A 56,775-nucleotide genomic window follows, 5' to 3' on the forward strand; every position below is an offset into this window, starting at 1 on the left:
CGCGCCCGGGGCCCGGGGGGGGGCCCGGGCCGGGGGGGGGGGCCGGGCCCCCCCCCCGCCCCGCCCCCCCGGCCGTTCTCCATGCCGTTCAGCGCGGCGGCCGTGCTGCGCGCGGTCGGCGCCCGGCCGTTCGCACGCGGCCCGGCGCCCCGGCCGTTCTCCGCGCCGCTCCACTCCGTCGCGCCCGGGCTTTCCGCGTCCGGGCGTTCCGCGTCGGGGCGTCTCCGCGTCCGGCCTACAGCAGTTCCCTGAGCCGCTCCGCCAGCAGGTCCCAGCGCCACTTCTCCTCGACCCAGGCACGGCCCCGCTCCCCCATGCGGGCCCGCAGCTCAGGGTCCAGGAGGAGGGTGGTGATCCGTTCGGCGGAGTCCTCGGGGGAGCCGCCGCGGACGACCCAGCCGGTCTCGCCGTCGAGGACGGCGTCGGGCGCGCCGCCGGAGTCGCCCGCGACGACCGGGAGGCCGGTCGCGGAGGCCTCCAGATAGACGATGCCGAGGCCCTCCACGTCCAGGCCCCCGCGCCGGGTGCGGCACGGCATGGCGAAGACGTCACCGGCCCCGTAGTGGGCGGGCAGCTCCGACCAGGGGACGGCGCCGGTGAAGCGCACGGATCCGGCCACGCCGGTCTCGGCGGCGAGCCGGTGCAGGTCCTTCTCGTAGGGGCCGCCGCCGACGATCAGGAGGACCGCGTCGGGGACCCGGCGCAGGATCAGCGGCATCGCCCGGATCAGGGTGTCCTGGCCCTTGCGCGGGACGAGCCGGGAGACGCAGACGACGACCGGGCGGTCGGTGAGCCCGAGCCGGGCGCGCACCTCGGCGCCCCCGGAGCCGGGGTGGAAGGTCTTCTCGTCGACGCCGGGCGGCAGCTGGGTCATACGGGCGGCGGCGGCGGGCGTGAGGGCTCCGGCGATCCGGGAGCGGGTGTACTCGCCGAGGTAGGTCAGGGTGTCCGTGCCCTCGCCGATCCGCCGCAGCAGCAGCCGGGAGCCGGGCAGTTGTGCCCAGCCCGCCTCGTGGCCGTGCGTGGTGGCGACCAGGCGGCGGGCGCCCGCCTTCCGCAGCGCGGGGCCCATCAGGCCGAGCGGCGCGGCGGCGCCGAACCAGACCGACCCGCAGTCGTGCTCGCGGAGCAGGGCGGTGGCGCGGGCGGTGACCCGAGGAGTGGGCAGCAACATGGTGGTGCGATCCCGGACCACCGTGAAAGGCTGTTCGGCGTCGAACGCGGCCGTCGCCTCGGTCCCTTCCCGGCCGTGCTTCCACGTGGACGCGTAGACGACGATCCGTTCGGGGTCCAGGCGGAGCGCCATGTTGTGCAGGAAGGCCTGGATTCCGCCGGGACGGGGCGGGAAGTCGTTCGTTACGATCAGGGTCTTGTGCATCGTGGCCGACAGTACCGCGCGCGCACCCACCGCCCAGCACCACCACTCCCCCGCGCGAGCGGGCCGACAGGACAGGCACCAGGACGGGCATGACGGGCGCAACCGGGAACAGTTCTCGCACGACCTTCGCACTCCCGCTCGGGCTCTGGGGCCTGACCCGGATCATCCTCCTGCTCTGTGTGTTCAAGGTGGTCGTGGTCCCCGGCCCGGACACGACCGCCGAGGTGAGCGAGATCTACCGGGGCTGGTACGAGGTCCTGGAGACCGGGGTGTACCCCCGGTCCGACGTGACCTGGCAGTATCCGCCGGCCGCCGCCTTCGCGATCCTCTCGCCCGCGCTGCTGCCGTTCCTCGACTACACGGCGGCGTTCTTCGTCCTCGCACTGGTGTGCGACGCCTTCGTCTTCGGTCTGCTGGCGCACACGGGCCGTCGGCCCGGCCGGTCGATGCGGGGTGCCTGGCTCTGGCTGGCGGCGGTGCCGCTGCTGGGCCCGACCGCGTACGCGCGCTACGACATCATGGTGGCCGCGGTCGCGGTGGCGGCGCTGCTCGCGGCGATCCGCAGCCCGCTGGTGCTCGGGGCGCTGACCGGCTTCGGCGCGGTCCTGAAGGTGTGGCCCGTCCTGTTGCTGGCGGGGACGCCCAAGGGGCGGGCGACCTGGCGTTCCTGGCCCGCCGCCGCGGGTGCGGCGCTGGGCGTGCTGGCGCTGTGCGCGGTGTGGATGCCCGGTTCGCTGGCCTTCCTCTCGTACCAGAGCGAGCGGGGGACGGAGGTCGAGTCGCTGGGCGCGATGGTGTTCCACGTGGCCCGGCACTTCGGCTGGGAGGGCGAGGCGCGGATGAACTACGGCTCGATGGAGTTCCTCGGCCCGTACGTCCCGTGGGTGTCGGCCGTCTCGATGGCGCTGACGGTGGCGGCCTTCTGCTGGCTGGCCTGGTGGCGCTTCAGGGCCCGGCGGTTCGTGACCTCGACGACGGCGGACGCGGCTTTCGTGGCGGTGCTGCTCTTCACCCTGACGAGCCGGGTGATCTCGCCGCAGTACATGGTCTGGCTGTTCGCCCTCGCCGCGGTCTGTCTCGCCTACCGGTCGAGCAGGATGCGGTTCCCGGCCCATCTGGTGCTGTGGGCGACGGCGGTCACGCAGTTCGAGTATCCGGTCTGGTTCTCGCACGTGACCGGGAGCGGGCCGCTGGGCATCGCCGTGCTGTTCCTGCGCAACGGGCTGCTCGTGGTCGCCGCCTTCGCCGCCTGCCGCATCCTGTGGCGGCACACGGTGATGGAGACCGATCCGACGCGCCTCTCCGTCCCGGAGGACCGGCCGGAGCGGGAGAAGGTACTGGCGGGGTCGGTCTGAGTGGTACGGATCAGCCTGGCCCCACGGCCTTCGCACACCGCTGCTAATCTAGGACACCTTTACCCCCCTGTTAGGTTCTTCTGCCGACATGAACACCTCGAATCTCGCGGTCGACACACCTCAGCGGATCACCGGGGCAGGGGGTGGTGAGGGAACCGCCGAGCAAGCACCCGAGGCCGGGCGGAAGGGCTTCACCGGCGCCCTCCTGCTGGTCTCCGGCGGTTTCTTCCTGGTCTATCTGCTCCTCTCGGCACGGCGCCACGCGACGAACCTGTCCACCGGATACGACCTGGGGATCTTCACCCAGATCGTGCGGTCCTACTCCGAACTCTCCGCGCCCCACTCGGCGCTGAAGGGCCCGGACTACAACACGCTCGGGGACCACTTCCACCCGGTCCTCGCGCTGCTGGGGCCGGTCTACCGGGTGTTCCCGTCCAGTTACACCCTCCTGGTGTGCCAGGCCGCACTCGTCGCCTTCTCCATAGTCCCGCTGATGAAGTGGGCGCACGAGGTACGGGGACGCAGGTTCGGCTACTGGGTCGGCGTCTCCTACGGGGCTTCCTGGGGTCTCGCCAAGCTGGTCGGCTTCGACTTCCACGAGGTCGCCTTCGCCGTTCCGCTGCTGTCCCTCTCGCTGTGCGCCGCGGGCCGGGGGAGGTGGCGGTCGGCCGCCCTGTGGGCGCTCCCGCTGGTGCTCGTGAAGGAGGACCTGGGCCTCACCGTGGCCGCGATCGGCGCCTATGTGGCCTGGAAGGGGCCACGGACCACGGGGATCGCGGTGGCCGTCTTCGGAGTGGCCGCGACGGCCGTGGAGATGCTGGTGGTCCTCCCGTACTTCAACCCCCTCGGACAGTTCGCCTACTGGCCGCCGGAGGCGGCCGAGGAGGCGGGGCTGCTGATGCAGGCCGCCGGGGCGCTGTGGCCCCCGGTCAAGTGGCTGACCCTGCTCATGATCGTCGCGCCCACCGGTTTCCTCGCCCTCAGGTCCCCGCTGCTGCTGGTCGCGCTGCCGACCCTCGCCTGGCGCTTCACCTCGTCGAACCCGTACTACTGGGGGACGGACTTCCACTACAGCGCGGTCCTCATGCCCATCGCGTTCGCCGCCGCCGTGCACGCGGTCGCCACCGGCTTCAAGGCACGGCGGATCATGCCCGCCTGTGTCGTCGGAGCGGTCGTCACGGGCGTCACCCTCTTCACCCATCCCCTGCACGAGCTGGCGCTGCCACGGACGTGGAACGAGTCCGCCCGGGTCAGAACGGCGGACGCGCTGCTCGACAGGATCCCCGACGGTGCCACGGTGGCCGCGTCGAACCGGCTGGCGGCCCAGCTCGCGGACCGGGCCGTGGTCAGCGAGGTCTGTCTGTTCCCCCGCTCCTTCCCCCCGGCGGAACCACCGGAGTGGATGATCTACGACACCACCGACAACACCGACCCGGACTGCGCCACCGGAAGCCTCCTGGAATCGGACACCCCCGAAGTCCCCGGCTACCGGACCGTCGAGACCCGGGACGGGATATCCCTGCTGAGGAGAACCGGGGAGCCGACCGCCCCGTAAGGGTGCCGCCCGGGCCAGGCCATCGAGGCCATCGGGGTCAGCAGGGTCAGCAGGGTCAGCAGGGTCAGCAGGGTCAGCAGGGTCAGCAGGGTCAGGTAAGTCGTTCCGTCAGATAGGTCCGCCAGTCGGCGGTGAACCGTTCCGGCGTGGTGTCCAGGACCGTCCGCAGGGCCTGTTCCACCGCGCCGTCCCGTGACGGGTGCGCGCCCACCGCGCGGTAGAAGGCGTTCAGTTTCGTGCCGCCCCAGCGGTCCGCGATCAGTTCACAGGCCAGCCAGCCGCCCTCGTACGCCCGTGCCAGGGCCTCCGCGTCGCCGCCGAAGGCGAAGTCCTCGTCCTGCGGGAGCCGGGCGGGCAGCTGGCCCGCGAGGACCGCGCGGCGCAGTTCGGGGGCAGCCTGGGCGGGGGTGCGTCCGGTGTCCCGGTAGGCGATCAGGTCGGCGAAGCCCTCGGAGAGCCAGACCGGGGTCGAGGGGGTGGTGGCGGCGCGGGTGGCGACGTGGACGGTCTCGTGGGTGAGGACCAGCCGTCTGCCGAAGCCGCCGAGCACGCCGTACGCCTCCGGGTTGACGATCACCCGGTCCGCCGGGGCGTCCGTGCCGCCCCGGGTCTCCCCGGTGGTGACGGCGGCGATGCCCCGGTAGCCGGATCCGGGCGCGCCCAGGAGTTCTCCCATACCGTCGAGGGAGGCGGGGACGAGGACGACGACCTGCCGGGCCCAGGGGTAGGGCCAGGCGGCGGTGACGGCGGGGACCGCGCGGTCGGCCTCGTCGGCGATCTCCCGGAGCCGTTCGGCGTTCCGGCCGGTGCCGAGGACGAGCGAACGGGCGCCCCGGACGACCGTGACGTCGCCCTGTTCCCAGAGCTGCCGGGGCGCTCCCCGGTCGGGGCGGTCGCCGGTGAGGTACCAGCGGCCGTCCCGTTCGACGAGGTCGAGGAGGCGGGCGCCGGTGACGGGCCGCCGGTCGTGGCCGCGGAGCCGGTAGCCGAGCTCGGCGCGGACGGCGAGCCGGTCGGGCGCGGTGCGCTCGGTCCCGGTGACCTGGTAGGTCCAGCCGTCGAGCGGCACCTCGGCGAGCCGCCGGTAGAGGGTGAGCGCGGTGGGGGCGTACGCGGGGTCGAGGGCGGCGCGGTAGCCGGGTTCGTCGCGGGCGAGGAGCGCGCGGGCGTGGCGGTCGAGGAGGGCCCGCACCTCCCGTACGGCCGGTTCGGCGGCGGGCGGGGCGGAGCAGCCGGCGAGTCCGGTGAGGGTGAGCAGCAGGGCGAGCAGACAGGCCGTCGCCGACCGTCGCGCTCCACACCCCTGACCTGCCACGCCTCCGATCGTACGGTCGGAGGGCGGGGGCCCGCTCCCGGGGCGGGCGGTCCGGTGCGGGTGCCCGGCGGGGGCTCCCGGGTCAGACTCGGGTGACGGTCGCGTGCGACATCATGCCGACCGGGTCGTAGCGGACCCGGGCGCCCGGGTAGGGGGCGTGGATGACCTGTCCGCCGCCCGCGTAGATGGCGACGTGGCTGGCGTCGCCCCGGTAGGTGACGAGGTCGCCGGGCTGCGCCTGGGAGAGCGGCACCCGGCGGCCCGCGTACCGCTGGGCCGAGGAGGTGCGCGGCAGACTGATCCCGGCCTGCCGGTACGACCAGACCATCAGGCCCGAGCAGTCGAAGCCCGACGGGCCGGTGGCCCCCCACACGTAGGGCTTGCCGATCGCGCTGCGGGCGGCGAGGACCGCGGCGGAGGCGCGTGAGGAGACGGGGCCGAGGTCGGCCGGGGGCGGCTGTTCCCCGGTGCGTCCGCCGGAGCGGGAGGCCCGGTCGAAGTCGGCGCGCTCCTGGACGGTGAGGCTCGCGAGGACCCGGCGGGCTTCGGCGAGTTTGCGTTCGACGGTGCGTTTGTGGCGGGCGACCTCGGTGCGGCTGCGTTCCAGTTCGGTCAGGGCGGTCCGGCCCTCGGTGCGCTGCTGGTCGAGGCGGCGCTGTTCCCGCTGGAGCTCTCCGAGGGCGGCGCCCTGCCGGGCGGTGACCCGGTCGAGGGCGGTGGCCCGGTCCAGGTAGCCGGCCGGGTCGGAGGAGAGCAGCAGGGCGAGGGCGGGGTCGATGCCGCCGGAGCGGTACTGGGCTCCGGCGACCGCGCCGAGCGCGCCCCTCATGCGGTTGATGCGCTCCTGGCCCCGGGCGAGGGCGTCCTGGGCCCGGGAGACCGTGCGCCGCAGCGCGTCCGCCTTCTCGTCGGCCCGGTTGTAGCCCTCGGTGGCCTGTTCGGCCTCTTCGAAGAGGCGGTCCACGGTGGCGCGGGGGGCGGCGGTTCCGGTCCCGGGGTCGGCGCTCGCGGGGACGGCTCCGAGGGTGGCCGCGGCGGTGGCCGCGGCGGCGGTGAGGACGGTGACCCGGGCGGGTCGGCGGTGGGACGCCACGGATCGCGCTCCGTTCGGCTCGACGCAGACTGGCGCGGCAGACAGTAGCCGGTGATCACTCCGCGTCCAACGAGGCCGGTGGGCACGCACAGTGACGCCCCGCCGGAGAACACAGGTCACCGGCGGGGCGTCGGGTCAGTACGGGTCGCGGCGAACCACCCGTTCGGGCGGTGTCGCGGCGCGGGTCGCGCGGCGGGGGGTCAGCCCGCGATGCGCACGCCGAACTGGAAGGTGCCCATGTAGTTCATGGACTCGTAGCGGACGTTGGCGCCCGGCTTGGGGGCGTGCAGGATGGTGTTGCCGCCCGCGTAGAGGCCGACGTGCGTCAGGTTGTTGAAGAAGACCAGGTCGCCGGGCTTGAGCTGGCTGCGGCCGATCTTCACGCCGTCGTTCTGCTGGGTGTACGTGACGCGGGAGAGGTTCACGCCCGCCTTGCCGTAGGCCCACTGGGTCAGACCGGAGCAGTCGAACGAGTTGGGGCCCTCGTGGCCGGACTGGTAGGGCATCCCGACCCGGGAGTCGGCGTGGGCCAGCGCGGCGGCGCCGAAGCCGTTCGCGGGGGCCTCGTTGCCGAGGTCGACGCGCTCGGTGGCGGCGCGGCTGGCGCGCTGGTCCTCCTCCTGCTTGATCTTGGCGCGCTCGGCGGCCGTCAGGGTGTTGAGGAGGGTGCGGGCCTCGGCGAGCTTGCCCTGGAACTTCTTCTTCTTGGCGCCGAGGGTCTTGCGGACGTCCTCGAGGTCGGCCAGCTTCGTGGTGGCCTCGGCGCGCTGCTGCGCGAGGGCGCGCTGCTTGGCCTGGATCGAGGTGAGGACGTCGGCCTGCTGGGCGCTCAGCTGGTCGATCGCGGACGCCTTGTCGAGGTAGGTGTCCGGGTCGGCGGAGAGGAAGAGCTGCATCGCCGGGTCGATGCCGCCGGAGCGGTACTGGGCGCTGGCGACCGAACCGATCTGGTCGCGCAGGGTGTTGAGCTCCTGCTGGCCGCGGGCCACCTTGTCCTGGAGGGCGCTGATCTCCTTCTGGAGGGTTCCGCGGCGCTCCTCGGCGGCGTTGTACTGCTCGGTGGCCTCTTCGGCCTCGTGGTGCAGGTCGTCGACCTTGGACTTGACCTCGTCGATCTTGGGCTTGGGAGCCGCCTGGGCCGACTGGGCGGAGAGGGCGACGGCGGCTGCCGCGGTCGCGGTGAGCACGGTCACGCGGGTGCGGCTCGGCTGCTTGGGTCGACGGTGGGACGCCACGAAGGCGATCTCCTTCTTCCTCAGAGCCGCCCAACCGGTCAGGGGCAGGCGGTTCCTCCGCCGCCACCCCGGATGGGTGATCAACCGCGCGAAGGTTCGAAGGCCGACCCTAGTGACCAAGTTGTGATCAGTTCAAATCCCGCCGGGAAAAATATCACCCGCGCATCACATTATTCACGGACAGCACACGGGCAGTGAGGGGAACTTGACCGTGCGCCGTCCAGAATTCGGTCATAACGCCCAGGAGTTGCGATGCTTCACGAGAGACGCGAAAGCCGCTTCAGCAACAAGGCGGACGTCACCGGGCGCGCGCCCGCCTTCGCCACCCCGTCGGCCACCTCGCGGTCGGTGGAGACCACCACGACCGGGCGGCCCGGCGGCTCCGCCCGTACCAGCTGACGGATCAGCTCGTCGGCCGTCACACCGGGCTTGGAGAACAGCACCCGGACCCCGCGCGGCGGCGCCAGCAGCACCGGGGCCGCCAGTTCCGCCCCGTCGAAGACACAGGTGACCTCGGCCCCCGAACGGGCCGCGAGCCCCGACAGACTGCCGAGCAGCCGCAGCCGCTGCTTCTCCAGCGGCATCGTCGGATAGCCGGTCTTGGTGACGTTGTAGCCGTCCACGACCAGATGGGCCTGCGGCAGCGCGAGCAACTGGTCGAGCAGCGCCGGATCGGTCTCCGAGAGCGCCCGCGCCGCGATGTCCTTCGGAGACATCCGCCCCGGCTCCACCGCGTCCACCATGTCGGCCGGATGGATGGAGACCGGCGGCAGCGCCAGTTCCCGCCGCAGACCCTGCGCCGCGTCCAGGACCGTGTCGAGCAGCAGCCGCAGCCGCATGTCCTCCACCGAGCGGCCCTCGCGCGCCGAGCGGCGGCTCGCCTCCAGGGCCGACTCGGCCTCGCCGAGCCGGGCCCTGAGCCGCCGCCCCTCGCTCTCGGCGGCCGACACCTGGGCCGCCGACTCCGCCCGGACCGCCTCGATCTCACCCTGGACCTTGCGCAGCGCCGCCTCGCCGCGCTTCACGTCGTTCTGGGCGCTGCGCAGCTTGCGGTGCAGCGACTCGGTCTCCCGGCGGGCCGCTTCGAGGTCGTGCCGCAGCTGCTCGCTCTCGTCCCGGGTGCGTTCGCGCGCGGCGGCCAGTTCCTCGCGCAGCCGGTCCAGCTCGCGCCGTCCGGCCTCGTCGGCCCGCTCGGCGTCGGCGCGCTGCGCCTCCTCGCCCGCGGCGGCCACCAGCTTGACCCAGCCCGGCGGGCGCAGCACGTAGGCCGCCGCCGCCACGTCCACGGGGTCGGCGGCGGCGGGCGGGGTGCCGGTCTCCACGGCGGCGGCCAGTTCGGGCTCGCCCTGCCGGAACCGTTCGGCGATCCGCTGCCGGAACAGCGGGTCGCCCTCCAGCGCCGCCGCCATCGCGTTGCCCGCGAACTTGGCGCGGCGGCTCGCGGTGAAGCGCGCGTACTGCCTCAGGGGTGCGGGCAGTTCCGCGACGGTCAGCCCGCCGAAGGCGTCGGCGACCAGCGCGACGACCCGCCGCCGTACGCCTTCCGGCAGTGGGTGGTCGAGCGTCTCGGCAGCGTCACCTGCCGCGCCGGCCGGCTCTTCACCGTGCGCGGGCTGCTCCACGATCCGTCACCCCTACTGTCGTCCGCGCCGTCCCTCAGGAAGCGGCGCCCGGCCTGTCCACCAGTTCGATCTGGTCCACCGCGTTGCACCAGCGGCAGCGGACCGACTCGATGGTCTCACTGACCACCTGCCGTTCCTCGACCGTGGGATCGCCCGCGAGGTCCAGATGGACGTACTCGACGACCTTGGAGGAGCGCGTCACGTCGAAGCGGGTCAGATTGCCGCAGAGCGTGCAGCGCCAGCGGGTCTCGTCGGTCGGCAGGGGAACCGTCGTCATCGTGCCGTCCTTCTTCCTGTTGCCTGTGCCAGGTCCGGGAGCCGCGGTGCGCCGTCGAACTGCGGTGGTACTGCCCGCAACCCTACGGCCTCACCGGTCCCCGGAGGCACGGCGAGGCACTCTGTCCAGTTCGACCCCGGTACGCCATGATCTGTCCATGATCGAGTGGCGAGGCGCGGTCCTCGGTGCCTGGCGCGGCACCCGCAGCGGGCCCACCATGACGTACGCGCTGATCGCCGCCTGCTGTCTGCTGTTCGCCGCCAGCCCGGCGTCCGGGCTGAACCCGGGGCACGGCACCGGGGACCAGCTCCTCGCCGCGCAGGGCGCGTACTTCCGCCGCTGGGGCGTCGTCCCCGCCGAGCTCATGGGCGGCGACCACCGGGCGCTGCTCACCCCGCTCACCGGGCTCTTCGTGCACGGCAGCTGGCTCCACCTCCTGGGGAACATGCTCTTCCTGTACGTCTTCGGGGCGATGACCGAGGAGCGGGTGGGCCCGATCGGCTTCGCCCTCCTCTATCTGGTCACCGGCTACCTCGCCCTGCTGGGCTACGCGGTGGCGCACGCCGACAGCGAGCAGACCCTGGTGGGGGCGTCGGGGGCGATCTCCGGGGTGCTCGGGGCCTTCCTCTTCCTCTTCCCGCGCTCACGGGTCACCAGCCTCTTCCCCTTCCTCTTCTTCCTGCCGCTGCGCTTCCCCGCCTGGATCGTGCTGATCTTCTGGTTCACGCTCCAGTGGCTGGCCGCGCGCCAGGCGGACTCCGGTCCCGGCATCGCCTATCTGGCCCATGTGGTGGGCTTCTCCGCGGGCTTCCTCTACGCCTGGGGGCGCTATCGGGGTGGGGATAGAGTGAAAGCTCCCACCACGGCGACCGAGGGAGAAAGCCAGCCGTGATCACCGCGATCGTGCTCATCAAGACCAGCGTGGACCGGATTCCCGAGATCGCCGAGTCCATCGCCGCGCTCGACAGCGTCAGCGAGGTCTTCTCGGTCACCGGCACCTACGACCTCATCGCCATGGTCCGGGTGTCCCGCCACGACGACCTGGCGGACGTGATCCCCGGCAGCATCAGCAAGATCCCGGGCGTCGAGGCCACGGACACGCACGTCGCCTTCCGCACGTACTCCCAGCACGATCTGGAAGCCGCCTTCGCCATCGGTCTGGAGTCCTGAGGCGGGGACGGTCCTTCGTGGGCCGCGGTGGCGGGGCCGGTGGGTGCGCCCCGGGGGCAGCTCCCGGGGCGGCACTCCCGGGGTGGCGTACGGACCCTTCCGCCGCGCAGATGAAGAAATCCTCATCCTGGCTTCATGTCGGGGCTCCCCCGCGCCCCTCAGCCTGACCTCATGCCCTTCACCCAGCGCATGGCCGGTCTCGCCGCCGTCGTCGCCGTCCCCCTCGGGATAGCGGCCACCAGTTACGCCCTCACGGACGCGCCGGAGGCCCCCCGGGTCCCGCCCGCCGTCCATCTCTCCACCCCCCCGACACCGTCAGGACCGCCCCCCTCCACGGGGCCCGCGGGCCAGCCCTCGACGGGGTCCGCGACCCCGTCCGGCACGCACTCCGGCACGCCCTCCGGCACCGGCACCGCCTCGACCCCGCCGCCCTCCGACTCCGTCGTGCCCGGCCCCTCGGCCACGGGTGACGACGACGATGACGATCACGAGTGAAGCGCACCGAACACCGTCTCTCCGCCCGGGTCCGCATCCTGCTGTGGCTGCTCCTGGTGATGGCGGTCGCGCTGGCCTCGGTCTCCCTGGTCACCCGCACCCAGCTGCTGCACGACGCCGACCACCGGATCAACCAGCTGCTCACCCAGGAGACCGGCGAGTTCGCCAACTTCGTCACCCAGGGCGTCGACCCGGCGACCGGCCGCCCCTTCACCGACCCCGAGGCACTGCTGCGGGTCTTCCTCCAGCGCCAGTACTCCGACCCCGACGAGGAGCTCCTCGGCCTGGTCGGCACCACCGGCCCCGACCTCCGGGTCGTCCGGCAGTCCCGGGAGATACCGAGCCCCCTCCCGCTGCACCGGGACCGGGCCACCCTCGACGCCATCGCCGCCTCCCCCGACCGCTCGGGGCGCGTCGACCGGAAGCGCGGCGAGATCCGCTGGGCCAAGGTGCCCATCGACACCGGCGACGCCGGATCCGCCTTCGTCGTCGCCTTCCACGCCGACCGCCAACAGGCCCTCGCCGACGAGGCGTTCCGCATCCTGCTCGCCATCTCCGGGGTGGCGCTGCTGCTCACCACCGGCATCGGCTGGGTGGTCGCGGGCCGCATCCTCGCCCCCGTCCGGGTGGTGCGGACCACCGCCGCCGAACTCACCGAACGGGACCTCACCCAGCGCATCCCGGTCCAGGGCAAGGACGACATCGCCGCCCTCGCCGAGACCTTCAACGCGATGCTGGACCGGCTGGAGCGCGCCTTCGCGGGACAGCGCCAGTTCGTCGACGACGCCGGACACGAGCTGCGCACCCCCATCACCATCGTCCGCGGCCATCTCGAACTGATGGGCGACGAACCGGCCGAACGCGCCGAGACCGTCCGGCTCGTCACCGACGAACTCGACCGGATGAGCCGGATCGTGGAGGACCTGCTGCTGCTCGCCAAGGCCGAGCGGCCCGACTTCGTCCGGACCGAACCGGTGCAGCTCGGCGAGCTCACCGCCGACGTCTTCGTGAAGGCGCGCGCGCTGGGCGAGCGCGACTGGGTCCTCGACGGGGTCGCCGACCGCGAGGCCTCGCTCGACGCCCAGCGGATCACCCAGGCGATGGTGCAGCTCGCGCAGAACGCGGTCCAGCACACCGTGCCGGGAGCCCGGATCTCGATCGGCTCGCGCACCACCGCCGGACGGATCGAGCTGTACGTCGCCGACCGGGGCCCCGGCGTCCAGGAGGCCGACGCCGAGGTGATCTTCGAGCGCTTCCGCCGGGGCACCGCCCGGCGCGGCGCCCGGACCAGCGGCGCCGGTCTCGGCCTCGCCATCGTCCGGGCCATCGCGGAGGGACACCGCGGCGGCCGGGTCGAACTGCGGCCGACCGAGGGCGGCGGCGCCACATTCGTCCTCGTATTCGAAGAATGAATCCTCTGTCAGCGAAGGAACACCCCATGAACCGTGTCCTGATCGCCGAGGACGAGGAGCGCATCGCCTCCTTCGTCGAGAAGGGCCTGCGCGCCAACGGCTTCACCACCTCCGTGGCCGCCGACGGCGACACCGCCCTCGCCCTCGCCCTCACCGGCGGCTTCGACCTGCTCGTCCTGGACATCGGACTGCCCGGCCGGGACGGCTTCACCGTCCTGCGGGAACTACGCGAGGCCCGAGTCACCCTGCCCGTGCTCGTCCTGACGGCCCGTGACTCCGTCCGGGACACCGTGGCGGGCCTGGAGGGCGGCGCCGACGACTGGATGACCAAACCGTTCCGCTTCGAGGAACTGCTCGCCCGCATACGGCTGCGGCTGCGCACCGCCGCCCGCGCCCCCGAGGTCACCGTGCTGCGCAGCGGCGACCTCAGCCTCGACCTGCGCACCCGGCGGGCCCGCTCCGGAGACCGGACGGTGGACCTGACGGCCCGTGAGTTCGTCCTCCTGGAGCTGTTCCTGCGCCACCCCGGCCAGGTCCTCTCCCGCGAGCAGATCCTCTCCCACGTATGGGGGTACGACTTCGACCCCGGCTCCAACATCGTGGACGTGTACGTACGGGCCCTGCGCAAGAAACTGGGCGCGGAACGCCTGGAGACGGTCCGGGGCATGGGCTACCGGATGCCCTGAGCCGGGGCCGTCACCACGTGAAGCCCCCGGGTCCGGGGGTCGTCGGCACCCGAAGTCATCCAGTTCCGGGGGCCGTTGCCTCGTGCGCACGCCCGGAGCCGGGAGGCCCCCCCCCGCGTCAGGACGCCCTGAGCCGGGCGCGGTCACCCCAGGGAGACGCCCAGGGCCGGGAGCCGCCCCCCTGCGGACACCCACCGGCCGGAAGGCCTCACCGAGTGGCGATGCCTCGGACCGGGAGCCGCCAGCAGGTGAACACCCCCACACCCCGGGCCGGGAGGGGCGTCACCGCGCGAACCCGCCCGAGCCGACAGCCCTCACCACGTGAAGCTTCCTTCATGACGGGCTCATCGACGGCTCACGGGCCGCCGGAAGGGTGGTTCCCGTGAACCTCTCTCCACGGCAGACGGTCTGGGCCTGTGTCGCCCTCGGCGCGTGCGCGGTCCTCGCCGTCCCCGGCATCACCCCCGGCCTGGGCGGCGAGGCCCGGCTGACCCTGGCCGTCTTCGCCCTCGCCACCTGCGCCTGGATCGCCGCGCCGGTCGACGACACCCATGTCGCGCTCGTCGCGGGGCTCGCCCTCACCACCACCGGGGTGATCAGCTCCGACACCCTCTTCGCCACCCTCGGCGATCCCACCATCTGGCTGCTGATCTGCGCTTTCATCCTCGCCGCCGCGGTGACAAGGACCGGACTCGCGGGCCGCGCCGCCGCCTTCCTGGTCTCCGGCGCCCGGACCGTACGCCAACTGGTCCACCTCACCACCGCCGCCCTGGTCGTCACCGCCTTCGCGGTGCCCGCCACCTCCGGACGCGCCGCGCTCGCCCTGCCCGTCTTCCTCGCCCTCGCCCACGCCCTCGCCGGACGGCGCCGCCTCGTCGTGATGCTGGCGCTGCTCTTCCCCACCGTCGTCCTGCTCTCGGCGGTCGCCACCCTGATCGGCGCGGGCGCCCACCTCATCACGGTCGGCGTCCTCCTGGAACAGACCGGCGAGGGCATCGGCTTCACCCGCTGGCTGATCCTCGGACTGCCCCTCGCGGTGGTCTCCTCCCATCTGGCGGCGGAGGCGGTGCTCCTCACCACCACCCGGGGGAAGGACCGCAGGGGACCAGTGGAGATCACCGTCGCCGAGATCCAGGAACACTCCGGGACACCGGTCTCCGGCCCGCTCTCCCCGGCCGAACTGCGCTGTCTGCTCCTCCTCGGCACGGTGGTGGCGCTGTGGTGCTCCGAACCGCTGCACGGGGTTCCCCCCGCCGTGGTCGCCCTGATCGGCGCCCTGGTCGCCTCCTCCCCCGCCCTCGGCACCGTACGGATGAAGGAAGGACTGCGGTCGGTGCCCTGGCCGATGCTGCTCTTCATGGCGGCGACCACCGCGATGGGGGTGGCCCTGGTCGAGTCCGGCGCGGCCGGCTGGCTGGTCGGCGGACTGCCCGACGGCGTACCGCCGTGGGTGTTCCTCACCGTCGTCGTGGTGGTGAGCACCGCCGCCCATCTGGTGCTCCAGTCCCGTTCGGCCCGCTCCTCGGTCCTGGTGCCGCTGGTGGTGGCCGCATCCGTCGGCGCCGGGGTCAACCCGGTGGCGGCGGCGCTCGCCTCCACCGCCGCGGCCGGTTTCTGCCAGACCCTGCCCGCCTCCGCGAAACCGGTCGCCCTCTTCGCCGACCTCCCGGACGGCGTCCCCACCTTCACCCCGCGCGACCTGCTGCGGCTCTCCGCCGTGCTCGCCCCGCTCAGCGCCGCCCTGGTGCTGTTCTTCGCCCTTGTCGTCTGGCCGCTGCTCGGCGTGCCCGTCCTCCTGGAGTCCCAGCCGTGAGTCTGCACATCACCGTCGCCCCCAGCGGTTTCAAGGAGTCCCTCTCCGCGCCGGAAGCCGCGCGAGCCATCGCCGAGGGACTGCGCCGGGTCCGGCCGGACGCCGTGATCGACCGCATACCCCTGGTCGACGGCGGGGAGGGAACCGCCAGGGCGCTGGCCGCCGCGACCGGCGGCAGCCTGCTGTCCCGGATCGCCACCGGCCCCCTGGGCCGCCCCGTCCCGACCCACTTCGCCCTGCTCGGCCGCTCCTCGGCGGTCGTCGAGATGGCCGCCGTCGCGGGCCTCTCCCTGGTCCCCGCCGACCGGCGCGACCCGGGCGCCACCACCACGTACGGGGTGGGCGAACTGATCCGCTCCGCCCTCGACGCCGGAGTGAGCCGCGTCCTGGTCGGCTGCGGCGACTCCGGCACCTCGGACGGCGGGGCGGGAGCCCTCCAGGCCCTCGGCGCCCGGCTCCTGGACGTCCACGGCGCCGAACTCCCGCTCGGCGGCGCCGCCCTGACGCGGCTGCACCGGATCGACCCGACGGGCCTCGACCCCCGGCTCGCCCGCACCGAACTGCTGGTGGCCTGCAACCCGTACAACGTGCTGTGCGGCGAGCGGGGCGTGGCCCGGGTGTTCGGCCCGCAGAAGGGCGCCGGGCCCGAGCAGGTCGAGGAGCTGTCGACGGCGCTCGACCGCTGGGCCGCGCTCCTGGTCAGGGACCTGGGCGCGCCCGCCGCCATCGGTACGGCCCCGGGGTCGGGGGCCTCGGGCGGGCTCGGCGCGGGACTCGCCGCGCTGGGGGCCCGGCTGCTCCCCCGCTTCGACGTGCTGCTCGACCACGTGGACCTGGACGCCCGGCTGGCCCGCGCCGATCTGGTGATCACCGCGGAGGGCGCGCTGGACGGGCAGACCGTACGGGGCAAGATCCCGGCGGAGGTGGCGCGCCGGGCCAAGGCCCACGGGGTGCCGGTGCTGGTGCTGGCGGGGACGCTCGGCCGGGGCGCCCACGAGGTGCGGGCGGTCGGGGTCGACGCGTACGGCTCGATCCTGCCCGCGCCGATGGCCCTGCCGGAGGCGCTGGACCGGGGCGCCGAGTTCCTGGCGGACGCGGCCGAGCGGGCCCTGCGGATGGTCCTGGTGGGGACCCGGCTGGCGGCCTGAGGCCCCGGCCGGGCCCGGGTGCTTCCGGCCGGGCCGGAGTACGGAGGTAACGACCCGGCCCCGGCCTGGACCGGCCCCGTGCGGGTGGGTCAGCCGCGGTCCGGGACGCAGCGGCCGTCCTCGGTGCGGTACTTCCACTGGGCGCCGTCGCGGACGAGCTGCTTCACCGCGCCGACGAACCGCTCGACGTGCTCGTCCGGCGTACCGGCGCCGAAGCTCACCCGGATGGCGTTGAGGGAGCGCTCGCCGGGCGCGGCCTCGGGGGCGCCGCACTCCCCCGGGTCCTGCGGGTCGCTGCCGAGCAGCGTGCGGACCAGCGGGTGGGCGCAGAACAGGCCGTCGCGGACGCCGATGCCGTACTCGGCGGAAAGCGCGGCAGCGAAGTGGGAGCTGTTCCAGCCCTCGACGACGAAGGAGATGACGCCGACCCGGGGCGCGTCGTCACCGAAGAGCGAGAGCACCCGCACCTCGGGGACCTCGGCGAGACCGGTGCGGACGGTGTCGATCAGGTGCCGCTCGCGGGCGACGAGGGAGTCGAAGCCCGCCTCGGTGAGCGCCTTGCAGGCGGAGGCGATGGAGTAGACGCCGATGACGTTCGGGGAGCCGGCCTCGTGCCGGGCGGCGGTGGTGTGCCACTCGACGTCCACGCCGCCGTCGGCGCGGCGGGCCACCTTGCGGGAGGCGCCGCCGCCCGCGAGGTAGGGCTCGGCGGTCTGGAGCCAGTCGGCGCGTCCGGCGAGGACGCCGGAGCCGAAGGGCGCGTACAGCTTGTGTCCGGAGAAGGCGATCCAGTCCACGTCGAGGTCGCGGACGGAGACCGGGTGGTGGGGCGCGAGCTGGGCGGCGTCGAGGACGATCCGGGCACCGTGCGCGTGGGCGGCGGCGGCCAGTTCCCGCACCGGCCACAGCTCGCCGGTGACGTTGGAGGCGCCGGTGACGCAGACCAGAGCGGGGCCGTGGGGGTCGCGGTCGGCGAGCGCGCGCTCCAGGGTCTCGACGGCCTGGGCGGGGGTGCGGGGGGCGCTCAGGTAGGTGACGTGGGCGTCGCTCCAGGGCAGCAGCGAGGCGTGGTGCTCGGTCTCGAAGACGAAGACCTGGCAGTCCGCGGGGAGCACGGCGGCGAGCAGGTTCAGCGAGTCGGTGGTGGAGCGGGTGAAGACGACCTGGTCGTCGGCGCGGCAGTCGAGGAACTCGGCGACGGTGACGCGGCTGTTCTCGAAGAGGTCGGTGGAGAGCTGGGAGAGGTAGCCCGCGCCCCGGTGGACGCTGCCGTAGTAGGGGGCGTAGGCGGCGACGTCGTCCCAGACCCGCTGGAGGGCGGGGGCGCTGGCCGCGTAGTCGAGGGCCGCGTAGGTCACCTCGCCGCCGGTGACGAGCGGGACGGTGACGTCCCGGCCGAGGACCGGCAGCGGGGCGGCGCAGCAGGGGTCGGCGGACTCGGCGGCCGTCGCGGCGACGGCCGTAGCGGCGGACTCGGCGGCGAAGGTCTCGACGGTGGCGACGGCGTCAGGGCGTGCGGACATGGCGGTATCTCCCGGCGGGCGGTGCTGAATGGCTTCGGTGGTCCCGTACGCGGCCACGACGGCGGCGGGGTACGGGTGTACGCCTCGGACGGCAGGGTGCGCGTGGGTACGCGGAAGTGACCCGGTCCGGGGTGAAGTGGGGGCGGAGTCGCCCTATCGCATTCGCTTGCTCACGGAAAACGCTCCTCGAGAGACCAGGACCCCTGGTGTTCGAGGGGTCCGCGCTTGCCGTAGACCTCGCTGCCTACGGCCTGGTCATCACCCGGGGCACCCCGCCACGGACGGAGGGTTGCCGGACAGCAAGCCGGGGCCAAAACGCTGTCACTCGTGACCTGAGAAGCATCCTGCCACATGATCGACGAAGCGCAAGACCCCGGTCCGCATGGTGGACCGGGGCCGTACGACGGGAGGGGCCGGGAGGGACAGAAGGGGCGGGAGGCCGCTCCTACGCGTTGCTGACGGTGATCCAGCGTTCCAGGGCCCGGCGGGCGGCGCCGGAGTCGATGGCCTCGGCGGCCCTCGCCATCCCCGCCGTGATCTGCTCCGCCAGGGTGCCGCCGCCCGGCTCCAGGGCGGTCAGCGCCGCCGCCGAGTTGAGCAGCACGGCGTCCCGCACCGGTCCCGTCTCCCCCGCGAGCAGCCTGCGGGCCACGTCCGCGTTGTACGAGGCGTCGGCGCCGCGCAGTGCCTCCACGGGGACCAGGTCGATGCCGACGTCCCGGGGGTCGAAGGACTCCTCGCGGACCGAGCCGTCCCGGACCACCCAGACCCGCGAGGTGGCGGTGGTGGTCAGTTCGTCGAGTCCGTCGTCGCCGCGGAAGACCAGCGCGGAGGAGCCGCGCTCGGCGAGCACCCCGGCGATGATCGGGGCCATCCGGGCGTCGGCCACGCCGGTGGCCTGGGCCCCGACGCGGGCCGGGTTGGTGAGCGGGCCGAGGAAGTTGAAGACGGTCCGTACGCCGAGCTGGCCCCGGGCGGTGGCGACGTGCCGCAGCGAGGGGTGGAACTTCACCGCGAAGCAGAAGGTGATGCCCGCCTCCTCGGCGACCTCGCTCACCCGGCGCGGGGTCAGCTCCAGGTTGACGCCGAGCTTCTCCAGGACGTCGGAGGCGCCGGAGGCGGAGGAGGCCGCCCGGTTGCCGTGCTTGACGACCTTGGCGCCGGTGCCCGCGACCACGATCGCCGACATGGTGGAGATGTTGACGGTCTTCGCGCCGTCGCCGCCGGTGCCGACGATGTCCACGGTGCGGCCGGGCACCTCGATGGTGTTGGCGTGCGCGTACATCGTGCGGACGAGGCCGGTGATCTCCTCGACGGTCTCGCCCTTGGCGCGCAGCGCGACCGCGAAGCCCGCGATCTGCACGTCGGTGGCCTCGCCGCTCATGATGCGGTCCATGGCCCAGGCGGAGTCCTCGGTGCTGAGGTCGCCGCCGTCGAGCAGGGTGTTCAGCACGGCCGGCCAGGAGCGGCCCGCCGACGTAGGTCCTCCAGCGGGGGTCGCAGCGCTCATGGCAGCTCCTGGTCAGTACGTCGCGGATACGGGTGCGGGACACCCGTGCGGGATACGGAGTCACCCTATCGAGCCCGGGGGACGGCGAAGAGCCCCGTCCATCGAATGGACGGGGCTCTCACCGTGGCGACCTTCACATGGTCAGGTGTTCAGGTGATCAGTGGTGGCCGTGGCCGCTCTGGATCTCCTTGTACTCCTCGGCCGTGGGCTTGGCGATCTGGCTGTCGTCGCCGTAGTAGCCCTTGCTGAGCTTGACCCGGAGCTTCTCCAGACCGCTGACCTTGCGCGCGACGCCGTTCTCGTCGACGGCCGGCGGCAGCTCGGCGGCCTCGTACTGCTCGTGCGCCGTGAGGCGGTACAGCTCGCCCTGGCTGAGCGGCTCGTGGACCTCGACGAACTCACCGTGCGGCAGGCGCTTGATGATGCCGGACTCGCGGCCGTGCAGCACCTTGTCCTTGTCCCGGCGCTGGAGGCCGAGGCAGATCCGCTTGGTGACGATGAACGCAATAACCGGACCGGCGAAGAAGAAGATCCGCACGAACCAGGTGATGGCGTTGATCGACAGGTGGAAGTGGGTCGCCCAGATGTCGTTTCCACCACCCACGAGCATGATCATGTACGCGGTGATCCAGGCGACACCGAAGGCGGTGCGCGTCGGAGCGTTGCGCGGGCGCTGCGCGATGTGGTGCTCGCGCTTGTCGCCCGTGATCCAGGACTCGATGAACGGGTAGACCGCGATGGCCGCGAGGACCGCCGGGAAGATCGCCAGCGGGATCATCACACCGAGGACCAGCGTGTGGCCCCAGAGGTTGATCTCCCAGCCCGGCATGACACGGATCAGACCCTCGGCGAAGCCCATGTACCAGTCGGGCTGCGCTCCGGTGCCGACCTGGTCGGGCCGGTACGGGCCGATGGCCCAGATCGGGTTGATCGAGGCGACGGCCGCGATGACCGAGATGACACCGAAGACCAGGAAGAAGAAGCCTCCGGCCTTGGCCATGTAGACCGGCAGCAGCGGCATGCCCACGACGTTGTTGTTCGTACGGCCGGGGCCGGCGAACTGCGTGTGCTTGTGGAAGAACACCAGGATGAGGTGGGCCACCATCAGGCCGAGCATGATGCCGGGCAGCAGCAGGACGTGGGCCGAGTAGAACCGGGCCACGAAGTCGCCGCCGGGGAACTCGCCGCCGAACAGGAACATCGACAGGTACGTGCCGACGATCGGCACGGACAGGATCGCGCCCTGCATGAAGCGGACACCGGTGCCGGAGAGCAGGTCGTCCGGGAGCGAGTAACCGGTGAAACCGGTGAACATGCCCAGGAAGAACAGCAGGAAGCCGAACAGCCAGTTGATCTCACGCGGCTTGCGGAACGAGCCCGTGAAGAAGACGCGCATCATGTGCACGAACATGCCGGCGAGGAAGATCAGCGCCGCCCAGTGGTGGATCTGCCGGATCAGCAGACCACCGCGCACCTCGAACGAGATGTGCATGGTCGAGTTGAACGCCTCGGACATCAGCTGTCCCTGGAGCGGGACGTACGGTCCGACGTACTCCACCTCGTTCATCGACGGGTGGAAGAACATCGTCAGATAGACGCCCGTCAGGATGATGATGAGGAAGCTGTAGAGGCAGATCTCGCCCAGCATGAAGGACCAGTGGTCCGGGAAGATCTTCCGCATGTTGGCCTTGGCCAGCGTGTAGATCCCCAGGCGGCCGTCGGCCCAGTCGGCGACCCGCTCACCGGCGGGCGCCTTCTTCGTCGTATCGGTCACGGTGCTCATCCGCGCTCCCAGAAGGCAGGACCGACGGGCTCGTCGAAGTCGCCGAGCGCCTCGAGGAAGCCCTTGTCGTTCACGCCGATCCGCAGCTGCGGAAGGGCGTGCCCGGCCGGGCCGAAGATGACGCGGGCGCCGTCGGAGAGGTCGAAGGTGGACTGGTGGCACGGGCAGAGGACGTGGTGCGTCTGCTGCTCGTACAGGGAGATCGGGCAGCCCACGTGGGTGCAGATCTTCGAGAAGGCGACGATGCCCTCGTGCGACCACTCGAGCTCGCGCTTGTCCTTGATGTCCTGCGGTTCGATCCGCACGATCATCACGGCGGCCTTGGTGATCTCGGTGAGGAAGTCCTCGTCGTGCTCCGACAGGCCTTCCGGCATCACGAAGGTCAGCGAGCCGACCGTGACGTCCTCGGGACGCAGCGGCTCGTGGGTGTTCATGTTGATGAGCTGAAGCCCCTTGGCCCAACGGGTGGTCCGGAGCTTCTTCTCGGGGAGCGGGCCCATGTCACGCAGCAGCACGATGCCGGAGAGCGGTACGAGCGACAGCGCGCCGAACATCGTGTTGCGGATGAGCTTGCGGCGGCCCATGCCGGACTCGGCGGCACCGGCCGCGAAGTCCGCCATGACCTTCGCCTTGGTCTCGGCGTCGGCCTGGATCGGGTGCCGCTCGTCCGCGATCTCCACATCGGACATCAGGGTGCGGGCCCAGTGGACCGCGCCCGCTCCGATGAAGAAGAGGGCGAGGCCGAGGGTCCAGCCGAGCGCGAAGTTGAGCGCGGACACCCGGCCGAAGGGCCAGATGTACACGATCTTGTCGACCGGGAAGATCACGTACGAGGCGATGAAGCCGACGGTGGCCAGCATCGACAGCGTGAACATGAAGGCGACCGCGCGCTCGGACCGGCGGGCGGCCCGCTCGTCGATGTCCTGGATGCGGGGCTTGTGGGGCGGGAGCCCCGGGTCGGCGAACGGGTCGTCGGCGACCTTCACCGCGCCGTGCGCGGTGTCCTGCACTGCCGGCAGGGTCTCTTCTGGAATCTCTTGGCTACTCATGACTTCTTGGCCTTAGCGGTGTGGGCCGCGACCCAGATGGCAACTGCGATCAGCGCGCCCAGGCCGAAGACCCAGGCGAACAGACCCTCGGCGACGGGGCCGAGACTACCGAGCCTCAGACCGCCCGGGTTGTCCGACTTCTCGCCACTGACGGACTCGACGTACGCGATGATGTCCTTCTTCTGCTTCTCCGGCATGACCGAGTCGGGGAAGGAGGGCATGTTCTGCGGGCCGGTCTGCATGGCCTCGTAGAGGTGCTTCGGGCTGACGCCTTCGAGGCTCGGGGCGAACTTGCCGTGGGTCAGCGCGCCACCGGCACCGGTGAAGTTGTGGCACTGGGCACAGTTCGTGCGGAACAGTTCGCCACCCTTCGCCGCGTCGGCGCCGGCGGGGTCGTACTGGCTCTGGGCCGGCGTGATCGGGCCGGCCCCGAGAGAGGCCACGTACGCCGCGAGCTGATCGATCTCAGCCTGCGAGTAGATGACCTTCTTCTTCGGGACCTGGGCGCCCGGCTGCTGGGCCGGCATCCGGCCCGTGCCGACCTGGAAGTCGACGGCGGCGGAGCCGACGCCGACGAGGGACGGGCCGTCGGTGGTGCCCTGGCCCCCGGTTCCGTGGCAGCTGGCGCAGCCGACGGAGTAGAGCTTCTTGCCCTCCTCGATGGCGAGGGACTGGGCGGTTTCATCGGCCTTCGCGGTGCCTGCGGGCGCGAACGCGGCGTACAGCCCCCCGGTGGCCGCCAGCGCGAGAAGTAGGACGACGACCGCCGCCAGCGGATGGCGTCGTCGTGCGGAGAGCTTTTTCACGGATTACCCCGGTGTCAGGATCTTCTGCGTCGATGCTTGCTGGATGTCTCGGTCCGCCGGGTCGGCGGCGCCGATTACTTGATCATGTAGATCGTGGCGAAGAGGCCGATCCAGACGACATCGACGAAGTGCCAGTAGTAGGACACGACGATGGCGGCGGTTGCCTGTTCGTGAGTGAACCTCTTGGCGGCGTACGTCCGGCCCAGGACCAGCAGGAAGGCGATGAGTCCGCCTGTCACGTGCAGTCCGTGGAAGCCGGTGGTCAGGTAGAACACCGAGCCGTACGGGTCGGAGGACAGCGAGAGGCCGTACTCCTTGACGAGCTCGGTGTACTCGAAGACCTGTCCGCCGACGAAGATCGAACCCATCACGAACGTGATGATGAACCACGTCCTGAGCTTCTTCACGTCACCCCGCTCGGCGGCGAAGACGCCGAGCTGGCAGGTGAGGGAGGAGAGCACCAGGATCGTGGTGTTGGTCGCCGAGAACGGGAAGTTCAAGGCCGAAGCCTTTTCCGCCCAGAACTCGGCACCCGTCACCGATCGCAGGGTGAAGTACATCGCGAAGAGGGCCGCGAAGAACATCAGCTCGGAGCTCAACCAGATGATGGTTCCGACGCTGGTGAGGTTCGGTCGATTGACCGACGGGTGCGCGTGCCCTGTTTCTACTGTCGTTACTGTCGCCACGACCGACATTATGTCGGTCGCTTATCCCGCCCTCACTCCGGGGGGTGCCGTTCGGAGTGTCCGAGGGGTGTGTCCAGCCCGAACGGCCCAGTGCGAGGGCCTCCCGGCACCCTTCGAACAGGTGCTGGACGGGTGTTGACGGGGTGTGGACCGGAGTAGCATCCCGCGCATCGGTCGACGACGACCGCCCGCCTTCCCAGCCGGAGGAACGATGCAGTCGAGTGCCACGGTCCTGGTCTACAGCGACGACGCGAACACCCGCGAGCAGGTACGGCTGGCGGCAGGGCGCAGGCCCGCGTCGGACGTCCCCCCGGTGGAGTTCGTGGAGTGCGCGACGCTGCCGGCGGTGCTGAAGCGCCTGGACGAGGGCGGCGTCGACGTGTGCGTCCTGGACGGCGAGGCGGTGCCCGCGGGAGGCATGGGCGTCTGCCGTCAGATCAAGGACGAGGTGTACGGGTGCCCGCCGGTGCTGCTGCTCATCGGGCGCCCTCAGGACGCCTGGCTGGCCACCTGGAGCCGCGCGGACGCCGCGGTCACCCTCCCGGTGGAACCGGTCGAGTTCGCGGCGTCCCTGGCGGCCCTGCTGCGCTCACGCCTGTCCATCGACGCGTGAGCCGGTCGGACTGATCAGATCGAGGGCCGGAGGCGGGCCTTCTCGGTGGCGGGGGTCGGGTCGCCGCTCGGCTCGACCAGCGCGCTGCCCTTGCGCCAGTCGGCCCAGGGCATGTTCCAGTCGCCGAAGCCGTTGCCGAAGGTGTCCATCTCCTCGCCCCAGCTGTTGACGGTCTTGACGATGTCGCCGGGGCGGACGGTCTCGTAGAACCAGGCCGCGTTCCCCGTCGACATGCCGACGCAGCCGTGGCTCACGTTCTCGACGCCCTGGGAGCCGACGGACCACGGGGCGGCGTGCACGTACTCGCCGCTCCAGGTGACCCGGGTCGCGTAGTAGACGGGCAGATCGTACGAGTCGGAGCTGCCCGTGGAGATGCCGATGCTGGTGCCGCGCATCCGGACGAAGTACTCCTTGCCCAGCACCACCTTGATGCCGTTCCGGGTGGAATAGCCCGCTTTGCCGGTGGTCACCGGGATGCCGTTGATCACTTCTCCGTTGCGCAGCACGGTCATGTAGTGCGCCCCGGCGTCCGTGATCGCCTCGATCCGGTCGCCGATGGTGAGCTTCAGCGGCGCGGAGGCGCCGCCGTAGAGCTTGTCGCCGATCTTGAGGCCGTCCAGGTTGCCGGTGACCGTGACGAGCGCCCCGGCGGGCCAGTACTCCTTCGGGCGGAAGTGCATCGTCTTCTCGTCCACCCAGTACCAGGAGCCCTCGACGGAGGGGGTCGAGCGGACCCTGAGGGCCCGCTCGACGATCCCGCGGGCCTTGCGGTCCTTGACCGGGACGCTGAGCTCGGCCGTGATGGGCTGCCCGACGCCGTACGTGCCCGCCTCCGGGCCGAAGGTCACCGTGAGGGCCCGCTTGGCCGGAGCCGTCTCGAACGTGAACGTACGGGCCCCTGGAGCGCCTTCCTCGTCCTCGGTGGCCACCCGGACCGTGTAGCGGGCTCCGGCCGCCAGGGAGGCCGTGGAGCGCCACCGGCGCCCGTCCGCGGTGAGTTCGCCCGCCAGGTGGTGGCCCGCGGAGTCGACGGCGCTGACGTCGGTGATCCGCCCCTCCTCGCCCTTGGCGGTGACCTCCAGGGGCTTCTCGGGATCCGCCTTGGCACCCTTGGCGGGGGCGCTGACCACGAGCTGTCCGGCCGCGTCGTAGGCCCTCGCCGACAGCGGGTGGCCGTCGGAGCCCCCGCACGCCGTGGCGGTCGCGGTGACGGTGACGGCCAGCAGGGTGCAGCTCACAACAGTCCGGATACGCGGCGTGTCGTTCATGCACTCACCGTAAGAACAATCACGTGGGACAGCGCGCCGAGTGCTGCAAAAGAGGGGCCCGGACACTTCGTGACGAAGTGTCCGGGCCCCTCGGGTGCTCCGTGCGGAGCGGGTACCGCTACTGGTTCTGGTTCTCACCGCGGTAGAACTCGAAGACCCAGCCGAAGAGGCCGATCAGGAGCAGCGGGGCGGAGAAGTAGAGGATCCACCAGCCCATGGCGACGGCGAGGAAGGCGAGCGCGCCACCCACGGACAGCGCCAGCGGCTGCCAGCTGTGGGGGGCGAAGAAGCCCACCTCACCGGCCTCGTCCGCGACGTCGGCCTCCTTGTCGTCCTGCGCCATCGCGTCGACCCGCTTGGCCGTGAAGGCCAGGTAGTAGCCGATCATGATGGACAGGCCGAAGGCCAGGAAGAGCGCCGTCGTGCCGACCGGCTCCTTGGACCAGACGCCGTACAGGACCGCCATGGCAAGGATGAAGACGCTCAGCCAGATGAACATCTTGCCCTGGATCTTCACTTGCCGGCCTCCTTGCTGCCCGTCAGGGCCGCGGCCTCGTGCGGCTTGTTCTCGAGCTGGTCGACAGCCGTGATCTCAGGGTGGTGCAGGTCGAACGCGGGCGATTCCGACCGGATGCGCGGCAGCGTGAGGAAGTTGTGCCGCGGCGGCGGGCAGGACGTCGCCCATTCGAGCGAACGGCCGTAGCCCCACGGGTCGTCGACCTCGACCTTCTTGCCGTACTTGGCGGTCTTCCAGACGTTGTAGAAGAACGGCAGGATCGACAGGCCGAGCAGGAAGGAGGAGATCGTCGAGATCGTGTTCAGCGCGGTGAAGCCGTCGGCGTCCAGGTAGTCCGCGTAGCGACGCGGCATGCCCTCGGCACCGAGCCAGTGCTGCACCAGGAAGGTGCCGTGGAAGCCGATGAACAGCGTCCAGAACGTCATCTTGCCGAGCCGCTCGTCCAGCATCTTGCCCGTGAACTTCGGCCACCAGAAGTGGAAGCCCGCGAACATCGCGAAGACCACGGTGCCGAAGACGACGTAGTGGAAGTGCGCGACGACGAAGTACGAGTCGGAGACGTGGAAGTCCATCGGCGGCGAGGCCAGGATGACGCCGGTCAGACCACCGAAGGTGAAGGTGATCAGGAAGCCGATCGTCCAGAGCATCGGTGTCTCGAAGGACAGTGAGCCCTTCCACATCGTTCCGATCCAGTTGAAGAACTTCACGCCGGTCGGTACGGCGATGAGGAACGTCATGAAGGAGAAGAACGGTAGGAGCACGCCACCGGTGACGTACATGTGGTGCGCCCACACGGTCACGGACAGACCCGCGATCGCGATGGTCGCGGCCACCAGGCCGATGTAGCCGAACATCGGCTTGCGGCTGAAGACCGGGATGACTTCCGAGACGATGCCGAAGAACGGCAGCGCGATGATGTACACCTCTGGATGGCCGAAGAACCAGAAGAGGTGTTGCCACAGCAACGCGCCGCCGTTGGCCGCGTCGAAGATGTGCGCACCGAACTTGCGGTCCGCCTCCAGGGCGAACAGCGCCGCCGCCAGCACCGGGAAGGCGAGCAGGACCAGGACACCGGTCAGCAGCACGTTCCAGGTGAAGATCGGCATGCGGAACATCGTCATGCCGGGGGCGCGCATGCAGATGATCGTGGTGATGAAGTTGACCGAACCGAGGATCGTGCCGAAGCCGGAGAAGGCCAGGCCCATGATCCACATGTCGGCGCCGACACCCGGCGAGCGGACCGCGTCCGACAGCGGGGAGTAGGCGAACCAGCCGAAGTCGGCCGCACCCTGCGGGGTGAGGAAGCCGGCCACCGCGATGATCGAGCCGAACAGGTAGAGCCAGTAGGCGAACATGTTCAGCCGCGGGAACGCCACGTCGGGCGCGCCGATCTGCAGCGGCATGATCCAGTTCGCGAATCCGGCGAACAGCGGCGTCGCGAACATCAGCAGCATGATCGTGCCGTGCATCGTGAACGCCTGGTTGAACTGCTCGTTCGACATGATCTGCGTACCCGGACGGGCCAGCTCGGCGCGCATGAAGAGCGCCATGAGTCCGCCGATGCAGAAGAAGACGAACGACGTGACCAGGTAGAGCGTGCCGATCGTCTTGTGGTCCGTGGTGGTCAGCCACTTGATCACGACATTGCCGGGCTGCTTGCGCCGTACGGGCAACTCGTTCTCGTACGAGTCCTCAGCTGCGGCGGCACCCTGGGTTTCGTTGGGGATGCTCACAGTTGGTTCTTCTCCGCATTCCTGGCCGGGTCCGTCAGCTCGATGCCAGACGGGATGTAGCCGGTCTGCCCCTTCTCGGCCAGCTCCTTCAGGTGCTGCTGGTAGCGCTCCGGGGAGACCACCTTGACGTTGAAGAGCATCCGGGAGTGGTCGACACCGCACAGCTCGGCGCACTTGCCGAGGAAGGTGCCCTCACGCGTCGGGGTCACCTCGAAGGAGTTGGTGTGACCCGGGATGACGTCCTGCTTCATCAGGAAGGGGACGACCCAGAAGGAGTGGATGACATCACGGGAGGTCAGGACGAACCGGACCTTCTCGCCCTTGGGCAGCCACAGGGTCGGGCCCGGGTTGCCGGTCTGGGGGTTGCGGTCACCCGGGATACCGGCGTCGTAGACACCGCCCGCGTTCTCCGGGAAGTCCTCGAGGAACTTGTTGGGGATCGAGGCGAGGTTCTTGTCCGTCTTGGCGTCACCCTTCACACCGGGCACGTTCTCGACGTAGTTGAAGCCCCAGCTCCACTGGTAGCCGACCACGTTGACCGTGTGGGCGGGCTTGTCGGAGAGTTCGAGGAGCTTGGACTCGTCGCGCGCGGTGAAGTAGAAGAGCACCGAGACGATGATCAGCGGAGTGACCGTGTACAGCGCCTCGATGGGCATGTTGTAACGGGTCTGCGGAGGTACTTCGATCTTGGTCCGGCTACGCCGGTGGAAGATGACGGACCAGAGGATCAGGCCCCACACCAGGACGCCGGTAATGAGGGCGGCGGCCCACGAGCCCTGCCACAGGGAGAGGATCCGAGGCGCCTCTTCCGTGACGGGGGTGGGCATTCCGAGGCGGGGGAAGTCTTCCCAGTTGTACGAGCAGCCGGTGGCTGTCGCCAGGATCAGGCCCGCAGTCAGCACCTGCGGCAGCTTCCGCCGCATCGGGCGCCGCGACGTGGGGGTACCACCCGCGCCTTGGCTGCGGGGGAGGTCGGAGCCGTTGGGACTCACGTAGCGCCTTCCCGAGAGTCTCGGCCCGCGTTGGTCGGCCACGGTCGTCCGTCTCGCTGGTCGGTCGCCGCCCCGTGCCGCGGGCAGGGGTTTGGATGTTTATGCGGACCAAACCCTACTGGACGCTATTTGGGGTCGCGCGGGGAGGGTGCCCAACGCGCCGTCCGAGTCCCCGAAGGGGTGGACTCCGGGGTTCCGCAGGGGGTCCCGAGGCGTCCGTTCGGGTGTCTCACGGCGCGCCGCGCCCCCCTTCTGACGTGGTCTCACCCCCGTCCGACGGGTCCGGGGCGCCCGGCCGTACGAGGGTTCCCCGCAGGCCCTACCGTGGGCGGATGCCGTACTTCGACGCCGCGTCCGCCGCCCCGCTGCACCCCGTCGCCCGCCAGGCGCTGCTCGCCTCCCTGGACGAGGGCTGGGCCGACCCCGCCCGGCTGTACCGGGAGGGACGGCGGGCCCGGCTGCTGCTCGACGCGGCGCGGGAGGCGGCGGCGGAGGCCGTGGGCTGCCGCCCGGACGAGCTCGTGTTCACTCCTTCGGGGACGCGCGCGGTTCACACCGGGGTCTCCGGGGCGCTGGCGGGGCGGCGGCGGGTCGGCGACCGGCTCGTGGTCTCGGCCGTCGAGCACTCCTCCGTGCTGCACGCGGCGGAGGCGCACGCGGCGGCGGGCGGGACCGTGACCGAGGTGCCGGTGGGCCGGTCCGGCGCGGTGGACGCGGACGGGTTCGCGTCGGCGCTCGGCGCCGGGACGGCCCTGGCGTGTCTCCAGTCGGCCAACCACGAGGTGGGGACCGAGCAGCCGGTGGCGGAGGTCGCCGAGGCGTGCCGGGCGGCGGGCGTGCCGCTGCTCGTGGACGCGGCCCAGTCGCTGGGCTGGGGGCCGGTGGAGGGCGGCTGGTCGCTGCTCGCGGCGAGCGCGCACAAGTGGGGCGGTCCCGCGGGGGTGGGGCTGCTGGCCGTGCGGAAGGGGGTCAGGTTCGCTCCGCAAGGCCCGGCGGACGAGCGGGAGTCGGGCCGGGCGCCGGGCTTCGAGAACCTGCCCGGGATCGTGGCGGCGGCGGCCTCGCTGCGGGCCGTACGGGCGGAGGCGGCGACCGAGGGGGCGCGGCTGCGGGCCCTGGTGGACCGGCTCAGGGTCCGGGTGGCGGAGCTGGTGCCGGACGTGGAGGTGGTGGGCGACCCGGTGCGGCGGCTCCCCCATCTGGTGACGTTCTCCTGTCTCTACGTCGACGGGGAGACGCTGCTGCACGAGCTGGACCGGGAGGGTTTCTCCGTTTCGTCCGGTTCGTCGTGCACGAGTTCGACGCTGACGCCCAGCCATGTGCTGCGCGCGATGGGCGTACTGAGCGAGGGGAACGTCCGGGTGTCCCTGCCGGCCGGTACGGCGGCCGGGGACGTGGACCGGTTCCTCGACGTGCTGCCCGGAGTGGTGGCGGGGGCGCGGGAACGCCTCGGTGCCCCGGCCGGCCGGGCGGCGGCCCCGGCGGCGGGCGCGGGCCCGCTGGGGGTGGACGGGGGGACGCCGGGGGTGGACGCGGGCCCGCTGGTGGTGGACGCGCTCGGCAAGCGCTGCCCGATCCCGGTGATCGAGCTGGCGAAGGTGATCGGCGACGTTCCGCCGGGCGGCACGGTGACCGTCCTGGCGGACGACTCGGCGGCCCGTCTCGACATCCCCGCCTGGTGCGAGATGCGCGGCCAGGAGTACGTGGGCGAGGAGCCGTCGGCGCGGGGCGGGGTCGCGTACGTGGTGCGCCGGGTGGCCTGAGAGCGGGAGGGCCCCGGGACCCGGGGCGGCTCGGGACCGGGGCCGGGCGGCTCGGGCCGGGGCGGTCCTGCGCGGGCCGGTCCCGTGCGGGGCGGGCCGGGGTCGGCCGGGTGCGGTACGGGCCCCGGGCCCCCGTAGGAGGGGTCCCGGGGCCCGGGGGGTTCCGCGGCCTGGGGTGCCCCGGTCCGCGCGGGACCGGGGCGGGTGGTCAGACCAGGTGAGTGCGGACCTCGGCGGCGGCGTCCTCGCCGTACGCCTTGGTGAAGCGCTCCATGAAGTTGGCTCGGGCCAGGGTGTACTCCTGGGTGCCGAGGGTCTCGATGACCAGGGTGGCCAGCATGCAGCCGACCTGGGCGGCGCGCTCCAGGCCGACGCCCCAGGACAGACCGGTGAGGAATCCGGCGCGGAAGGCATCGCCGACGCCGGTCGGGTCGACCTTGGCGGTCTCCTCGGCACAGCCGACCTCGATCGGGGTGTCGCCGACGCGCTCGATGCGCACTCCGCGCGAGCCGAGGGTGGTGACCCGGTGGCCGACGCGGGCCAGGATCTCCTCCTCGGTCCAGCCGGTCTTCGACTCGATGAGGCCCTTCTCGTACTCGTTGGAGAAGAGGTAGGTGGCGCCTTCGAGGAGGGTGCGGATCTCCTCGCCGTCCATGCGGGCGATCTGCTGCGAGAAGTCGGCGGCGAAGGGGATGCACCGCGTCTTGCACTCCTCGGTGTGCCGGAGCATCGCCTCGGGGTCGTCGGCGCCGATCAGGACCAGGTCGAGCCCGCCGACGCGGTCGGCGACGGCCTTCAGCTCGATCAGCCGGGCCTCGCTCATGGCTCCGGTGTAGAAGGAGCCGATCTGGTTGTGGTCCTTGTCCGTGGTGCAGACGAAGCGGGCGGTGTGCAGGACTTCGGAGATCCGTACCGAGCCGGTGTCGACGCCGTGCCGGTCGAGCCAGGCACGGTACTCGTCGAAGTCGTACCCGGCCGCGCCCACCAGGATCGGGGCGCCGCCGAGCTGGCCCATGCCGAAGCAGATGTTGGGGCCGACGCCGCCGCGGCGGACGTCGAGGTTGTCGACGAGGAAGGAGAGGGACACCGTGTGGAGCTGGTCGGCCACCAATTGGTCGGCGAACCGGCCGGGGAAGGTCATGAGGTGGTCGGTGGCGATGGAGCCGGTGACTGCGATACGCACGGCTGGGTGCTCCTGCGGGACGTGGGAAAGGACAGTTCACGCTACCCGCTGGGGCGCGCGCTGCCGAACAGTGGAAACTACCCCAGAGTAGGCCTTTTCCCCAGAGGCGTGTGGTGCGTACGGTGCGCCCATGACCACGTACCCCGCTCCTCGCGAGCGACACGAGTCCGAGTTCAGCCTCGCCGAGCTGCGGGGCGCGGGCGCGCGGATGGCCCCGCACTGGGTCACCCCGGTCTCTCCGGCGCCCGCCCCCGTCTCCCCCGCCGCGATCCACGGCGTGGTCGTCTCCCCGGCCTCGGCCCGGCTGATCGCGGCCACCGCCGAGTACGGCGGCTGACGGACGGAACCGTCCGCCCGTCCGCTCCGTCCCACCGGCGTCCGTTGTCGAGACGAGGGAGCGTTGCGGTGAGCGATACGGAGAACGGGCGGAGGCGCCGGAACGTACTGGCCGTCTCGGCGGTGGCGGGGGTGCTGCTCGCCGGGGGCGGCTATCTGGCCTACTCCGCCACGGCACCTGGCGTCGCCGTCCCTGACGTCGGTACGGGGCCGACGGTCGGCCCGGCGGCCTCGGCAGAGGGCGGCACCGGCTCCGGTGACGCCCGGAGCGGTCGCGGGATCGCACCCGGCGAGCCCGATCCCGGCGGCGGTCCCGGCGGGACCGTCTACACAGCCAAGGGCCCACTCCCCCAAGGGCCCTCCTCGGCCGCGGTCCACCGGCCCGAGGGCCTGGTCACCTCGGCCGAGGTGACCAGGCTGGCCGCGGCGCTCGGCCTCGCCGGGAGCCCGGCCCTGGTCGGGGACGTCTGGACGATCCGCCCCGAGAAGGACGGTTCCGGTCCGCGGCTCGACGTGGCCCGGAAGGCGCCGGGGAACTGGTCGTACTCCTGGTTCGACGGCGGCCCGATCGGTGACGCCTGCCTGAAGGGCCCCGCCTGCCCCCCGCCGGGCGAGGGCAAGCCCTCCACGGGTGGCGCCCCGCCGAGCGAGGCGGCGGCGCGGGCGGCGGCGGCGCCCGTCCTGAAGGCGCTCGGCCAGGACGACGCGAAGATCACCGCGAACCGGGTGGTGGACGGCTCGCTGCGGCTGGTGAACGCCGACCCGGTGGTGGACGGGCTGCCGACCCACGGCTGGTCGACGGGGCTGCACATCGGACGGGACGGCCGGCCGGTCTCCGGGAGCGGGACGCTCAAGGAACCGGCGAAGGACGGCGTGTACCCGGTGATCGCGGCGGAGAAGGCGCTGGCCGCGCTGAACGAGGACGCCAGGACCTCGGGCCCGGTCGGCACGGACCCCTGCCCGGCGGGCGCCCCGCGGGGAGTGGACGGCGCGGGGAAGCCGGGCGGGCCCGGCGGGGTGGACGGTGCCGGGGAGCCCGGGGGCGGTGACCGGGTGGACGGCAACGGGAAGCCCGGCGTCGGCGGCACGACCGGCGGGGGTGGCGGGATCACGCCGGAGCCCCCGTGCCGGAAGGTCGCGGGCACGACACCGCCGCAGCGGGTGCCGGTGACGGGCGCGGTGTTCGCGCTGGCCGCGCGGGACGTGGCCGGTGAGCGGCTGCTCGTACCGTCGTGGCTGTTCACGGCGGACCCGGTGGACGGGCCGCCCTACACGGTGGTGCGGGAGGCGGTCGCCCCGGAGCTGCTCGCCCGGTCGGCGAAGCCCTCGGCCTCGCCGACGGTGCCGCCCTCGGACGGTACGGCTCCGGCCCGGCAGGTCCAGTCGTACCGCGCGGAGGACGGTGGCCGGAAGCTGACGGTCTCGTTCTGGGGCGGGGTGTGCAGTACATACACCGTGACGGCGGAGGAGCGCCCGGAGCGGGTGGCGGTGCGGATCGTCGAGAAGGCGACGGAGCCGGGGAAGGTGTGCGTCGCGCTCGCCCAGGAGTTCACGCGGACGGTGACGCTGGACGCCCCGCTGGGCTCCCGGCCGGTGGTGGACGCCGCGAGCGGTGAGACGGTGCCCCGGCGCTGAGCCCCGGCGGAAGGGACGCACGTCGAGGACCGGGCGCACCCGAGGACGGGTACGCGTACGCGTGAGGGCGGCGGGCCGGGAAGGTCTCCCGGGCCGCCGCCCTCACAGCCGTACCGCTCGGTACGGCTTAGCTGAACGAGTCGCCGCAGGCGCAGGAGCCCGTGGCGTTCGGGTTGTCGATGGTGAAGCCCTGCTTCTCGATGGTGTCGACGAAGTCGATCGAGGCGCCGCCCAGGTAGGGGGCGCTCATCCGGTCGGTGACGACCTTGACGCCGTCGAAGTCCTTCAGGACGTCGCCGTCGAGCGAACGCTCGTCGAAGAACAGCTGGTAACGCAGGCCGGAGCAGCCACCGGGCTGAACGGCGACGCGCAGGGCCAGGTCCTCGCGGCCTTCCTGGTCGAGGAGGGCCTTGACCTTGGCCGCGGCGGCGTCGGACAGGAGGATGCCGTCGCTGACAGTGGTCTTCTCGTCCGATACGGACATCTGCTTCTCTCCCGATGGTGTACGGAGACTGCTTGCCGACGTTGCAACCGTCGGTGCCCCGGATTCATTCCGGGTCGAGTGGGTCCTCGCTCCTTTCATGCTCGCACACCCTGTCCAGCGGCGGAGACGGTGCGGGCGGGGGGAGGGCGGCCGATGGGGCGGGCGGAGCCGGACGGCGAATTCGTCACATCGACACTATGGACATCGTCAGCGTGACGTGAAGGCGTTATGATAGATAGCGTCATTTCGACGAAAAGGTTCCCCGAAGACCCGAAGAAAGGGTGCGTGACGTGACCACGGCCCAGCCCCGTACTGAGCTCGACGTGCAGCCCTCGCCGCTCGCCCTGCTCCTCCTCGGCCGCGAGGCCGACCCGAAGAGCGAGCGGGGTGTGGAGTGCCCCGGCGATCTGCCGTCGCCCTCCGACCCGGACCTGGTGGAGCGCGCCCGCGCGGCCAAGGAGAAGCTCGGGGACAAGGTCTTCGTGCTCGGCCACCACTACCAGCGCGACGAGGTCATCCAGTTCGCCGACGTCACCGGCGACTCGTTCAAGCTCGCGCGCGACGCGGCCGCCCGGCCCGCCGCCGAGTACATCGTCTTCTGCGGTGTGCACTTCATGGCCGAGTCGGCCGACATCCTCACCGGCGACGACCAGAAGGTCGTCCTGCCGGACCTCGCCGCGGGCTGCTCGATGGCCGACATGGCCACCGCCGAGCAGGTCGCCGAGTGCTGGGACGTGCTGACCGACGCGGGCATAGCCGACCGGGTCGTGCCCGTCTCGTACATGAACTCCTCGGCCGACATCAAGGCCTTCACCGGCAGGCACGGGGGCACGATCTGCACCTCGTCCAACGCCGAGCGGGCCCTGAAGTGGGCCTTCGAGCAGGGCGAGCAGGTGCTCTTCCTGCCGGACCAGCACCTGGGCCGCAACACGGCCGTCCGCGACATGGGCATGTCCCTGGACGACTGCGTGGTCTACAACCCGCACAAGCCGGGCGGCGGGCTGACCGCCGAGGAGCTGCGCGCCGCGAAGATGATCCTGTGGCGGGGTCACTGCTCGGTGCACGGGCGTTTCTCGCTGGAGTCGGTGAACGACGTCCGCGCGCGCATCCCCGGGGTGAACGTGCTGGTCCACCCGGAGTGCAGGAACGAGGTGGTGGCCGCCGCCGACCACGTCGGCTCGACCGAGTACATCATCAACACCCTGGAGGCGGCCCCGGCCGGTTCCAGCTGGGCCATCGGCACCGAGCTGAACCTCGTCCGGCGGCTGGCGAACCGTTACGCCGACCAGGGCAAGGAGATCGTCTTCCTCGACAAGACGGTCTGCTTCTGCTCGACGATGAACCGCATCGACCTGCCGCACCTGGTGTGGACGCTGGAGTCGCTGGCCGAGGGCACCCTGGTCAACCAGATCCAGGTCGACAAGGAGACGGAGGGCTTCGCGAAGCTCGCCCTGGAGCGGATGCTCGCCCTGCCGTAACAATTCCCCGGACACGGCCGGACGACGGGCAGGACCGGCCCCCGGACCCGCCCGCCGCGCCACCGGCCCGGCCGGCCCCCGTACACGGCGGAAGGGGCGCCCCGCGATCACGCGGGGCGCCCCTTCCTCATGTCCCGGTCAGAGATCGACCGCGTCCACCAGCAGCGCGTCGGCGGGCGTGTCCGTGCCCTGCGCGGGGACGTCGGTGCCGTCCTTCGCCTTCCGCGCCGCCTTCTTCTTCGCGCGGCGCTCCTTGCGGAGCTCGACCATCGCGTAGAGCGTCGGCACGAGGAGGAGGGTCAGCAGCGTCGAGGTGATCAGACCGCCGATCACCACCACGGCCAGCGGCTGGGCGATGAAGCCGCCCTCACCGGTGATGCCGAGTGCCATCGGCAGCAGGGCGAAGACCGTCGCCAGGGCGGTCATCAGGATCGGACGGAGCCGGTGCCTGCCGCCCTCGATCACCGCTTCGACGACTCCGAGGCCCTGGGCCCGGTACTGGTTGATCAGGTCGATCAGGACGATGGCGTTGGTGACGACGATGCCGATGAGCATCAGCATGCCGATCATCGCCGGGACGCCCATGGCGGTGTCGGTGACCACCAGGAGACCGATCGCGCCGGTCGCCGCGAACGGGATCGAGACCAGCAGGATCAGCGGCTGGATCAGCGACCGGAAGGTCGCCACCAGCAGCATGAAGACGATCGCGACGGCGGCGAGCATCGCCAGGAACAGCTTGAGGAAGGCCTCGGACTGGTCCTCGGAGACACCGCCGATGCTGGCGGTGGCGCCCTCGGGCAGGTCCAGGGTGCTGATCTTCGACTGGAGGGCGCTGCTGACCGCGCCGGTGTTGTCGCCGAGCGGCTTGGCCGTGACGGTCGCGGCGCGGGCGCCGTCGATCCGGGTCATGGACACCGGGCCGGGGACCAGTTCGACGGTGGCGACGTCGCCCAGCTTCACCGGGCCGAGCGGCAGGGCCCTGAGCCCGTCGAGGGTGCCGACCGGCCGGGCGGTGGTGATGAGGACGTCCCGCTCGGTGTCGTCGAGGACCGCCTTGGCGGCCGGGGTGCCCCGGACGGCCTGGGCCACGATCATGCCGAGCGAGGTGGAGTCGAAGCCCGCGTCGGCCGCCCTGGTGTTCGGCCGGACGGAGATCCGGGGCACGGACTGCGAGAGGTCGCTCTGCACGTCCGTGACGTCCTTGAGCCCGGCGACCGCCGCGCGGACCTGCTCGGACGCCTTCTTCAGGACCTCCGCGTCGGAGGCCTTGACCACCACGCTCAGGCCCTGGCTGCCGAAGCTCTCGCCGGCCGACAGCCGGGTGTCGCCGACGCCGTCGAGGGCGGCGAGGCCCTTCTCCAGGGCGTCCTTGGTCTTCTCGTACGCGCCGGAGTCCGCCAGGCTGACCTTGAAGGTGGCCTGGTTGGTGCCGGTGCCGCCGCCGAAGGCCGCCATGAAGCCGGAGGAGCCGATGTTGACCTGGTAGTCCTTGACGCCCTCGGTGTCCGCGAGGAGCTTCTCGACCTTCTTCGCGGCGGCGTCGGAGGCGTCGAGGGCGGTGCCCGGCGCCAGCTCCTGCTGGATGGTGAGGACGTCCTGCTCGCCCTGGTCGAAGAAGTTGGTCTTCAGGAGCGGGGCCATGCCGAAGGTGGCCACGAGGACGACCAGCGCGATGGCCAGGCTCATCGTCCGGCGCCGGGTGGCGAACCGCAGGACCGGCACGTACAGGCGCTGGAGACGGCTCTTCTCCTCCTTCTCCTCGGCGAGCCTGCGGGCCTCCGCGAGGTCCTCGGGGGTGCCCTTGGGGGCGCGCAGGAACCAGTACGAGAGGACGGGGACCACGGTCAGGGAGACGAGCAGCGAGGCCAGCAGGGCCGCCGTGACCGTCAGCGAGAACGAGCCGAACAGCTCGCCGATCATGCCGCCGGCCAGGCCGATCGGCAGGAAGACGGCGACGGTGGTGAGGGTCGAGGAGGTGACGGCGCCCGCGACCTCGCGGACCGCCGTGAGGATCGCGCCCTGCCGTTCCTCGCCGTAGCCCAGGTGCCGCTTGATGTTCTCCAGGACCACGATCGAGTCGTCGACGACCCGGCCGATGGCGATGGTGAGCGCGCCCAGCGTCAGCATGTTGAGCGAGAGGTCGCGGGTCCACAGCACGATCAGGGCGAGGACCACCGAGAGCGGGATGGAGACCGCGGTGACCAGGGTGGAGCGGATCGACGCCAGGAAGACCAGGATCACCAGGACGGCCATGACGAGGCCGAGGGCGCCCTCGGTGGTGAGACCGGAGACGGCCTTGGCGACGGCCGGGCCCTGGTCGGAGACCACGGTCAGCTCGGCGCCCGCGCCGAGGTCGCGGCGCAGGTCGGGCAGTGCCTTCTCGACGGCGTCGGAGATGGCGACGGCGCTGCCGTCCTTGTCCATGGTGGCCATGACGGCGAGGCTGGGCCTGCCGTTGGTGCGGGTGAGGGAGACGCGCGGCGACTCCTCCTGGCGGACGGTGGCCACGTCGCCGAGGCGGACCGCCTCGCCCTTGCCGGGCACGGCGGCGGGGATGCGGAGGTCCTCGATCTGGCGCAGCGAGGTGTAGCCGCCGCCGACCTGGACCGTGCGGTTCCTGCCCGCCTCGGAGAAGGCGCCGGCCGGGAGGGTCGCGCCGCCGGAGCGCAGTGCCTCGGCGAGCCTCATGGAGCTGAGCCCGGCCCCGGCGAGCTTCGCCTCGTCGGGGGTGACGGAGACCTGGAGGTCCTGGACGCCGCTGACGGCGACCTGGGCGACGCCGTCGATGCCTTCGAGGGCGGGCACGACGGTCCGCTCCAGGAGGGCGGCGAGGGCCTGCTGGTCCTTGCCGGAGGAAGCGGCGAGGACGACGGTCGGGATGTCGTCCGTCGAACCGGCCACGACCTGCGGGTCGACCGTGTCGGGCAGTTGGGCGCGGGCCCGGTTGACGGCCTGCTGGACGTCCGCGACGAGCTGCTTGGTGGACTCGTCGCCGTAGTCGAAGGAGGCCATGACGACGGCCATGCCCTCGGAGGCGGTGGAGGTGAACGACTTCAGGCCGTCGACGGCCTTCAGGTTGCTCTCCAGGGGCTCCACGACCTGCTTCTCGACCACATCGGGAGAGGCGCCCGGGTAGGGAGCGAGGACCGAGACCATCGGCAGCTCGATCGAGGGGAACAGCTGCTGCTTGAGCTGCGGTATCGCGATCGCCCCGAACACCAGGGCGACGATGGAGATCAGACCTATCAGGGCCCGTTGCGCGAGGCTGAATCTGGACAGCCAGGACATGGGGTCTCTCTTCTGTGGCGTACTCGTCGGCGGGCGGGAGCGGCCAAGGCCCCGGCCCGGACCCGCTGGATCCGCCGGAGGTGCCCCCCTCCCCTACGATCTGCCATCGGACGCCGGAAGTCCTCGCCCCCCGGGTCCACTTCCTTATGCCGGGCATACCGCGTCCGCAGTACGCCGGGGCCCGTGGTCAGTCCACCCTCGGACGTACCAGTCCCGATTCGTACGCCGTGACCACCAGTTGGGCCCGGTCGCGGGCGCCGAGTTTGGCCATGGCGCGGTTGACGTGGGTCTTCACGGTGAGCGGGCTGACGTCGAGCCGGTCCGCGATCTCGTCGTTGGAGAGACCGCCCGCGACCAGGACGAGGACCTCGCGCTCCCGGGCGGTGAGGGCGCCGAGACGTCCGGCGCGGGCGCCGCCGGCCGGGTCGGCGGGGTCGGTGCCGGTGCCCTGCGCGAGGAACGAGGCGATGAGGCCCTTGGTGGCCACCGGGGAGAGCAGTGCCTCGCCCGCGTGCGCGATCCGGATCGCGCCGAGGAGTTCCTCGGGCTCGGCCCCCTTGCCCAGGAAGCCGGAGGCCCCGGCGCGCAGCGACTGCACGACGTACTCGTCGACCTCGAAGGTCGTCAGCATGACGATCCTCACGTGGGAGAGGGCGGGGTCGGCGGTGATCGCGCGGGTGGCGGCGAGGCCGTCGGTGCCGGGCATCCGGATGTCCATCAGGACGACGTCGGCGCGCTCGGAGCGGGCGAGGGCGACCGCCTGGGCGCCGTCCGCCGCCTCGCCGACGACCTCCATGTCGGGTTCGGAGTTCACCAGGACCTTGAAGGCGCTGCGGAGCAGGGCCTGGTCGTCGGCGAGCACTACCCGGATCGTCATGTGTCCTCCCCCGTGCGGGACGTCACGGGAAGTATCGCCTGCACCCGGAATCCGCCGCCGTACCGGGGGGCCGCGGTGAGGGTGCCGCCGAGCGCGCCGACCCGTTCGCGCATCCCGAGCAGTCCGTGGCCGCCGCCGGGGGCGGGGTCCTGGACGGCGGGGGGCGTGCCGTTGTCGAGGACGGTGATCTCGACCGTACGGCCCACCCGCACGACGCTGACCTCGGCCTCGGCGGCCGGTCCCGCGTGCTTGCGGACGTTGGTCAGGGCCTCCTGCACGATCCGGTACGCGGCCAGGTCGACGGTCGCGGGCAGCGGGGCGCCGTCGTCGGCGCGGGCCAGGCCGACGGGGAGCCCGGCCTTGCGGAAGCTGTCGAGGAGCCCGTCGAGGACGGCGAGGCCGGGGGCCGGTTCGGTGGGGGCCTCGGGGTCGCCGGACTGGCGCAGCAGGCCGACGGTGGCGCGCAGTTCGTCGAGGGCGGAGCGGCTGGCCTCGCGGACGTGCGCGAGCGCCTCCTTCGCCTGGTCGGGGCGCCGGTCCATGACGTGGGCGGCGACGCCCGCCTGGACGTTGACCAGGGCGATGTGGTGGGCGACGACGTCGTGGAGGTCGCGGGCGATCCGCAGCCGTTCCTCGGCGACCCGGCGGCCCGCCTCCTCCTCCCGGGTCCTCTCGGCCCGTTCGGCGCGTTCCCTGATGGCGTCGACGAAGGCCCGGCGGCTGCGGACGGCGTCCCCGGCCGCCGCGGCCATGCCCGTCCAGGCGAAGACGCCGAGGTTCTCCTGCACGTACCAGTGGGTGGGGCCGAAGGCCATGGCCCCGACGGTGAGCACCGCCATGGTGAGGAGCCCGACCCGCCAGGTGGTGGGCCGGTCGGTGCGGGCGGCGACCGTGAAGAGGGCGACGACGGCGCTCATCGTGACGGGGGCGGGGCGACTGTCGCCGATCAGTTCCACGAGGGTGACGGCGACGGTGAAGGCGAGGACCCGGAGCGGGAAGCGGCGGCGCAGCACGAGCGCGACGGCCCCGGCGACCATGATCAGCACGCTGGTCGCGCCGGGCACCTGGCGGCCGAACGTCGGGCCGCCCGGCTCACCGTGCGGCCCGGTCAGCGACCCGGCGATCATGCAGATGAGCACGCCGAACGCCAGCGACGCGTCGAAGGCGAGCGGATGCCCGCGGAACCAGCCGCGGAGCCGGACGAGAAGGGTGCCGTTGGAGGTCACGGGGAAACGGTACGGGCCGGGCGCCCCCGGGCGGGCCGGACGGCGGACGCGCGGACCGGCAGGGGGCCGGAACGAGGCAGGAACGGCGGGGCGGGTACGGAACGGGGGCTCGGCGGGTCCGGCGGCGGACGGACGGACCGGGCGTCCCGGACCGGAGCGTCGCGGATCGGGTCCGGCGGTGGACGGACGGGGTACGGCGGGGCGGAGAGCGGGACGGCCGAGGGCGGCCGGAAGCCCGGCGGGGCCGGGTCCGACGCCACGGCGTCACGCCGGAACGCGGCCCGTCCGGGGCGGTCGTGGGTGGAGAGGGTGGCCCGGCTCCCCGGCCCGGAGGGTGCCGGGAGCCCGGCAAAACGCGGGGACGCGGTACGGAACGGGGCCCGGCACCTCGGAAGGTGGCGGGCCCCGGTGGGTCGCGGTGTTCGGCGGACGCGATCCGTCCGGCCCTGATTACGTCCCGGCCGGATTTACGTCCCGGCCCGGATCGCGTCAGCCCGGGATGAGGCCGCCGTCCGAGAGCATCTCCCTGACCTCGTCCAGGGACGCGTCAGGGGCGGGGAGGATCAGCTCCGAGGGCTGGAGCACGTCGTCGGCGAGTGGCTCGCCAAGGCGGCGCACCGCGTCCAGGAGACCGCCCAGCGTGCGCCGGAACCCGGTCTCGTCCCCCGACTCCATCTCCGCGAGCAGCTCGTCGTCGAGCGCGTTCAGCTCGGCGAGGTGGCTGTCGGCCAGCTTCCACTGGCCCTCCCCCATGATCCGTACGATCATGACGCGTCCTGTTCTGCCGTAGATCCGCCGTAGCGCGGTCGGCTACTTCTCGAAGCGCGGGCGGGACTGCTGCGGGCTGTCCTGCGGCGCGGCCGTGCCGCCGCCCTCGATCGCCTGCTGCTGCGCCGACGGACCGCCCGCCAGCTCCGCCTTCATCCGCTGGAGCTCCAGCTCGACGTCCGTACCGCCGGAGAGCCGGTCCAGTTCCGCCTGGATGTCGTCCTTGCCGAGCCCGGACTGGTCGTCGAGCGCGCCGGAGGCGAGCAGCTCGTCGATCGCGCCCGCGCGGGCCTGGAGCTGGGCGGTCTTGTCCTCGGCCCGCTGGATCGCGAGGCCGACGTCGCTCATCTCCTCCGAGATGCCGGAGAAGGACTCGGCGATCCGGGTCTGCGCCTGGGCCGCCGTGTAGGTCGCCTTGATGGTCTCCTTCTTGGTGCGGAAGGCGTCCACCTTGGCCTGGAGCCGCTGGGCGGCGAGGGTGAGCTTCTCCTCCTCGCCCTGCAGCGTCTGGTGCTGCACCTCCAGGTCGCTGACCTGCTGCTGGAGCGCGGCGCGCCGGGACAGCGCCTCGCGCGCCAGGTCCTCGCGGCCGAGCGCGAGCGCCTTGCGGCCCTGGTCCTCCAGCTTGGCGGACTGGCCCTGCAGCTGGTTCAGCTGGAGTTCGAGCCGCTTGCGGGAGGTGGCGACGTCGGCGACGCCGCGCCGTACCTTCTGGAGCAGCTCCAGCTGCTTCTGGTACGAGTAGTCGAGTGTCTCGCGCGGGTCCTCGGCCCGGTCCAGGGCCTTGTTCGCCTTCGCGCGGAAGATCATCCCCATACGCTTCATCACACCGCTCATGGGCTTCGCGCGCCCCCTTCTGACGGACTACGGGTCCAGCTCTTCGACAGGTTCCACAGTACGGTCCCTGGCTCCATTACCGCACTGTTCGGAGGCGGATGCGCTCCTCCCCAAGGACGACTGCGTCCCCGGACGCCTCCCGCGCAAGGAGTAGACGGATCTAGGGGAAGACCAGGTCCGGCCTCCGTACGTACTGTCGAGGACGCACTCCGTTAGCGGATCGTTCCCGCCCGGCATGGGGTTCATGCCCACCACCCCGTACCCTTGGGTTTTGTGTTCCGTAGCCGTTCGAAGGATGAGAAGGCCCCCACCGACAAGGTGACGGCGGACCTCTCCACCAGCCAGCCCCGCGACCCCGAGGCCCCCAAGGGCCGCCCGACGCCGAAGCGGAGTGAGGCGCAGAGCCAGCGCCGACGCGCCGCGACGGTGCCGACCGACCGCAAGGAGGCCGCCAAGCGCCAGCGCGAGGCCCGCCGCTCGGACCTGGCCCGTCAGCGCGACGCGCTGGCGAGCGGCGACGAGCGTTACCTGCCCGCCCGCGACAAGGGGCCGGTCCGCCGCTTCGTGCGTGACTTCGTCGACTCGCGGTTCGCGATCGCCGAGTACTTCCTGCCGATGGCCGTGGTGATCCTGGTGCTGTCGCTGTTCGGCAACGCCAACCGTGGCCTGCAGAACATCTCGCTGCTGCTGTGGCTCGGTGTGATCATCCTGATCGTCATCGACTCGGTCGGCATCTGGATCCGGCTGCGCAAGCAGCTGGCCGTGCGCTTCCCGGACCAGCCGAAGCGCGGCGCGGTGGCCTACGGTCTGATGCGTACGCTCCAGATGCGCCGACTGCGGCTGCCGAAGCCGCAGGTCAAGCGCGGAGAGCGGCCCTGAGCGCCGACAGTACGGAGTCCGGCGTGCCCGCCTTCGGCGCGGCCACGTCGGAGAGCGGCGCGCCCGTGCTGCCCGTCGTGGCGCACTGGCCCGTCGGGACCGGCGGGCTGCGCGACACCATCCGGCAGGAGATCGTCGCCCGCCAGGTGGACGAGCAGATATCCGGCCGCTACCCGGTGGGGCAGCGGCTGCGGGTCCTCGACGCGGGCATGGGCCAGGGCGCGCAGGCGCTGCGGCTGGCCCGCGCGGGCCACACCGTCACCGGCCTCGAAGCCGATCCCGGTCTGCTGAAGGCGGCCCGCGACTCGCTGGCGACCGAGCCCGCCGGGATCCGTGAGCGGGTCAAGCTGATCGAGGGCGACGGACGCGAGACCGGGGTGCACTTCCTCCCCGGCAGCTTCGACGTGGTCCTCTGTCACGGTGTGCTGATGTACGCGGACGAGCCCGACGCGCTGCTCGCGGGGCTGGCCCGGATGCTGGCCCCCGGGGGCCTCCTCTCCCTGGTCGTACGGAACGCGGAGGCCCTGGCCATGCGGCCGGGGCTCGCCGGCGACTGGTCCGGGGCGCTCGCGGGCTTCGACTCGGACGTCTACACGGACGACAACGGCGTGAAGGTGCGGGCCGACCGGCTCGACGCGCTGATGGCGACGCTGGCGGGGATCGCCGCGCCGCTGCACGCCTGGTACGGGGTGCGGGTCTTCACGGACGGCGTCCCGGCCGAGGCGGGCCTGCCCGCCGCCGAGGAGCTCGACCGGCTGCTCGCCGCCGAGGACCGGGCGGGCCGCACGGACCCGTACCGGCGGATGGCGTCCCTGCTGCACCTGTGCGGGGTCCGGGGCTGAACCCCGGCCGGGCTCCGGTCCGGCACCCTGATACGGCGGCCGCTTCCCCGCCTCCGAGCCGACGGCCCGCACCCCGCCCCTGAACCCGGGGCGTCGGGCCCGGCGCCCCGGGTCGGCGCACCCGCACCGGGTCTCCCGTCTCCCGGTCGGCCGTCCGTGGGCCGTCGCCCGGTCCGAAGTCCTTCTCCGGGTCCCGGTCGGACGTGCTCGGGCCCGTTCCCCCTGATCGGATGCGCTCGCCGGGCCGGGTGGCGGAGCGGAACGGATACTCCGGACATGGACGTATCCCGTGCCCACGCCCGTGCTCCTCGCCGTCTCCTCCCCCTGACCGCCGCTGCCTGCGCCGCCGCGCTCGTCGGCGGCTGCTCCTCCGGCGAGCGGGCGAGCGCGCCCGAGCGCGCCACGCAGGCGGCGGCGCCGCTCGTCGCCAACGACCTCCAGTCCGACTACGAGGCGGTCATCAGGAACGTCCTGCCGTCGGTGGTGCAGATCGACGCCTCCGACAGCCTCGGTTCGGGTGTCGTCTACGACGACAAGGGGCACATCGTCACCAACGCGCACGTGATCGGCCAGGAGAAGACCTTCAAGGTCACCGCCGCCACCGGCGGGCAGGCGATCAGTGCCCGGCTGGTCTCCTCGTACCCCGAGCAGGACCTCGCGGTGATCAAGCTGGACACGCTGCCGCAGGGCCTGAAGGCGGCGAAGTTCGGCAATTCGGCCGCCGTCGACATGGGGCAGATCGTCCTGGCGATGGGCTCCCCGCTGGGGCTGTCCGGCAGTGTGACCCAGGGCATCGTCTCGGCGACCGGCCGCACGGTCAGCGAGGGGCGGACCGGCGGCGGCACCGGCGCGACCATCCCGAACATGGTGCAGACGTCCGCGGCGATCAACCCCGGCAACAGCGGGGGCGCCCTGGTGAACCTGGACAGCGAGGTCATCGGCATCCCGACGCTCGCGGCGACCGATCCGGAGCTGGGCGGTGGTTCGGCGCCCGGCATCGGCTTCGCGATCCCCGCGTCGATGGTGCGGACGGTGGCGGACCAGATCATCAAGGACGGCCGGGTGACGGACTCCGGCCGGGCGGCCCTGGACATCACCGGCCGCACGGTGGTGAACGACAGCTACGAACCCGCGGGGGTCGCCGTGGTCGAGGCTCCGGCCGACGGCGCGGCGGGCAAGGCGGGACTGAAGCCGGGCGATGTGATCACCCGGCTCGGGGACACCGACATCACCACGATCACCTCCCTGTCGGAGGCGCTGGCCTCGATGAAGCCGGGCGACAAGGTGTCCGTGACGTACGTCCGGGGGACGCAGACGCTCAAGACCGAGGTGACGCTCGGGGAGATGTAGCGGGGCGGGCGGGCCCGGGGCGCGTGGGGATGCCCGGCCCGCGCCCGGGGCGGGTGGAGTCCGCCGGGCGGGTGTGGCCCGGGAGGCCGCCGCGCTCGTGCTCGTACCTCCGGGGTCACCGGGCGGGCGCCCCTGTCCCCGTACCTCGGAAGGCCCTACGGGCTCGTGCCCGTGATTCCGTGCCCCTCGGGGGCCTCCCGGTGCGGGGCCTCCCTCTTTCGGCCGCCCCCGGGAGTCCCGGGGGCGGCCGCGTTCCAGCGGGGTCGCCGGTGCCGCCCGGGGCGGGGGCTCCGGTCTCGCCCTAGCCCTCGGCGTCCAGCGGCATCGGGCCGTAGATCTTGGTGCCGTCCTCCGACAGGATCACCTGGTCGGCGCCGCCGCCCAGCAGGTCACGCCAGTGTTCCCCGATCCAGCTCTCCGCGTCGCCCTGGGTGGGGAACTCCTCGGGGGTCACCACCGGCTCGACCTCGGTGCCGTCGGTCTTCTCGAACCGCCACGTCCATGCCATGTACGCCTCCTGGCGCTCACCGGATGATCGGTTTCCTGCCCGCAGCGTAGCCGGGCGCGCACCGCTCGCGGTGGCGCGGGAGGATCTGAGGGTGGAACTGACTCTGCTCGGCACCGGCGCCCCGCTCGGACTCCCCCGTCCCGGCTGTCCCTGCGCCGTGTGCGCGCTCTCCCGGGGCCCCCGGGTCCGCGCGGCGACGTCGCTGCTCGTGGACGGGGCCCTGCTGCTCGACCTGACCCCGGGGGCCGCGCTCGCGGCGGCCCGCGCGGGTCACTCGCTCGTGGGGGTGCGGCAGGTGCTGTTGACGCATCCGCACGACGGGCCCGCCGTGGAGGTGCCCGCCGGGCTGCCCGTCGCGGGACGGGTGCCGGACGGGCGGGAGCTGACCCTGATCTCCGGCCACCGGGTGCGGGCGGTCGCGATGGACTCCCCCGGCACCGGGTACGAGGTGGTGTCGGCGGACGGCGAGCGGCTGCTGTACCTGCCGCCCGGCGGCGCCCCGGCCGGTCTCCCGGACGGGCACCGGACGCCGTACGACATGGTCGTCGCCGATGTGACGGGCCGCCCGGACGCGCTGGCCCGGCTGCGGGCGACCGGCGCGGTGGGCGCGGCGACCGAGGTGATCGCGGTGCACCTGGACCACGACGGGCCGACCGGTCCCGAGCTGGACCGGCGGCTCGCCTCGGCGGGCGCGCGGGCCGTGCCGGACGGGACGACGCTGTACGTGGGCGACTACCACGAGGTGCCGGACGTGCCGCGCCGGACCCTGGTGACGGGCGGGGCGCGGTCGGGGAAGTCCGTGGAGGCCGAGCGGCGGCTGGAGACCTTCCCCGAGGTGCTGTACGTGGCGACGGGCGGCGGCCGGGAGGGCGACCGGGAGTGGGCGGAGCGGGTGGGTCTGCACCGGGAGCGGCGGCCCGCGTCCTGGCGGACCGCCGAGACCTGCGACCTGGTGCCGCTGCTCGGAGGGGAGGGTCCCGCGCTGCTCGTGGACTGTCTGTCGCTGTGGCTGACGGACGCCATGGACCGGGTGGGCGCCTGGGACGACACGGCGTGGGAGTCCGGCGGGCGCGAGGCGCTGCGGGAGCGGACGGCAGAGCTGGTGGCGGCGGTGCGGGCGACCCGCAGGACGGTGGTGGCGGTGACGAACGAGGTCGGCTCGGGGGTGGTGCCCGCGACGGCGGCCGGGCGCCGGTTCCGGGACGAGCTGGGGCGGCTGAACGCGGCTTTCGCGGACGAGTGCGAGGAGGTGCTGCTCGTGGTCGCCGGTCAGCCGTTCGTGCTGCGCGGGTAGGGTGCGAGCACCGATGCCCCGGCCGACAGTCACAAGGCGGAACCCGTGAATCTGGACGACTTCTCCGATCTGATCGAGCGCGCCGACGGCGGCGTCCGGCGCGACGCCGAGGAGCGGCGCCAGCGTCTTGCCGTGCCGCCGGGGGCGCTCGGGCGGCTCGACGAGCTCGGGGAGTGGCTGTCGGCCGCGCAGTCCTCGGTCAAGGTGCGGGCGGTCGAGCAGCCGAAGGTGGTGCTGTTCGCGGGCGACCACGGGATCGCCTCGCTCGGTGTGTCGGGCCGGGCGGCGGGCACCGCCCATGAGCTGGTGCGGGCCGTCCTGGACGGGGAGAGCCCGGTCGCGGTGCTCGCCCGGGTCTCGGGCGTGCCGGTGCGGGTGGTGGACGCCGCTCTGGACTGCGATCCGGCGCTGCTTCCCGCCGAGGTCACCCGGCACCGGGTGCGGCGCGGCAGCGGCCGGATCGACGTGGAGGACGCGCTGACGGTCGAGGAGACCGAGGCGGCCGTCCGGCTCGGTGTCGCGGTCGCCGACGAGGAGGCGGACTCGGGCACCGATCTGGTGGTGCTCGGTGATCTGAGCGTCGGCGGGACGACTCCGGCGGCCACCCTGATCGCCGCCCTGTGCGGGACGGACGCGTCCGTGGTGACGGGCCGGGGCGGCGCGGGCATCGACGACCTGGCGTGGATGCGCAAGTGCGCGGCGGTCCGGGACTCGCTGCGGCGGGCCCGGCCGGTCCTGGGCGACCAGCTGGAGCTGCTCACGGCGGTCGGCGGGGCGGACCTGGCGGCGATGACCGGTTTCCTGCTGCAGGCCTCGGTGCGGCGGATGCCGGTGATCCTGGACGGTGTGGTCGGGGCGGCCTGTGCGCTGGTGGCGCAGCGGGCGGCGTTCCGGGCGCCGGACTGGTGGCTGGCGGGCCAGGTGAGCGGGGAGCCCGCGCAGGCGAAGGCGCTGGACCGGATGGCGCTCAACCCTCTGCTGGACCACGGCGTCCAGGTGGGTGAGGGAACCGGGGCTCTGCTCGCGCTTCCCCTCGTCAGGGCCGCGGCGGCACTCGCCGCGGAGCTGCCCGAGCGTCCGGACCCGACCGTTCCGGACGACGCGGACGGTGCCGGGGACGACTCCGGCGGCTGACGGGGAGCGGTGGACGGACGGCACCGGGGAGGGGCGCGCCCCCCCCCCGCCCCCCCCCCCCCCGCGCCCCCCCCCCCCCCCCCCCCCCCAAAAAACCGATTTTTTTGTTTTGTTCCGGTTTTCGCCCCCCGCCGCCCCCCCCGCCCCCCCCAGGAACGCGGGCGGCACCCGCACGACCGGTCCGAGGCGTGCCCTCCCGGGGCCGGACGTGGTGCGGCGGGGGGGGGGCCGGGGGGGGGGGGGGGGGGGGGGGGGGGGCCGGGGGGGGGGGGGGGGGGCCGCCCCCCCCGCGCCCCCCCGTCTCCGGCGTCGCCGCATGACCAGCGGCGCCCCATATGATCGCTTTTTATGGGAGAGGTCCGTTTGTCCGCCGAAGGAGCGCCCAGGGGCACCACCGCCCGGTCGCGGCGCGCTGCCGCGTTCGCCGTCTGGTACCTGCGCGCCGTCACGTTCGTCAATTTCCTGAGCGCCGTCTGGGTGTCGTTCGGACAGGACCTGCGCCGTCACAACGAGGCCGACTTCTTCACCCCGTACATGCTCACGGCGGGATTCGCCTCGGGGGTCTTCACGCTCTTCCTGGCGATCACCATGCGGCGCCGCAAGCGGGCCGCGTGGATCCTCAACCTCGTGCTGAGCGGCCTGTTCCTGCTGCTGTTCGCGCTGGTGATGTTCCTCCCGGAGATCCGGCAGCACACCCAGAACTGGATCTCGCTGGTCCTGACCGCCGCCTTCGTGCTCGCGCTGCTCCTCGGCCGCAGGGAGTTCTACGCGAAGGGCGACCGTTCCAACCCGCTCCTCGCGGCGGCCGTCGCGGTCGGCGGGCTGCTCGTCACCTCGCTGGCCGCCGCCTTCCTCGTCACCGTCACCAACACCTCCGCCACCCATCCCGGCTTCCTGGAGCGCTGGCGGTACGGCGTGATGCGCCTCGTCACCCTGGCCTCCTCGGGCGACGCCCGCTTCCCCGACATCCACACCCCCGGCTGGGTGGACGTCACCATCAACGTGCTGTCCACGCTGCTGCTCTTCGCGGTGCTGTTCGCCGCCTTCCGCTCCCGCCGGGCCGTCGACCCGCTGACCGAGGCGGACGAGGAGCGGCTGCGGGCCCTGCTCGACAAGTACGGGGAGCGGGACTCCCTCGGCTACTTCGCGCTGCGCCGCGAGAAGAGCGTGGTGTGGTCGCCGAGCGAGAAGGCCGCCGTCACCTACCGGGTGGTCGGCGGGGTGTCGCTGGCCTCCGGCGATCCGATCGGCGACCCCGAGGCCTGGCCCGGGGCCATCGAGCCCTGGCTCGCCGAGGCCAGGGAGCACGGCTGGATCCCCGCGGTGATGGGGGCGAGCGAGGAGGCCGGCACGATCTACGCCCGGCACGGCCTCGACGCCCTGGAGCTGGGTGACGAGGCGATCGTGGAGACCGACGAGTTCACCCTGGACGGGCGGGCCATGCGGACCGTGCGGCAGGCGTACAACCGGGTGAAGCGGGCCGGGTACGAGGTCCGGGTCCGGCGCCACGAGGACATCCCGGACGACGAGATGGCCGAGCTGCTGCGGAAGGCCGACGACTGGCGGGACGGCGCCACCGAGCGCGGCTTCTCGATGGCTCTGGGCCGCCTCGGCGACCCCCACGACGGCCGCTGCGTGATGCTGGAGTGCCGGGACGCCGGGGTCGGCGGCACCGGGGAGGACGCTGCCGAAGGCGAACTGCGGGCCGTGCTGTCCTTCGTGCCGTGGGGCCCGGAGGGGCTCTCCCTCGACCTGATGCGCCGCGACCGCGACTCCGAGAACGGCCTGATGGAGTTCATGGTCATCGAGCTGCTCCAGCGCGCGAAGGAGATCGGGATCACTCAGGTCTCACTGAACTTCGCGATGTTCCGTTCCGTCTTCGAACGCGGCTCGAAGCTCGGAGCGGGACCCGTGCTGCGCATGTGGCGTTCCCTGCTCAGTTTCTTCTCCCGTTGGTGGCAGATCGAGTCGCTGTACCGCGCCAACGCCAAGTACCGACCGATCTGGGAGCCCCGATTCATGCTCTTCGAGAAGAGTGCGGACCTGCTGCGCATCGGCCTCGCGGCCGGTCGCGCGGAAGGATTCCTGGAGGCCCCGGGGCTTCCGAAGTGGCTGCACCGCAGACATCTGGAGAGCGGCCGTTGAGCCGGTCCGGCGTCCGGGGCTTCGCCCGCCGCGAGTGGGGCCCGCTGTTCGGCACGGTACGGACGGCGCTGGCCACCCGTCGGTGGCGGGCGGTGCCGATGACCCTGATCGCCGTCTGTCTGACCGCTCTCTTCCAGCTCGTGCAGAACCAGGACTGGGGCTATCAGCCGGTCCAGGCCATCGGCTCCGTACGGGCCGAGGACCCGCTGTGGCTCTCGCTGCTGCGGACCCCGTTCTCGCTCTTCGTCCCGGCGCTCGACCTGCCGGTGTGGGGCGCCCTCGCCCAGATCCTGCTGGTCTTCGGGATCGCCGAGATCTGCCTCGGCCGGTGGCGGACGCTGGCCGTCGCCTATCTGGCGACCCTCGCCGGGACGCTGTACGCGCGCCTGGGCATCGCCCTGGGCCCCGACGGGCCGCTCGGGCTGCCCGCCTCGGACGCGCGGGTCGTGGACACCGGCCCCTCGGCGGCGGTGGTGGGTCTCGCGGTGTACGTCTGCTGGCGGCTGCGGGCCCGCTGGACGGGCGCGCTGGTGGTGCTCGCGATGGTCGTGGAAGTGATCGTCAAGCCGAACCTGGCGGGCAAGGAGCATCTGGCGGCCATCGCCGCCGTCCTGGTCCTGATCGTCGTCCTGCGCGGCTGGGACCGCCGTCGGGGCGGGCCGGGTCAGGAGGACGAGGAGCCCCGCCCGGGGACCCGTTCCTGGAAGCCGCCGATCACGTCCTGAAAGCGGCGCCGGACCTTGGTCCAGCGCTTGTCGTGGCGGTACGCGCGGACGAGGGAGCGGGCGCGCGCCCGGTGGCGGCGGGGGTAGAGGCGACGGGCCCACCAGGAGCCGGGGCGGGCGAGCCGGACGGCCCCGATGATCGCGACGAACGGGACCAGGGTCCCGATCAGGGCCATCCGGAACTTCCCCTTCACCAGGGTGACCAGGACGAAGAGGAAGTTGATCGTCAGGGTCAGGACGAAGGTGGTCCGGTCGGTGCGCTCCTCGGCGGTCATGTCGTCGACGCCGAGCGGCGAGAAGCCGCTGAGGGCCAGCAGCACCAGGGCGGCGGTGAGCACCACGACCTCGACGCTCTGGCGGCCCTCCTCGCTCCAGTAGACGTCGTCGAGGTGCAGGATCAGCGCGAACTCGTCCAGGACGAGACCCGCGCCGATCCCGAAGACCACGGCGAAGACGGCGGCGCCGGGACCGTGCCGGTCGCTGCCCACGGCGCCGAACCCGCCGAGGACGGTGAGCACCACGCCGGGCACGACGTGATGGATGTGGAGCCCTCCAGAAGAAACGTTTCGGAAAGGTCCCTTGCCCGCCCGGATGAGCCGGGTGACCGCCCGCGTGACCAGGAAGGTCACAACGAACGAGGTCAGCGCCAGGAGCGTCGGGAGTTTCCCGGGCTCGACGATGTTGCGGGCGAACCAGTGACCCATGCCACCCCGATCCGAAATGAGCCGTATGCGCAATCTACCGTCCGGGTCCGACGATTACCCTGCCCGGATGGACGGCCTGCGTTTCGCCTTCGGCACCCTCACGGTGTTCCCCGCCCGCATCACCCGCTGGGACCGGGACGCGGCACGCGCCGGGATGCTCTGCGCCCCCGTCGCCGGGCTCGCCGTCGGGGTCTGCGCCGCCACCCTCGGCAGCGCCTTCCTGCTGCTGGGCTCCGGTCCGCTGCTCGCCGCCGTCGTCACCACCGCCGTACCCGCCGCCCTCACCCGCGGCCTCCACCTCGACGGGCTCGCCGACACCGCCGACGGCCTCGGCAGCGCCAAGCCCGCCGAGGACGCGCTGCGCATCATGAAGCAGTCCGACATCGGCCCGTTCGGGGTCGTCGCCCTGGCCCTCGTGCTCCTCGCCCAGGTCGCCGCGCTCTTCGAGCTGTACGGGGAGGGCTGGGCGCAGGGCGCCGCCGGAACGGTCCTCGCCGCGGTCGTCGCCCGGCTCACCCTCACCCACGCCTCCCGGCACGGCGTCCCCGCGGCCCGCCCGGAGGGCCTCGGCGCGATCGTCGCCGCCACGGTCCCGGTCCGCTCCGTGACCCTCACGACCGCGCTGGTCCTGGTCCTCTGCGCGGCGACGGGCCTGCTGTTCTCCTCGTACGACGCCGTCCACCAGGTCCTGGCGGCGGGAGCCGCGATGGGCGCGGCGGCGCTGCTGCTCCGCCGGTGCGTGCGCCGCTTCGGCGGGGTCACGGGGGACGTGTTCGGCGCCCTCGAGGAGACGGCGGCGACGGTGGCCCTGGTGGCGCTGACCCTGGGCTGAGGCCGGGCGGGCCGTGTTTCCGGGCCCGCGCTCCGGGCGGGCCCGGCCGGTCCGGGACCACGCCCCGTCGCCGCCTCGAAGGCCGGGGATCCGGCCAGGTGATCCGAAGGGGTCCGCCCTCCCGGCGGCGGTGGCACCCGCCGTGATGCCGCCGGGGCCGCCGGACCGGCCGCCCTCGCCGGTGCGGCCGCCCTCGCCGGTGCGGCCGCCCTCGCCGGTGCGGTCGAGCCCGACGCCGGGGTGCGCCCGGGTACGGGGTGCGCCGGGTCCGGGGCGCGCCGGTCCGGGCGTCGACCTACGGAATCCCGAAGGTCCTTTCGGGCGCCCGGACGGCACGGTGGCGGCGCGTACGGCCGCCGTGGTGGCGAGCGCGGCCGGTCCGGGCCGTACGTGCGACGCGGGAGCCCCGGCGGTCGCGGAGCCCGCTCCCGGGCGTACGGATTCGGCCGGAGTGCGTCGGGGCAGGCCCCTCCCCGGCGGGACCTCCCGCGTCCGGTACGGAAGCGAAGGGCCCCTGGAGACATCGCAGATGGTGCGCAGACACGAGTGGCGCCACCCCGTGATCGAGGTGAGTGCGGAGGAGCGCTCCGGGCCCGGACCGCACACCTGAAAGAGACATCACCGAGGAGTGGACCAACGCCGCCGTGAGCGAACCGGGTGCGCGAGCGTAGGCTCGTTCTCGGCGCTCTTCGGGCCGAAATACGATGCGGCGGGCACGGTCGGCCCATCCCTCGACCGCCACAGAACTCAATGGAAGCGAGATTTCACCACCGTGACTGCTCTCACTCTCAGCACTGCCGGTGCGGCGACGCTGCGTGCCGACGTCCTCGTCGTCGGCATCGCGAAGTCCGGGAAGGCGCTGGTCGTCGCCCCGGGCGCCGAGGCCGTCGACAAGGCCTTCGAAGGCCGGCTCGCCGACGTCCTGGAGACCCTGGGCGCCTCGGGTGCCGAGGGAGAGGCGACGAAGCTGCCCGCCCCCGCCGGCCTCAAGGCTCCCGTCGTCCTCGCCGTCGGTCTGGGCTCCGCCCCCGAGGACGGCGAGTCCTACGGCACCGAGGTCCTCCGCCGCGCGGCGGGCACCGCCGCCCGCGTCCTGACCGGCACGAAGAAGGCCGCGTTCGCGCTGCCGATCGCCGCCGCCGAGGACGCCGGCGCCGTCGCCGAGGGCGCCCTGCTGGGCGCGTACGCCTACACCGCGTACCAGGAGACCGCCAAGAAGCCGCTGGGCGAGGTGGCCCTGCTCGGTGCCAAGCCGCGCGACAAGGCCCACAAGGCCGCCGCCGAGCGCGCCCAGGCCGTGGCCGAGGAGATCAACCGCGCCCGCGACCTGATCAACATGCCGCCGAACGACCTGACCCCGGCCGCGTTCGCCGCCGCCGCCCAGGCCGCGGGCAAGGAGCACGGCCTGAAGGTCCAGGTCCTCGACGAGAAGGCGCTCGCCAAGGGCGGCTACGGCGGCATCCTGGGCGTCGGCAAGGGCTCCGAGAACCCGCCGCGCCTGGTCCGCGTCGCCTACACCCACCCGAAGGCGGAGAAGACCCTGGCCCTGGTCGGCAAGGGCATCACCTACGACTCGGGCGGCATCTCCCTGAAGCCGGCCGGGCACAACGAGACGATGAAGTGCGACATGAGCGGCGCCGCCGCCGTGTTCTCCTCCGTCGTCGCGGCCGCCCGCCTCGGCCTGGAGGTCAACGTCACCGGCTGGCTCGCCCTCGCCGAGAACATGCCGTCCGGCTCCGCCACCCGCCCGGGTGACGTGCTGCGCATGTACAGCGGCAAGACCGTCGAGGTCCTGAACACCGACGCCGAGGGCCGCCTCGTCCTCGCCGACGCGCTGACCAAGGCGTCCGAGGAGAACCCGGACGCGATCGTCGACGTGGCGACCCTGACCGGCGCCATGGTCCTGGCGCTCGGCAACCGCACCTTCGGCATCATGTCCAACGACGACGACTACCGCACCGCGATCCACGAGATCGCGGGCGAGGTCGGCGAGGCGTCCTGGCCGATGCCGCTCCCCGCGGACCTGCGCAAGGGCCTGGACTCCCCCACCGCCGACATGGCGAACATCGGCGAGCGGATGGGCGGCGGCATGGTCGCCGGTATCTTCCTCCAGGAGTTCGTGGGCGAGGGCATCACCTGGGCGCACCTGGACATCGCGGGCCCGGCCTTCCACGAGGGCGCGCCGTACGGCTACACCCCGAAGGGCGGTACCGGCTCCTCGGTGCGCACCCTGGTGAAGCTGGCCGAGCGCACGGCGGCCGGCGAGGTCTGAGCGACCGCGATGAACCGCTGACGGTACGGCCCCGGGGACGGCGTCCCCGGGGCCGTACCGTTCGCCCACGACGAAATCCGCACATTCGTACCAGCTGACAACCCCCGCGTACGGACGAGAGGCCGGTCTCACACACCGGCCCCGCGTCCCGTCCGCCGTCAACAAGTGCGAAGATGGGTTCTCGGCAGGACAGGGCCCCCACCACAGGGCCGAAAATAAGCGGCCGCACACCAGCCGCCGCCTGGTCATCGAGGACCGGCGACGAGCGCACATGCATGGAGGACGTGACGTGGCGAACGACGCCAGCACCGTTTTCGACCTAGTGATCCTCGGCGGCGGTAGCGGCGGTTACGCCGCGGCGCTGCGCGGAGCTCAGCTGGGCCTGGACGTCGCACTGATCGAGAAGAACAAGCTCGGCGGCACCTGCCTGCACAACGGCTGCATCCCCACGAAGGCCCTGCTCCACGCCGGTGAGGTCGCCGACCAGACCCGCGAGGCGGAGCAGTTCGGTGTCAAGGCCTCCTTCGAGGGCATCGACATCAAGGCCGTGCACAAGTACAAGGACGACGTGATCTCGGGCCTGTACAAGGGTCTGCAAGGTCTCGTGGCCTCCCGCAAGGTGACCTACATCGAGGGCACGGGTCACCTGTCCTCGCCGACCTCCGTGGACGTCGACGGGCGTCGCGTCGAGGGCCGTCACGTCCTGCTCGCCACGGGTTCCGTGCCGAAGTCGCTGCCGGGTCTGGAGATCGACGGCAACCGGATCATCACCTCGGACCACGCGCTGACGCTGGACCGGGTGCCGGAGTCCGCGATCATCCTCGGCGGCGGTGTCATCGGCGTCGAGTTCGCCTCCGCGTGGAAGTCCTTCGGCACCGACGTGACGGTGATCGAGGGCATGAAGCACCTCGTCCCGGTCGAGGACGAGAACAGCTCGAAGCTTCTTGAGCGCGCGTTCCGCAAGCGCGGCATCAAGTTCAACCTCGGCACCTTCTTCCAGTCCGCCGAGTACACCGACAGCGGCGTCAAGGTCACCCTGGCCGACGGCAAGACCTTCGAGGCCGAGGTGCTCCTGGTCGCCATCGGCCGCGGCCCGGTCTCCGCCGGTCTCGGTTACGAGGAGCAGGGCGTCGCCATGGACCGCGGCTACGTCCTGGCCGACGAGTACATGCGCACCAACG

Annotated in this window: 49 protein-coding genes and 1 riboswitch (1 of these 50 only partly in view); of the genes, 24 read left to right on the forward strand and 25 right to left on the reverse strand. The window is 72.3% G+C overall.

Going from position 1 to position 56,775, the window contains the following annotated elements; genetic code table 11:
* Nucleotides 1-235 precede the first annotated feature (235 nt).
* Complete coding sequence (locus tag ACIRQY_RS09375; RefSeq protein WP_351779457.1) at nt 236-1,378, reverse strand: glycosyltransferase family 4 protein; 1,143 nt, start codon at nt 1,376-1,378, stop codon at nt 236-238.
* An 89-nt stretch (nt 1,379-1,467) separates the two neighbouring features.
* Here ACIRQY_RS09375 and ACIRQY_RS09380 point away from each other — a divergent pair, with 89 nt between their 5' ends.
* On the forward strand, nt 1,468-2,733 hold the full coding sequence (locus tag ACIRQY_RS09380; protein WP_403923279.1) for a glycosyltransferase 87 family protein: 1,266 nt from the start codon (nt 1,468-1,470) through the stop codon (nt 2,731-2,733).
* A gap of 88 nt (nt 2,734-2,821) precedes the next feature.
* Nucleotides 2,822-4,288 (forward strand): DUF2079 domain-containing protein, encoded by a 1,467-nt coding sequence (locus ACIRQY_RS09385; RefSeq protein ID WP_403923281.1) that lies wholly within the window; start codon nt 2,822-2,824, stop codon nt 4,286-4,288.
* Nucleotides 4,289-4,379: 91 nt separating this feature from the next.
* Here the strand turns inward: ACIRQY_RS09385 and ACIRQY_RS09390 are convergent, their stop codons facing one another.
* From ACIRQY_RS09390 to ACIRQY_RS09410, 5 genes are all read right to left on the reverse strand, one after another.
* Nucleotides 4,380-5,603 (reverse strand): hypothetical protein, encoded by a 1,224-nt coding sequence (locus ACIRQY_RS09390; RefSeq protein ID WP_403923283.1) that lies wholly within the window; start codon nt 5,601-5,603, stop codon nt 4,380-4,382.
* Between the two features lie 82 nt (nt 5,604-5,685).
* A complete protein-coding gene (locus tag ACIRQY_RS09395) occupies nt 5,686-6,696 on the reverse strand; it encodes an NlpC/P60 family protein (RefSeq protein ID WP_351779469.1) in 1,011 nt (336 codons plus the stop codon).
* A 200-nt stretch (nt 6,697-6,896) separates the two neighbouring features.
* The gene (locus ACIRQY_RS09400; protein WP_403923285.1) at nt 6,897-7,931 is read right to left on the reverse strand and encodes an NlpC/P60 family protein; all 1,035 of its coding nucleotides are present in this window, start codon (nt 7,929-7,931) and stop codon (nt 6,897-6,899) included.
* 257 nt (nt 7,932-8,188) lie between these two features.
* Nucleotides 8,189-9,553: an NYN domain-containing protein gene (locus ACIRQY_RS09405; RefSeq protein ID WP_351779473.1), complete on the reverse strand. Its 1,365-nt coding sequence runs from the start codon at nt 9,551-9,553 to the stop codon at nt 8,189-8,191.
* A gap of 34 nt (nt 9,554-9,587) precedes the next feature.
* Nucleotides 9,588-9,830: a hypothetical protein gene (locus ACIRQY_RS09410; RefSeq protein WP_055644001.1), complete on the reverse strand. Its 243-nt coding sequence runs from the start codon at nt 9,828-9,830 to the stop codon at nt 9,588-9,590.
* Nucleotides 9,831-9,987: 157 nt separating this feature from the next.
* On the opposite strand from ACIRQY_RS09410, the gene ACIRQY_RS09415 reads away from it, so the two are divergent.
* The 7 genes from ACIRQY_RS09415 (at nt 9,988) to ACIRQY_RS09445 (ending at nt 16,554) form a co-directional block, all read left to right on the forward strand.
* Nucleotides 9,988-10,722 (forward strand): rhomboid family intramembrane serine protease, encoded by a 735-nt coding sequence (locus ACIRQY_RS09415; RefSeq protein WP_351779476.1) that lies wholly within the window; start codon nt 9,988-9,990, stop codon nt 10,720-10,722.
* Nucleotides 10,719-11,000: an Lrp/AsnC family transcriptional regulator gene (locus ACIRQY_RS09420; RefSeq protein ID WP_024755605.1), complete on the forward strand. Its 282-nt coding sequence runs from the start codon at nt 10,719-10,721 to the stop codon at nt 10,998-11,000. Before ACIRQY_RS09415 ends, ACIRQY_RS09420 begins: the two co-directional genes overlap by 4 nt.
* Before the next feature lie 171 nt (nt 11,001-11,171).
* Nucleotides 11,172-11,495, forward strand: a complete 324-nt coding sequence (locus tag ACIRQY_RS09425; RefSeq protein ID WP_351779480.1) for a small hydrophilic protein — start codon at nt 11,172-11,174, stop codon at nt 11,493-11,495.
* 59 nt (nt 11,496-11,554) lie between these two features.
* Nucleotides 11,555-12,907, forward strand: coding sequence for a sensor histidine kinase (locus tag ACIRQY_RS09430; protein WP_403923873.1), 1,353 nt, complete (start codon nt 11,555-11,557; stop codon nt 12,905-12,907).
* A gap of 26 nt (nt 12,908-12,933) precedes the next feature.
* Complete coding sequence (locus tag ACIRQY_RS09435; protein ID WP_351779483.1) at nt 12,934-13,593, forward strand: response regulator transcription factor; 660 nt, start codon at nt 12,934-12,936, stop codon at nt 13,591-13,593.
* Nucleotides 13,594-13,975: 382 nt separating this feature from the next.
* Nucleotides 13,976-15,406 (forward strand): SLC13 family permease, encoded by a 1,431-nt coding sequence (locus ACIRQY_RS09440; RefSeq protein WP_351779486.1) that lies wholly within the window; start codon nt 13,976-13,978, stop codon nt 15,404-15,406.
* Nucleotides 15,403-16,554, forward strand: coding sequence for a glycerate kinase (locus ACIRQY_RS09445; protein ID WP_351779487.1), 1,152 nt, complete (start codon nt 15,403-15,405; stop codon nt 16,552-16,554). The genes ACIRQY_RS09440 and ACIRQY_RS09445 overlap by 4 nt, the downstream gene beginning before the upstream one ends.
* A gap of 89 nt (nt 16,555-16,643) precedes the next feature.
* Here ACIRQY_RS09445 and ACIRQY_RS09450 read toward each other — a convergent pair whose 3' ends face one another.
* The 6 genes from ACIRQY_RS09450 to ACIRQY_RS09475 all read right to left on the reverse strand — a co-directional run bounded on the left by ACIRQY_RS09450 (nt 16,644) and on the right by ACIRQY_RS09475 (nt 23,920).
* Nucleotides 16,644-18,077 (reverse strand): aminotransferase class V-fold PLP-dependent enzyme, encoded by a 1,434-nt coding sequence (locus ACIRQY_RS09450; protein ID WP_403923290.1) that lies wholly within the window; start codon nt 18,075-18,077, stop codon nt 16,644-16,646.
* Nucleotides 18,078-18,293: 216 nt separating this feature from the next.
* A riboswitch (SAM riboswitch) is annotated at nt 18,294-18,410 on the reverse strand.
* Between the two features lie 112 nt (nt 18,411-18,522).
* Nucleotides 18,523-19,587 (reverse strand): anthranilate phosphoribosyltransferase, encoded by a 1,065-nt coding sequence (gene trpD, locus ACIRQY_RS09455; protein WP_351779492.1) that lies wholly within the window; start codon nt 19,585-19,587, stop codon nt 18,523-18,525.
* A gap of 157 nt (nt 19,588-19,744) precedes the next feature.
* A complete protein-coding gene (locus ACIRQY_RS09460; RefSeq protein WP_366441558.1) occupies nt 19,745-21,370 on the reverse strand; it encodes a cytochrome bc complex cytochrome b subunit in 1,626 nt (541 codons plus the stop codon).
* Nucleotides 21,367-22,419: a Rieske 2Fe-2S domain-containing protein gene (locus tag ACIRQY_RS09465; RefSeq protein WP_351779496.1), complete on the reverse strand. Its 1,053-nt coding sequence runs from the start codon at nt 22,417-22,419 to the stop codon at nt 21,367-21,369. Before ACIRQY_RS09465 ends, ACIRQY_RS09460 begins: the two co-directional genes overlap by 4 nt.
* Complete coding sequence (locus tag ACIRQY_RS09470; RefSeq protein ID WP_403923292.1) at nt 22,416-23,225, reverse strand: c-type cytochrome; 810 nt, start codon at nt 23,223-23,225, stop codon at nt 22,416-22,418. Before ACIRQY_RS09470 ends, ACIRQY_RS09465 begins: the two co-directional genes overlap by 4 nt.
* 74 nt (nt 23,226-23,299) lie before the next feature.
* Nucleotides 23,300-23,920, reverse strand: coding sequence for a heme-copper oxidase subunit III (locus tag ACIRQY_RS09475; protein ID WP_351779502.1), 621 nt, complete (start codon nt 23,918-23,920; stop codon nt 23,300-23,302).
* 202 nt (nt 23,921-24,122) lie between these two features.
* On the opposite strand from ACIRQY_RS09475, the gene ACIRQY_RS09480 reads away from it, so the two are divergent.
* On the forward strand, nt 24,123-24,524 hold the full coding sequence (locus ACIRQY_RS09480; protein WP_351779504.1) for a hypothetical protein: 402 nt from the start codon (nt 24,123-24,125) through the stop codon (nt 24,522-24,524).
* Between the two features lie 14 nt (nt 24,525-24,538).
* Here ACIRQY_RS09480 and ACIRQY_RS09485 read toward each other — a convergent pair whose 3' ends face one another.
* The 4 genes from ACIRQY_RS09485 to coxB all read right to left on the reverse strand — a co-directional run bounded on the left by ACIRQY_RS09485 (nt 24,539) and on the right by coxB (nt 29,034).
* Entirely contained in the window at nt 24,539-25,792 is a 1,254-nt protein-coding gene (locus ACIRQY_RS09485) for an Ig-like domain-containing protein (protein WP_351779507.1), read from the reverse strand.
* A gap of 118 nt (nt 25,793-25,910) precedes the next feature.
* Complete coding sequence (locus tag ACIRQY_RS09490) at nt 25,911-26,309, reverse strand: cytochrome c oxidase subunit 4 (protein ID WP_351779510.1); 399 nt, start codon at nt 26,307-26,309, stop codon at nt 25,911-25,913.
* On the reverse strand, nt 26,306-28,042 hold the full coding sequence (gene ctaD / locus ACIRQY_RS09495; protein WP_351779513.1) for a cytochrome c oxidase subunit I: 1,737 nt from the start codon (nt 28,040-28,042) through the stop codon (nt 26,306-26,308). The genes ACIRQY_RS09490 and ctaD overlap by 4 nt, the downstream gene beginning before the upstream one ends.
* Entirely contained in the window at nt 28,039-29,034 is a 996-nt protein-coding gene (gene coxB / locus ACIRQY_RS09500) for a cytochrome c oxidase subunit II (RefSeq protein WP_401235814.1), read from the reverse strand. The genes ctaD and coxB overlap by 4 nt, the downstream gene beginning before the upstream one ends.
* A 332-nt stretch (nt 29,035-29,366) precedes the next feature.
* Between coxB and ACIRQY_RS09505 the strand changes: the two genes are divergently transcribed.
* Nucleotides 29,367-30,797, forward strand: a complete 1,431-nt coding sequence (locus tag ACIRQY_RS09505) for a cysteine desulfurase/sulfurtransferase TusA family protein (protein WP_403923296.1) — start codon at nt 29,367-29,369, stop codon at nt 30,795-30,797.
* A gap of 208 nt (nt 30,798-31,005) precedes the next feature.
* Here ACIRQY_RS09505 and ACIRQY_RS09510 read toward each other — a convergent pair whose 3' ends face one another.
* Entirely contained in the window at nt 31,006-31,980 is a 975-nt protein-coding gene (locus ACIRQY_RS09510; protein ID WP_403923298.1) for a carbohydrate kinase family protein, read from the reverse strand.
* A 130-nt stretch (nt 31,981-32,110) separates the two neighbouring features.
* Here ACIRQY_RS09510 and ACIRQY_RS09515 point away from each other — a divergent pair, with 130 nt between their 5' ends.
* Nucleotides 32,111-32,317 carry a hypothetical protein gene (locus ACIRQY_RS09515; protein ID WP_351779523.1) on the forward strand — a complete coding sequence of 69 codons (207 nt, stop codon included), beginning with the start codon at nt 32,111-32,113 and terminating at the stop codon, nt 32,315-32,317.
* 68 nt (nt 32,318-32,385) lie between these two features.
* A complete protein-coding gene (locus ACIRQY_RS09520; protein ID WP_403923300.1) occupies nt 32,386-33,951 on the forward strand; it encodes a hypothetical protein in 1,566 nt (521 codons plus the stop codon).
* A gap of 127 nt (nt 33,952-34,078) precedes the next feature.
* Here the strand turns inward: ACIRQY_RS09520 and ACIRQY_RS09525 are convergent, their stop codons facing one another.
* Nucleotides 34,079-34,435: an iron-sulfur cluster assembly accessory protein gene (locus tag ACIRQY_RS09525; protein ID WP_351752758.1), complete on the reverse strand. Its 357-nt coding sequence runs from the start codon at nt 34,433-34,435 to the stop codon at nt 34,079-34,081.
* A 290-nt stretch (nt 34,436-34,725) separates the two neighbouring features.
* Between ACIRQY_RS09525 and nadA the strand changes: the two genes are divergently transcribed.
* The gene (nadA, locus tag ACIRQY_RS09530; protein ID WP_403923302.1) at nt 34,726-35,913 is read left to right on the forward strand and encodes a quinolinate synthase NadA; all 1,188 of its coding nucleotides are present in this window, start codon (nt 34,726-34,728) and stop codon (nt 35,911-35,913) included.
* A 138-nt stretch (nt 35,914-36,051) separates the two neighbouring features.
* Here nadA and ACIRQY_RS09535 read toward each other — a convergent pair whose 3' ends face one another.
* The 5 genes from ACIRQY_RS09535 to ACIRQY_RS09555 all read right to left on the reverse strand — a co-directional run bounded on the left by ACIRQY_RS09535 (nt 36,052) and on the right by ACIRQY_RS09555 (nt 42,909).
* Nucleotides 36,052-39,201, reverse strand: a complete 3,150-nt coding sequence (locus ACIRQY_RS09535) for an efflux RND transporter permease subunit (protein ID WP_403923304.1) — start codon at nt 39,199-39,201, stop codon at nt 36,052-36,054.
* A gap of 187 nt (nt 39,202-39,388) precedes the next feature.
* Nucleotides 39,389-40,078, reverse strand: a complete 690-nt coding sequence (locus ACIRQY_RS09540) for a response regulator (protein WP_403923306.1) — start codon at nt 40,076-40,078, stop codon at nt 39,389-39,391.
* Entirely contained in the window at nt 40,075-41,304 is a 1,230-nt protein-coding gene (locus ACIRQY_RS09545) for a sensor histidine kinase (protein WP_351779537.1), read from the reverse strand. Before ACIRQY_RS09545 ends, ACIRQY_RS09540 begins: the two co-directional genes overlap by 4 nt.
* 489 nt (nt 41,305-41,793) lie before the next feature.
* Complete coding sequence (locus ACIRQY_RS09550) at nt 41,794-42,072, reverse strand: hypothetical protein (protein WP_351779540.1); 279 nt, start codon at nt 42,070-42,072, stop codon at nt 41,794-41,796.
* A gap of 42 nt (nt 42,073-42,114) precedes the next feature.
* The gene (locus ACIRQY_RS09555; RefSeq protein WP_351779543.1) at nt 42,115-42,909 is read right to left on the reverse strand and encodes a PspA/IM30 family protein; all 795 of its coding nucleotides are present in this window, start codon (nt 42,907-42,909) and stop codon (nt 42,115-42,117) included.
* A 273-nt stretch (nt 42,910-43,182) separates the two neighbouring features.
* On the opposite strand from ACIRQY_RS09555, the gene ACIRQY_RS09560 reads away from it, so the two are divergent.
* From ACIRQY_RS09560 to ACIRQY_RS09570, 3 genes are all read left to right on the forward strand, one after another.
* On the forward strand, nt 43,183-43,788 hold the full coding sequence (locus ACIRQY_RS09560; protein ID WP_351779545.1) for a DUF3043 domain-containing protein: 606 nt from the start codon (nt 43,183-43,185) through the stop codon (nt 43,786-43,788).
* Between the two features lie 65 nt (nt 43,789-43,853).
* The gene (locus ACIRQY_RS09565; RefSeq protein ID WP_351779878.1) at nt 43,854-44,630 is read left to right on the forward strand and encodes a class I SAM-dependent methyltransferase; all 777 of its coding nucleotides are present in this window, start codon (nt 43,854-43,856) and stop codon (nt 44,628-44,630) included.
* A 276-nt stretch (nt 44,631-44,906) separates the two neighbouring features.
* A complete protein-coding gene (locus ACIRQY_RS09570; protein WP_351779547.1) occupies nt 44,907-45,980 on the forward strand; it encodes a trypsin-like peptidase domain-containing protein in 1,074 nt (357 codons plus the stop codon).
* Between the two features lie 301 nt (nt 45,981-46,281).
* On the opposite strand, the gene ACIRQY_RS09575 is transcribed toward ACIRQY_RS09570, so the two are convergent.
* Nucleotides 46,282-46,488 carry a hypothetical protein gene (locus tag ACIRQY_RS09575; protein WP_351779550.1) on the reverse strand — a complete coding sequence of 69 codons (207 nt, stop codon included), beginning with the start codon at nt 46,486-46,488 and terminating at the stop codon, nt 46,282-46,284.
* Nucleotides 46,489-46,579: 91 nt separating this feature from the next.
* Here ACIRQY_RS09575 and ACIRQY_RS09580 point away from each other — a divergent pair, with 91 nt between their 5' ends.
* The 4 genes from ACIRQY_RS09580 to ACIRQY_RS09595 all read left to right on the forward strand — a co-directional run bounded on the left by ACIRQY_RS09580 (nt 46,580) and on the right by ACIRQY_RS09595 (nt 51,786).
* Nucleotides 46,580-47,782 (forward strand): bifunctional adenosylcobinamide kinase/adenosylcobinamide-phosphate guanylyltransferase, encoded by a 1,203-nt coding sequence (locus tag ACIRQY_RS09580; protein WP_403923310.1) that lies wholly within the window; start codon nt 46,580-46,582, stop codon nt 47,780-47,782.
* Between the two features lie 45 nt (nt 47,783-47,827).
* Nucleotides 47,828-48,916, forward strand: a complete 1,089-nt coding sequence (gene cobT / locus ACIRQY_RS09585; RefSeq protein WP_403923312.1) for a nicotinate-nucleotide--dimethylbenzimidazole phosphoribosyltransferase — start codon at nt 47,828-47,830, stop codon at nt 48,914-48,916.
* A gap of 348 nt (nt 48,917-49,264) precedes the next feature.
* Entirely contained in the window at nt 49,265-51,061 is a 1,797-nt protein-coding gene (locus ACIRQY_RS09590; RefSeq protein WP_403923314.1) for a phosphatidylglycerol lysyltransferase domain-containing protein, read from the forward strand.
* Nucleotides 51,058-51,786, forward strand: a complete 729-nt coding sequence (locus ACIRQY_RS09595) for a hypothetical protein (protein ID WP_403923316.1) — start codon at nt 51,058-51,060, stop codon at nt 51,784-51,786. Before ACIRQY_RS09590 ends, ACIRQY_RS09595 begins: the two co-directional genes overlap by 4 nt.
* Here ACIRQY_RS09595 and ACIRQY_RS09600 read toward each other — a convergent pair.
* Nucleotides 51,726-52,490, reverse strand: coding sequence for a hypothetical protein (locus ACIRQY_RS09600; protein ID WP_351779564.1), 765 nt, complete (start codon nt 52,488-52,490; stop codon nt 51,726-51,728). The genes ACIRQY_RS09595 and ACIRQY_RS09600 overlap by 61 nt on opposite strands.
* A 67-nt stretch (nt 52,491-52,557) precedes the next feature.
* Between ACIRQY_RS09600 and ACIRQY_RS09605 the strand changes: the two genes are divergently transcribed.
* From ACIRQY_RS09605 to lpdA, 3 genes are all read left to right on the forward strand, one after another.
* Nucleotides 52,558-53,322 carry an adenosylcobinamide-GDP ribazoletransferase gene (locus ACIRQY_RS09605; protein WP_403923318.1) on the forward strand — a complete coding sequence of 255 codons (765 nt, stop codon included), beginning with the start codon at nt 52,558-52,560 and terminating at the stop codon, nt 53,320-53,322.
* Nucleotides 53,323-54,094: 772 nt separating this feature from the next.
* On the forward strand, nt 54,095-55,594 hold the full coding sequence (locus tag ACIRQY_RS09610; protein ID WP_403923320.1) for a leucyl aminopeptidase: 1,500 nt from the start codon (nt 54,095-54,097) through the stop codon (nt 55,592-55,594).
* A 289-nt stretch (nt 55,595-55,883) separates the two neighbouring features.
* On the forward strand, nt 55,884-56,775 hold the 5' portion of the coding sequence (gene lpdA, locus ACIRQY_RS09615) for a dihydrolipoyl dehydrogenase (protein WP_351779572.1). Its footprint extends 497 nt past the window's final position; 892 of the gene's 1,389 nt are visible here — the first part of the coding sequence; the start codon lies at nt 55,884-55,886; its stop codon lies off the right edge, out of view.

The sequence above is a fragment of the Streptomyces sp. NPDC101490 genome, assembly GCF_044767145.1.
GTDB lineage: Bacteria > Actinomycetota > Actinomycetes > Streptomycetales > Streptomycetaceae > Streptomyces.

Excerpts from the sequence above, each read along its gene's own strand:
- ACIRQY_RS09465 (WP_351779496.1), bottom strand. The coding sequence starts at position 22,419 with ATGAGTAGCCAAGAGATTCCAGAAGAGACCCTGCCGGCAGTGCAGGAC.
- ACIRQY_RS09505 (WP_403923296.1), top strand. The coding sequence starts at position 29,367 with ATGCCGTACTTCGACGCCGCGTCCGCCGCCCCGCTGCACCCCGTCGCC.
- ACIRQY_RS09600 (WP_351779564.1), bottom strand. The coding sequence starts at position 52,490 with ATGGGTCACTGGTTCGCCCGCAACATCGTCGAGCCCGGGAAACTCCCG.
- ACIRQY_RS09475 (WP_351779502.1), bottom strand. The coding sequence starts at position 23,920 with ATGTCGGTCGTGGCGACAGTAACGACAGTAGAAACAGGGCACGCGCAC.
- ACIRQY_RS09385 (WP_403923281.1), top strand. The coding sequence starts at position 2,822 with ATGAACACCTCGAATCTCGCGGTCGACACACCTCAGCGGATCACCGGG.
- ACIRQY_RS09460 (WP_366441558.1), bottom strand. The coding sequence starts at position 21,370 with ATGAGCACCGTGACCGATACGACGAAGAAGGCGCCCGCCGGTGAGCGG.
- ACIRQY_RS09575 (WP_351779550.1), bottom strand. The coding sequence starts at position 46,488 with ATGGCATGGACGTGGCGGTTCGAGAAGACCGACGGCACCGAGGTCGAG.
- ACIRQY_RS09415 (WP_351779476.1), top strand. The coding sequence starts at position 9,988 with ATGATCGAGTGGCGAGGCGCGGTCCTCGGTGCCTGGCGCGGCACCCGC.
- ACIRQY_RS09525 (WP_351752758.1), bottom strand. The coding sequence starts at position 34,435 with ATGTCCGTATCGGACGAGAAGACCACTGTCAGCGACGGCATCCTCCTG.
- ACIRQY_RS09540 (WP_403923306.1), bottom strand. The coding sequence starts at position 40,078 with ATGACGATCCGGGTAGTGCTCGCCGACGACCAGGCCCTGCTCCGCAGC.
- ACIRQY_RS09410 (WP_055644001.1), bottom strand. The coding sequence starts at position 9,830 with ATGACGACGGTTCCCCTGCCGACCGACGAGACCCGCTGGCGCTGCACG.
- ACIRQY_RS09605 (WP_403923318.1), top strand. The coding sequence starts at position 52,558 with ATGGACGGCCTGCGTTTCGCCTTCGGCACCCTCACGGTGTTCCCCGCC.
- ACIRQY_RS09380 (WP_403923279.1), top strand. The coding sequence starts at position 1,468 with ATGACGGGCGCAACCGGGAACAGTTCTCGCACGACCTTCGCACTCCCG.
- ACIRQY_RS09485 (WP_351779507.1), bottom strand. The coding sequence starts at position 25,792 with ATGAACGACACGCCGCGTATCCGGACTGTTGTGAGCTGCACCCTGCTG.
- ACIRQY_RS09435 (WP_351779483.1), top strand. The coding sequence starts at position 12,934 with ATGAACCGTGTCCTGATCGCCGAGGACGAGGAGCGCATCGCCTCCTTC.
- trpD (WP_351779492.1), bottom strand. The coding sequence starts at position 19,587 with ATGAGCGCTGCGACCCCCGCTGGAGGACCTACGTCGGCGGGCCGCTCC.
- ACIRQY_RS09590 (WP_403923314.1), top strand. The coding sequence starts at position 49,265 with ATGGGAGAGGTCCGTTTGTCCGCCGAAGGAGCGCCCAGGGGCACCACC.
- ACIRQY_RS09550 (WP_351779540.1), bottom strand. The coding sequence starts at position 42,072 with ATGATCGTACGGATCATGGGGGAGGGCCAGTGGAAGCTGGCCGACAGC.
- ACIRQY_RS09450 (WP_403923290.1), bottom strand. The coding sequence starts at position 18,077 with ATGTCCGCACGCCCTGACGCCGTCGCCACCGTCGAGACCTTCGCCGCC.
- ACIRQY_RS09480 (WP_351779504.1), top strand. The coding sequence starts at position 24,123 with ATGCAGTCGAGTGCCACGGTCCTGGTCTACAGCGACGACGCGAACACC.
- ACIRQY_RS09535 (WP_403923304.1), bottom strand. The coding sequence starts at position 39,201 with ATGTCCTGGCTGTCCAGATTCAGCCTCGCGCAACGGGCCCTGATAGGT.
- ACIRQY_RS09425 (WP_351779480.1), top strand. The coding sequence starts at position 11,172 with ATGCCCTTCACCCAGCGCATGGCCGGTCTCGCCGCCGTCGTCGCCGTC.
- ACIRQY_RS09515 (WP_351779523.1), top strand. The coding sequence starts at position 32,111 with ATGACCACGTACCCCGCTCCTCGCGAGCGACACGAGTCCGAGTTCAGC.
- ACIRQY_RS09430 (WP_403923873.1), top strand. The coding sequence starts at position 11,555 with ATGGCGGTCGCGCTGGCCTCGGTCTCCCTGGTCACCCGCACCCAGCTG.
- ACIRQY_RS09570 (WP_351779547.1), top strand. The coding sequence starts at position 44,907 with ATGGACGTATCCCGTGCCCACGCCCGTGCTCCTCGCCGTCTCCTCCCC.
- ACIRQY_RS09555 (WP_351779543.1), bottom strand. The coding sequence starts at position 42,909 with ATGAGCGGTGTGATGAAGCGTATGGGGATGATCTTCCGCGCGAAGGCG.
- ACIRQY_RS09375 (WP_351779457.1), bottom strand. The coding sequence starts at position 1,378 with ATGCACAAGACCCTGATCGTAACGAACGACTTCCCGCCCCGTCCCGGC.